Genomic DNA, 51,054 nt, shown 5'->3' with positions numbered 1-51,054 from the left:
CAATCCGGTCGAGCGGATCTGGGGCGGGCTGAAGAACTACGTGGCCAACACCGCCGTCAGCTGGCCCGCCCGGCTACGGCAGATCCACTCCTTCTTCCGCGCCCGCTCACCGGACCAGATGCTGGACACCGCCGCGCCCTGGACCAGCCCTTGGCTACCGCCGCGTTACGAGCAGAACCTCTGGAATGCCGCTTAGCGCAGGTCCGAGCTCGGCATATTCGGCGAACGTCCACACGCGGCGGAATCGAAGGCCCCGACGCATATGCGCCGGGCGACTCGCCGAGAAAACGCGCGACCTCGGCGTCGTCGCGGTCGTCAGCAAATCCCAGCTCGTTCAAGGAAGCGACCGAGCTCGGCGGCCTGCCCACCCCTGCAAGATGTCGACGACGCCAAAAGCGACCTTCGACGTGGGCGCCGCCGCCCGAACAACCTTGCAGGCTTTGAAATGTATCGGAGAAGGTCCACGACCATGCGTGGACCTTCTCCGAACTGCCCACCCTCCTCGGTACTGGATCTGAGTTTCACCTCGAACTGCCCGCGCCTAAGCCGCACTATGTCAACCACGCGTCCGATGGCCTCTCCTCGCAGGCTGGCAAGCTCCTGAACGTGTGCGCATGTATCAAAGCCGAAGTGCCGACTATGCTTACGTCATGGCGCGTCGTATACTAGCCATTGCTCGAGCGAATTCTTTATATATGTATGGACGGTCAGCCTTGATACATTTCGACAAAGCGACAATTAGCCCTACGAGAAGCAGAGAATAGCGCACTATTGCGCGAATCGCCGGCAGGATGACAACTATCAGCGGAAGCCACATTTCTAGTTGGTGACTAGAAATCATCATGATTCCTCCCGGTATCTCGCTCTCAGTCTCATCGAACCCCACAAGTCTCCCTTGCTCCAAGAACTCCGTCCCATCTAACACTGTTGGGCCATAGTTCGGAATGATCCAGACGATCTCGGCGTCATATGGGAGAATAACCTCGGACGAGTCCGGACGAGACCGGACGCACACGGGAGGGAACGCCATCGAACTCGAAGGGTCTCACACGCAGGCTGCCGAAAGCCTGGTCTCCGAGCTCAACTCACTTCGCCGAGCTGCGGGCAATCCTTCTCTCGGACAGTTGGTCCGACTGAGCCACGACAAGCTAGCCCGGGCGACGCTTGATGACCACCTTTCAGGTCGCCGAAAGCGGTTGCCACCTTGGCATCTCGTGTCGGCGTACGTGCGTGCTTGTCACGAGGCGGCAACTGCAACCGGGCTCGATGTCCGGCCGTTGGGAACAATCGATGAGTGGAAGACCAGGTGGACCGCTGCCCTCGAAGGCAATGTCCAGGCAGCCAGCCCACTGAAGGAATTCATCAACACGACTGGTCTCACTACTCGCATTGATGAACCGACAGTGGCCGTCGAGCGATTTGTTTCTCTCAACGAAAATTCTCGCAGGTTTGACGCTGAGCGCCCGACGATGATCGCAGATCCTAATAGCGCCACAGCCTCAATTGCTCCCGTTCTCCAACGGCTTGAAGACAAGGTTTCGAAGCGAGCGCAATCGCTACCCTCGCAAACAGGGTTGCTCGTAGTAACCAACGGCGCAACCATTGGAACGAGCTTTCAAATTGAACATAACCTTACAACCATTGGCCGTAATCCAGCAAATGACATCTGGCTCAATGATCCCACTGTTTCTCGCAGCCATGCCCTTATTTACCGATATGGCAATAAATTTTTTGTGGAAGATCTCGATAGCAGCAATGGTACGTTTCTTCATCAGACTCGCATCATTGAGAAATCTGCACTTTCGCCTTATGATGAACTATGTATCGGCGTCTTTATTTTTTTGTTTATGCAGGGTCGCGCTACGCAAGACGAGACCACTTCACGTGTACCAGTTCGGAGAGGTCCCCTCTTGCCCCATTCAAGACTCGAGGAAGATATAGAGGCAGATACGGAGAGATTCAGGGCTTTCGCGGCCCGTCAAGACGAAGACTGGTCTTCCGGATATAGCGACGACTATGGTTGGCGCAGCCGAATCAGATGGCCACGGCGTCGCCATAGTGATTAGGACGCTTTCAAGGTCAGGCAGGATACGGAGTTCACTTGTAGCGCAAGCATGTCGGAGTGTGCGATCCCGGTAGATGCCTGACACCTTGGTTCTGGTTCCCGGGCGACAGTTTGCGGACGCGGTTCCGGTAGCTGGCTGACAGTAGTTCCGGTAGGTGGGCGACACTCCGAAGAGGTTTCCGTGTTTTCCGCATGCCTGGCGCTTGGCTGCGATCAACAGGCCCACGAGGTCGGCTATCTGCTCGATCGTGACTCCGTTGTCACTCATGATCGACACGAACGAGTGCCGAAGCTCTCGCGGTGTCCAGTTCTCCTCCAGGCCTGCGGCCTTGGTGATGCGGCGGAACGAGCGGCGCACGTTGGCCGCGTCGAGCGGCGTACCGACGCTGGTCGCGAAGACAAGGTCGTTGTCTTGCCACGCCTTGCCGACTTGGAGTCGTTGCCTGGCCTGCGCGCGCGGCATGATGGTCGCGTAGCGCCTTGGCGACGTCGTCGGGGATTTCCAGTGTGCGGCGGGACTTCTCGGTCTTGGTGTCGCCGTCTTCGCGCACCGAGCGCCACACGTAGACAGCCTACTTCTTGTGCCGAAAGCCGGTCTCGCTGACCGGTCGCCACTCCTTGGCTTCCGGTACCCACGCCGCGACGTGGGACCAACGAAGTGCGCGGGCTTCCTCGGTGCGGACACCGGTCATGAGACTGAGCACGACGTAGGCGTAAAGCGGACGTTGTCGGCGGTCAGCTCCTTGAGCTTGTACGCGCCGATGAACGGGATGAGGTTGGAGCCGGCGAGACTCTTGCAGTCGTTGATCGTCTTGGCGGACAGACCCTTGGTACCTCTGGCGGCTTCGACGGTGCCCTGGAATGGACCGACATAAGCGCGATCCTGCGGGCCGTCCTACCGCGACTGGCGGCCGTTCGGCCAGATCGCGGGCGTGCACACGGTCACATCGGGCGGCCACTACTTCGTCAGGGACCGCGCTGCCCAGGTCGCGGCTCCGCTCGAGCGGCACGCCCGTCAGTGACCGGCCCGCCCCCGCCGGAGCCGGGCTGGCGGGCCGCGGGAACCACTGTCCGTTCGGGATGATGTCTTTGATCTTCCGAACGGTCCCGGGTGACTGCCGCCCGCCCGAGCGGGCGCCGGAGAGCGATGGCGAACGGGTAAGCCGCTGAGCGAGCAATAGGCTTTTGCGGGAAAGCAACGGCAGATATACTCAATTCATATGCCTTCCGGTCGCATGCCGGCGCCCAGGCTGCTGGCTTTCAGTGATCTGCATGTAGGTTTTCCCGAGAATCGGAAGATTGTAGAGCAGCTCCGCCCGGAATCGGCAGCGGACTGGCTGCTTGTGGCCGGCGACGTCGCGGAGCGTTTCGCGGACATCGAATGGGCGCTGCGGGTTCTGAGCGAGCGGTTCGCGACCGTCGTGTGGGCACCGGGCAATCACGAACTGTGGACGCATCCGCGCGATAAGGTCCAGCTTCGCGGCGGGGAACGGTACGCGGGACTTGTGCGGCTGTGCCGGAGCCTGGGCGTGCTGACACCGGAGGATCCGTACCCGGTGTGGGACGGCGCCGGCGGCCCGGCGACGGTCGCGCCGCTGTTCGTCTTGTACGACTACACGTTCCGCCCGCCGGGGACGTCGGACAAGGCGCAGGGGCTTGCCGCGGCCTACGCCGCCGGCGTGGTCTGCTCCGACGAGCTGCTGCTGCACCCGGACCCGTATCCGAGCCGGGAGGACTGGTGCCGGGCCAGGGTCGAACTGACCAGGCGGCGGCTTGAGGCCCGCGAACCGGCGCTGCCGGTCGTCCTCGTGAACCATTTCCCGCTGGTTCGCGAGCCGACCCGGGTGCTGCGCTACCCGGAGTTCGCGCAGTGGTGCGGTACCGAGCGCACCGCCGACTGGCATGTCAGGTTCAACGCGGTCGCCGTGGTCTACGGTCATCTGCACATTCCGCGGACGACGTGGCATGACGGCGTGCGATTCGAGGAGGTCTCGCTCGGCTACCCGCGGGAATGGCAGGCCAGGCGGCGCGGCCCGCTCGGCCCGCGGCAGATCCTGCCGGCTCCAGTGACTCAAGTGACACGGGGATGACCGGGCAAGCAGGCCCGGAGCGGCCCGGCACCGGCCACTCAATTCTTCCGGGAAAGGCTGCTCCCTGATATTCTAGTTGCCGATCCTTCTAAAGGAGGATGCGTGACCGACCTGACGGTTCGCGCGCGCGGACTGCGCAAGCGATACGACGATGTCGTGGCCATCAACGGGCTGGATTTGGACATTGTACAGGGCGAGGTTTTCGCGCTTCTCGGGCCGAACGGCGCCGGTAAAAGCACCACCGTGGAAATCTTCGAGGGATATCGGAAGCGGGACGCCGGCGAGGTGCGCGTCCTGGGCACCGATCCGGCGGTGGCCGACCGCGCGTGGCGGGCCAGAATAGGAATCGTCCCGCAGTCTAGCCGGGACTCGGCCGAGTCGACCGTGCGCGAGATCGTCCGGCATTTCGCGGGATTCTATCCGAATCCACATGACCCCGAGGAGGTGATCGAGCAGACCGGATTGCTGGAGAAGGCCGATACCCGGCTGCACGCCCTTTCCGGCGGGCAGCGCCGCCGGGTGGACGTGGCGCTCGGCATCGTCGGCCGCCCCGACCTCGTCTTCCTCGACGAGCCGACGACGGGGTTCGACCCCGAGGCGCGGCGGCAGTTCTGGACGCTGGTGCGCGGGCTGTCCCGCGACGGCACGACGATCATGCTGACCACGCATTACCTGGAGGAGGCCGAGGCGCTGGCGGACCGCGTCGGCGTGATCGCCCGCGGCCAACTGCGCGCCGTGGCACCGCCCGCCTCGCTCGGCGGGCGGGATCGGGCGACCGCGCGAGTGACCTGGACCGGGCCCGACGGCCCGCGCAGCGTCGAGACCCGCACGCCGACCCAGACCGTGGCCGAGATCTCCGCCCTGTTCGGCGGGGAGATCCCCGGACTGACCGTCAGCCGGCCGACGCTGGAGGACATCTACCTGACGATGATCAGGGACGCGCAATGAGGACGACGGCCGGCAGCGGTGAGCGCGTGACGGCCGTCTCGCCGGCGCGACTGCCCGGCACCACCAGGACGGGCCTGTCCCGGGCGCGCCTTGAGCTGCGGGTCTTCTTCCGCGAGATGGACGCGGTGATCTTCACGTTCGCGATGCCGGTCATGCTGCTTGTCATTTTCGGCGCGATCTTCAACGGCAGCGTCGCGAACACGGGAGTGAGCTACCGGCAGTACTTCATCGCCGGCATCATCGCCAGCGGCGTCATGTCGACGACCTTCAACACGCTGGGAGCCACCGTAGCGATCGAGCGTGACGACGGCACCCTCAAGCGGCTGGCGGGCACGCCGATGCCGCCGGCCGCCTACTTCGTCGGCAAGATCTTGTTCGCGCTCGTGCTGTCCGTACTCGAGACGGTGATCATGCTGGCCATCGGGGTGGGCCTGTACGGGCTCCGGTTGCCCGCGGACCCTGGCCGGTGGGTGACGCTGGCCTGGGTCTTCCTGCTGTCGGCCGGCACCTGCACGCTGCTCGGGATCGCGGTGAGCAGCATTCCGCGCTCGGCGCGAAGCGCGGCGGGCGTGGTCAGCCTGCCGTACCTCGCGCTGCAGTTCATCTCGGGCGTCTACTTCCCGTTCACCAGCCTGCCCCGCGTCATCCAGCAGATCGCCGCGCTGTTCCCGCTGAAGTGGATGTGCCAGGGGCTGCGCTCGGTCTTCCTGCCTGACGCGCTGCTCCCCGCGGAGCCGGCGCACTCCTGGGAACATCCCATGACCGCCCTGATCCTGGCCGCGTGGGGGGTGGCCGGCCTGCTGCTGTGCCTGAAGACGTTCCGCTGGACCAGCCGGCTCGGCGGGTGACCCGCAGCTGACCCACGCCCTGGAGAACCCGTGCTTGAGGAACTGGTCCCGCCGCAGGTGGCCGTCGCCGAACGGTTCGACGACGCGCCCGCCGATGTCATGTTCCCGGAAGAGGCGGCCGTGATCGGCAACGCCGTGGACAAGCGGCGGCGGGAATTCCGGACCGTCCGCGCCTGCGCCAGGGACGCACTCGGGCAGCTCGGATGGCCGCCGGCGCCGATCCTGCCCGGCGAGCAGGGTGCGCCGCGATGGCCGGCCGGCCTGGTGGGCAGCATGACGCACTGCGACGGATACCGCGCGTCGGCTGTCGCCCGCGCGGCGGACATGGCCTCGCTCGGGATCGACGCCGAGCCCAACGCGGCGCTGCCCGACGGTGTGCTCGGCCTGATCAGCCTGCCAGCAGAGCGCGTGATGCTCGCGACGCTCGCGGCCGCCACGGCCGGGGCCTGTGCCGCTCGCGCGGGCGGCGTGCGGGGAGCGGCGGGTCCATGCTGGGACCGGATACTGTTCAGCGCCAAGGAGTCCGTCTACAAGGCATGGTTCCCGCTGACTCGCCGCTGGCTCTCCTTCGAGGAGGCGGCCGTCACGATCAGCCCGGCGGACGGCGCGTTCACGGCCCGCCTGCTCGTGCCCGGTCCTGTCGTGGGCTCCAGGCCGCTGCGTGCCTTCGAGGGGCGCTGGCTGGTCAGGCAGGGCCTGATCCTGACCGTGATCACGGTGCCCGCCGGATCTCGGCCCGGAGCAGCTCAGCGCACGCCATCCGGTCGACCTTGCCGCGGTCGTTGAGCGGCAGCCGCTCGATCCGGACCAGGTACCCGGGGATCATGTGCAGCGGCAGATGCGCGCGCAGCCGTGCCCGGAACTCGGCGAGCGGCGGCACCTGTCCGGCGCACACCGCGGCAAGCGCGATCCCGCCGTCCGGCGTGCTTACCAGGTCAACCACGACATCGCCGGCGTCAGCCCAGGTCCGGATCGCTCCCTCCACCTCATGGAGCTCAACGCGATTGCCCCGGATCTTGATCTGCTGGTCCAGGCGGCCCAGATGGACCAGGCCCTCGTCCTGGACCGCGACCCGGTCCCCGGTGCGGTACCACGCCTCCGCCGGCACCGGGCCGTCCGTGGCGGGCGGGGTGAACCGCCCCTCGTTGTCCGCCGGATCGTGATAGCCGAAGAACCGCTGTGAGCCCCGGATGAGCAGTTCCCCGTCGGATTCGATCCGGTATTCCAGGTGCGGGTAGACGTGCCCGATGGGAATCGTGCCGTTGGCGGTGATCGGCCACGCCGCCGGGTCACGCGGCAGTTGGTAGGTCGTCACCGCGACCGTGCACTCGGTAGGCCCGTACAGGTTCTCCATCGTGCCGTTCGGTGCCGCCTCCGCCCACGCCCGGGCCTGCGCCGCGGTGAGCTGCTCCCCGCCGAACAGGCTCCAGCGCAGCGACGGCATGCTGCCCGGCGGCAGCAGGCCTGCCTCGTGGGCGATGGTGATCAGCGACGGGACCGAGAACATGTGCGTGACCTGGTGCTGATTGATGAACCGCACCGGGTCGTACAAGTCGTCCGCCGACGGCACGACAAGGGCCGAGCCGGCGCCCCAGGCCGTGAACATTTCCAGGACCGACGGGTCGAACGCCAGGCTCGTCATCTGCGCCATGCGGCTGCCCGGCCCGAGATCGTACCTGTCGATGTTGAAGCGCAGGAACTCGTCCAGGTTGCCGTGCCGGATCGGCACTCCCTTCGGGCGTCCCGTCGACCCGGACGTGTAGAGCAGGTAGGCGACCTGGGCAGGGCCACCGGTCCAGTCGGGCGGGTCATCGGCCCGGGCCGGGGCGCGGAGCAGGTCCGACAGCGTCTCCGGGCCGATCCGCAGTACGCAGACCCGGCTCCCGTCAAGGAACGCGGTGTCCTGCTTCCGGTCGGCGATCACGAAGCTCAGCCCGGCCGACGCGGCGATCCGCGACAACCGCTCCGCGGGGTGTCCCGGGTCGAGCGGGACCGCGACGCCGCCGACGCGGAGCGCGGCCAGGTACCCCGCGTACGCCGCCACGGTCCTCGTGGCGAGCAGCCCGACCGCCGGGCGGACCGCCCCCGCTGCCCGCAGGCGGCCGGCGATCCCGCGGGAGACCGCGTCGAGCTGGGCGTACGTGAGCCGCGTGCCGGCCACGACCAGCGCCGTCCCGGACCGGTGGCTGCGCGCGCTGCGCGTGAACCAGTCGTGTAGCATCGCGTCGCCCTTTCTTCACTGCTCGAAGGCCGCGGTGACCGTCTCGGCGAACTCGTCGGGCGTCTCGGCGAAGGGCGCGATGACTGGCGTGGTCCCGGCTCCCCTGTACACCTCCATCTGGGCCCTGATCTGGTCCTTGGTGCCGAACAGGGTCAGCTCCCTCGGGTCGAGTTCGCCGTTCGCCTCGAGCACGTAGCGGTAGTAGGGCAGCAGCCGGTAGGCCTGTATCTGCCGGGTGGCTGTCTCGTAGGCATCGCCGGGGTCGTCTGTGACGTGCGTGGGAACCAGGGTGAGGACCTGGAACTGCTCGGGGTCCTTCCCGAACTTGGCGCACGCCTCGCGGACCACGGGGGTGACATGCTCCCTGATGTACCGCGGGGTGCACAGCCATAGCAGGATGCCGTCGCAGCGCTGCACGGCCAGCCTGATCATCTGCGGGCGCAGTGCCGCGAGGAAGAGCGGCACCGGCCCCCGGGGCGATCCGTACTGGGCGCGGCCGGTGAAGTGCCTGCCCTCCAGGGTGGACGCGCCCTGCTCGATCAGATCCGTGACGATCCGCAGGTAATCGCGCATCGCTCCGATCGGCGGCCCCGGCCGGCAGCCGAGCACATATTCGTTGACGAACTGATGGCTGTAGCCCACTCCGAGCGCGAACCGCCCGCCGGAGAACTCCGACAGCGTCAGCGCGGCCTGCGCCGTCGATACCGGATGCCGGGCATAGGCGGGCAGCACCGCGGTGCCGACCAGCGCGGCCGGGGCGGCCTGCAGGAACATGCTGGACAGGATCGTCGCGTCCCGGTGGTCCGGTAGCTGCGCCACCCATATCTGGTCCGCGCCGAGCTCCCCGGCGATTCCGGCCAGCTCGGTCATGCGGACCGCGCTGCCGAATCGCGTCGAGATCGAAACCGGCCGCAGCGGTGGTTTCAATGTCATGTCGGTCCTTTCAGCTCAGAATTGGGCGAGGGTGCCGGCCGCGCGCAGGCGACGTTCGGTGCTGAGGAAGGCCCAGACGCCGATCGCCAGCCACGCGGCGGCGGTCGCGACCGCCGCCGCCACCTCCGCTGCCACGGGGGCGAGCGGCCGGGTAGCCAGGGTGAGATGCCTGATCAGGTCAAGTTCCCAGGTGTCAGGCAGGATGTAGGTGGGCAGCCGTGCGGCCGCGGGCAACAGTGTCAGCGGGAAGAACACGCCGGAGAACAGCATGACGAGCAGGGTGGGCAGCTCGACGATCACGTCGGCTTCGCGCAGCACGAGCACCGCGGCTCCCACCAGGTAGCTGTAGCCGCAGTTTCCGGCCAGCATGAGCAGCAGGACGGGAAGGCTCAGCAGCACGCCGGGCAGCGCGAACGAGCCGTGCAGCAGCGTGACGGCGATCGTGAGCAGGACGATGCTGGACACGGTGCCGAACAGGCTCCCGGTCAGCACGCCGCCGAGGACGAACGCCTGCCGCGGCGCGGGGCTGGCCCACGAGTGCTCGATCACACCGGTCTGCCTGTCGGCCTCGAGTGTCTCGTACACGCTGGTCACGGCCCCGACAAGCAGCGTCGCGGTGAGCACTCCCGCCCCGATCCAGCCGGCGAGGTCGCTGGTGCCAGTCTGCCTGGACAGCCCGACCGCTGAGCCGCCCACGACGAACGCGCTGCCGAGCAGCAGCGTGGGCAGGGCCAGCTGGTACAGCGGCGTCAGGAAGGCGAGGTTGACCATGCTGACCGGGTAGCGGCGCTGCACCCGCCATTCCCGCAGCACGACCGCGGCGGTCGCCCGGATCAAAACTGCCCCAGCCGGCCCGTGCGGCTGATGCTGCGCATCGTCAGTCCGAGCAGCACCACCGCCAGTGCGCCGATGGCGGCGCCGAGGGCGAGCAGCAGCAGGCACCTGCTCCATAGGCCAGGGATCGCCGGGCTGTCGAGCACGGTCCCGCGCAGCGCGTTCAGCACCTGCGTGACCGGCAGCGCGTAGCTGATCGGGTGGACCCAGCCGGGCAGGATCGCGATCGGATAGGTGACACCGCAGAGGATGGCGACCAGCCCGCGGATCGCCGCGCCCACGCCGGCGGAGTCGCGCACCCGCATCACCAGCACCCCGACCAGCCCGCCCAGCGCGAACAGCACCGGGACGGAGGCGAGCATGACGATCACCCCGCCGGCTATCTGCCCGGCCCCGAGCGGGACTCCGAAGGCGAACCGCATCATCAGCCCGGCCAGGGTGAACTCAAGCGCGGTCGGGAAGAGCTGTGCCACCGATGGCGCGAACAGCAACGTAAAGCGGGAGACCGGGGTCAGGAACAGGCTCTCAAGCGATCCCTGCATGCGCTCCCTGCGCAGCCACATGCCCGGACCCCAGATCATCGTGCTGATCCACATGTAAACGGCCCAGCCGAGGTAGATGAAGCCGGCCACGCTCTGCGTGCCTGAGCGCTGGGTGAACGCGTGCGAGGCGCTCGCGGAGCCGCCCTCGAACCCCATCGCCTGCGCCCAGTAAGCCAGCGGCATCAGCACGGTCTCGAGCAGCAGCATCGTGGTGTTCGGCCAGTAGCGCATCATCACCTGCCACTCCTTGCGGACGGTGGCGGCGAACGCGGCGGCCTCATGCGGAAGGCGGTTCACTGGACAGCCCCCTCCCGGTCAGCGTGATGAAGACGTCCCGCAGGCTGACCGGGTCGTTCTCCACGCGCAGCACCGAACCGCCTCGCTTGGCGACGGTGGCGATCACCGCCGACACCAGGTCGGTGCCGTTCGTGGCCAGCAGGGTCAGCTCGACAGCGCGGCCGGCCGTGACGGCGCCGTCGTCCGGCCCCGCGCCGTCCGCGGCGCAGGGACCGTGACCGGTTTCGACCGTGATCCTGGCGATAGGGGCCAGATCGCCGACGATCAGATCCAGGCCCGCTTGCGACGCGACCGCGATCCGCGCGCGGACGACCTGGGTCGCACCGACCGACCGCTTCAGCTCGGCGGAGGTGCCCTCGCCCACCAGCTTCCCGCCGTCGATGATGCCGAGCCGGTCCGACAGCGCGTCCGCCTCGGCCATGTCGTGGGTCGTGAGCAGGATCGTGTGCCCGGCGTCCTTCAGCCGCAGGATGTGCTCGTGCATGGCCTGCGTGGCACGCGGGTCCAGGCCGCTTGACGGCTCGTCGAGCAGCAGCACACGCGGCCAGTTCAGCAGCGCGCGGGCCAGCACAAGCCGCTGCCGCATGCCGCTGGACCAGGTCTCGATATGGTCGTCGGCGTGATCGGCCAGGCCCATCTGGTCGAGAACGTCGCTGATCCGGCTCCGGGACTTGCGGCGGGAGCTGCCGTGCAGCGCCGCGAAGTATTCCAGGTTCTGCCGGGCGGTCAGCTTCCAGTAGACGCTGCGCTCGCCGCCGAGCGCGACTCCGAGCATGTTCCTGACCTCGCGCTGCCGGGTCCTGGTGTCGAGGCCGCAGACCCGCACCTGCCCGGATGTCGGCTCGAGCAAGGTGGCGATCATGCGGATCGTCGTGGACTTGCCGGCGCCGTTCGGTCCGAGCAGGCCGAAGACCTGGCCGACCGGGATCACGAGGTTGATGTGGTCCACCGACGGGGCCGCCGGGCCGCTGGCCCCGCGCCGCCGCGGGTAGACCTTGGTCAGCTCGGTCAGTTCCACCGCCGCGGCCGGATCGCGGCCGCGGGACCGCGCGGCGACCGGGGCGGGAGCGCGGGTCTCAGCCGATGCCACGACGGATGCCTTCAAGCAGTTGCCGTTCCCCGGAGGGCGGGGGGAAATGGCCGCCGGGCAGGACGACTCGCGTGAACGTCCCGCTCGTGATCTGGCCCCAGTCCGCCAGCGTCCCTACCGGGACGGCGGGGTCGGACACGCCGCCGAACGCGGTCACCGGGCAGTCCACCACCATGCCGGAATCCCAGGGATGGGTCTCGACCAGCCGCAGGTCGGCACGGGCGGTGGTGGCTATCTGCTCGACCAGGTCGGGGAAGCCGAGGATCTCCTGCGGGATTCGGCCGTATCCGGTCAGCCTCGCGAGGAAGCGATCGGGCGGGAGCCGGTGGATCGGGAAGTCCGGGTCCGGCCGGCTGGGCGGCCTGCACGCGCCGACGAACAGGTGATAGGGACCAGGCCCGCCGTCGGCCTCCATGCGGAGCGCGAGCCCGTATGCCATCATCGCGCCGGCACTGTGGCCGTAGATGGCGTACGGGCGTCCGGCGAGGTTCGTCCGCAGCGGTTCCGCGACCGCACCGGTCAGCTCCGCCAGGTCCGTGGTCAGTGGCTCGGTGAACCGGCTCTCCCGGCCGGGCAGCTGCACCGGCCAGACCTCGATGCCGTAGCCGGCGAGGACGGCGCACCAGTCCCGGTAGGCGGACGCGCTTCCCGCCGCGTGCGGGAAGCACACCAGGACCATGCCGCCGGCTGACACCGGCTGGACGTACTGTATCCAGGCCGAGAACCCGGTGCCGGGCCGGACCGGGCTCACGGCGCCGCCCCTGTCTCCTGGAGGGCTCGCGTGGCGGAGACGAATTCGGCGAGGGCGCGCACGGTCGGCAGATCGAAGAGCACGGCGATCGGCAGGTCGACCGCGAACACCTCGCGCATCCGGGCGGCAAGCTGCACCGCGACCAGCGAATTGCCGCCAAGCTCGAAGAACACGTCGTCGATCCCGACTCGCGCGATGCCAAGCGACGTTTCCCACAGCCGGGCGATGGTCCGCTCGGTGTCCGTGGCCGGCGCCGTGTACGGCGTGTCGACTAGGCGATCCTGGCCCGCGCCGGTGAAGGGCGCCGTGCCGAGGTTCTGCCGTACCACGTCGATGGTGAGCGCCTGGGTGCGGCGCAGGTTGCGATCGATGCCCTCGGGGACCACCAGGATGTGCGGCGCGGGCCGCCAGTACAGGACCCGCCGCAGGACATCGCGGCCCAGGTCCGGGGTGACGCTGACCTCGTCCAGACTGTGCACGGGCGTACTGGCCGCGTCGGCGGCGTTCCCGCCGCCGACGCGGCCGTCTACCGCGGCGCGGACGGCCGTCCGGTCCACTCGCCGCTCGGCGTACTCGTCGATGTGGGCGATCTCGGTCCCGTCACCGTGCATCAGCACCGCCGTCACCCGGTCGAACTCGGCGCCCGGCTCGCTCAGGTGCCGGATGTGCACCCAAAATCGCGGCGGCAGCGGCTCGTGAACGCGGATCCGGCCGTAGCCGAACGGGAGATAGCTTTCGCCGCGCGCGATTCGCTCCTCGTCGTACCTGGCCTCGGTGACGGCGGTGTCCAGGAGCGCCGGGTGCAGGCGGTACTGGCCGGCCTCCGGCCAGAATGCCTCAGGGAGCTCGACGAGCGACAGCTCTTCCCTGTCGCCGACCGCCATCGTCTTGACATTGCCGGCCCAGTGGGCGCCGTGGTCGATCATGCCAGCGGCGGACGGGAGCTGGCCGTCGGCGAACGCCGCCGTCGAGCATCTGGCCCTGATCTCCGCGATGTCATGCACCGGGACAGCCGCGGGCTCCCCGGGCTTGACCCGGCAGCGCAGCCGTTCCGCCCAGGTCCAGCCGCCCTGGCCGGACGCGCCGACGGTGACGGTCACCGCGTGCCCGTCGCCGTCGGGGACGAATCCGGTCCGGATCTCGGTGGGCCCGGTGATCCCGATCGGCCCGATGAAGACGACATCGCTGATCTCCGGCGTCGCCGCGAGCGCCTCCCGGTAGGCACCGTCGATCATCTCGAGCAGGGCGGTGCCGACGACGACATCCGCGCCGTCAAGCCGGTGCTCCGCGCAGATCCAGCGGGCGCCCGGCTCGAGCAGGGTGCTGAACAAGATCGTCTCGCCAGGCGCGGCGACGCGGCGGTCGAGCAGGGGATGCGCGGCGGGCTCGTAGCGCGCCCCGACCTGCAGTTCCCTGAACGCGTGCGGGGCCGCGCCCTCATGCTCCACGGCCATGCCCGAGTCGGTCCACCGCATCCAGCCGATTGAGTAGACCGGCCTGCCCTGCTGGGCCGCCCAGCGGGCGAAGGAGTCCAGGAAGTTGTTCGCCGCGCAGTAGTCGACCTGGCCGAACGCTCCGGTCGCGGCGGTCAGCGAGGAGAACAGCACGAGGAACTCCGCCTCCTCGCCCAGCAGGCGGTACAGCGCCAGCGTCCCGGCCACCTTCGCCGCGAGCACTGCGTCGGCGTCGGCGTCGGCCCGGATGGCCATCATCGCGCCGCCCGCGACTCCGGCGCAGTGATAGGCGCCGCTGATCCGGCCGTACCGCTCGCGCACCGCCGTGACGGCGGCGCGCAGCGCGGATTCGTCCGACACGTCGCAGGAGACCGTCACGACCGTCGAGCCGCGCTCCTCGATGCCCAGCAGCCGGCTGAGCCTGCCGCGGAGCTTCTCGTCGGTGTCGGCCGACGCGATCAGCGCCGGCCAGCTCGCACGCGGCGGGACCGGGGTCCGGGCGAGCAGCACGATCGTGGCGGGCGCGGTGTCTGCCAGGTCCTCGGCGACGACCAGCCCGAGCGCGCCGAGACCGCCGGTGATCAGGTACGTCGCGCCCTGCGGGCGGTCGCGGAGCGGCGTCGCCAGCGGCATGCCCTGATAATCAAGCCGCCACCGCTTGCGGCCGCGCCAGCCGACCTGAGCGTGCCGCGCGGGGGCCGTCATCTCGGCGAGAAGCTGGGCGGCCACAGCCGCCGACGGCAGCGGGCCAGGGACCGCGAGGTCGATGCTCCGGGAGGACACCCCGGGAATTTCCCGCTGCGCCAGCATCACCGGCCCGAGCCACAGGGCCTTGGCGGGTTCCAGCGGCTCGGTGCCCGAGATCTCCTGCATGTTGCTCGAGACCACGTGCACCCGGACCGGCGCCCCGCCGCTGCGAGCGGCCAGCTCCCTGCCGAGGTGGAGCAGGCTGTAGAAACCGTCCCGGCCGGCCGTGACCGCCGCCTGGCCGACGGCATCCGGGTGCGGCTCGGTCAGGCCGAAGGCGTGCACGATATGCGCGGGCAGGCCGTCCGGCAGCGCGTCGAGCAGCGCGTGCAGATCGGCGGCGTCCGCGGGGTGGACCGTGTACCGGCCGGGACCCGTGGCCGCGAACGAGGCGCCAGGGCTGACCACGGTCACGGCGGCGCCGCTGGCGGCCAGCGCGGCTGTCAGCGCGCCGATTACGGGGTGCCCGCTGTCGAAGACCAGGACGCGCGCCCCCGCGACCTGGCCCGCCGGCTCGTCGAGCGGCGCCTCCCGCCATATCGGCGTGAACGTGCAGCGCTCCGGCGGCAGCGGCAAGTCGTCTTCGTCCCCGCCATCGCGGTCCGAGGCCGGCGCCGGATCTGGCTGAGCCCAGAAGGGCTGGCGTTCGAACGGGTAGGCGGGCAGCGGGACGCGGCGGCGCTTGCCTGTCCATGCGGCCCAGGCGGCCCAGTCGACCTCGGCGCCCTGGCACCACAGTTCGCCAAGCGCCTCGGCGAGCACCCGGTCGTCCGGACCGGAGCGGAGCGGATGCCGCATGGCCGTCACCACCGGCACCGCCGCGCTGCCGGTGATCTGGCGTGCCAGCCTGGACAGCGTGTCGCCGGGGCCGACCTCCAGGAGCAGGACGTCCCGGCCGAGGGCGGAGATCCCGTCCGCGAACAGCACGGGGGAGCGCAGGTGCCGCGCCCAGTACTGCGGGTCTGTCGCGTTCTCGTCGGTGATCCAGGTCCCGGTCACGTTGGAGACGAACGGGATCGCCGGCCGGCTCATGTCATATCCGGCGACGACAGCCGCGAACTCCTCCCGGCACGGTTCGATCAGGCTGGAGTGGAACGCGTGTGAGGTGACCAGTTCGGTGCAGCCGATCTGCCTGGCTTCCAGCAACTGCCGGGCAGCCGCGACCGCCGGACCCGGTCCGGCGATGACCGTGGACCGCGGGCCGTTGACGGCCGCGATCTCCGCGTCCCGCGGGAGCATCGACTGGACGAGGAACGCCGGGCAGTCAACGGCCAGCATCGCGCCGGGCGGCATCGCCTGCATCAGGCGGCCGCGGGCCGCGATGATCGCGAGCGCGTCGGACAGCGTGAAGACGCCGGCCAGGCACGCCGCGACGTACTCGCCGACGGAATGGCCGATCATGCTGGCTGGCGTGATGCCCGCCGTGGCCAGCGTGGTGGCGAGCGCGTATTCCACGGCGAACAGGGCAGGCTGGCTGTACCGCGTTTCGCGGAGCCGCGCCTCATGCCCGGAGCCCTCGCGGGCGAAGATCAGGTCCCTGATGTCGAGGCCAACGTGCGGGGCCAGCAGCCCAGCGCACATGGCAAGCGCGTCATGATAGGCAGGCTCGGTCTGGTAGAGATCGCGCCCCATGCCGAGGTGCTGCGTGCCCTGCCCAGGGAACATCATGACCAGCGGCCGCCCGGCAGCGGCGGCCACGGCCGCGCGGCGGTCAACCGCCGCCGCGAGAGCGTCGGCGGCGGTCTCGATGGTCTCGGCGGCCACCGCACGCCGGTGGCCGAACGCGGGACGCCCTACCTGGGCGGTGAACGCGACGTCCTCGAGGGCGCAACCCTTCATGTTCGGCAGTGCCTCGCGGAGGGCACGGGCGGCGGCATCGGCGGTCGCGGCTGTCTTGGCGGACACGGGAATCGTGTGCCACCGGCGGCGCGGACCCGCCGGACAGGGGGAGCTGCGCGGGGCCGGCGCCTCCTCGACGATCACATGGACGTTCGTGCCGCCGATGCCAAACGAACTGACACCCGCCCGGCGCGGCGATTCGCTCACCGGCCACGCCCGCAACTCGGTGGTCACGAAGAACGGGCTCCCGTCCAGTGCCAGGTTGGGGTTCGGCCGCTCGTAGTTGATGCTCGGCGGCAGCTGCTCGTGCTCGAGCGCGAGGCAGACCTTGATGAGGCCGGCGACGCCGGATGCCGGGCCGAGGTGCCCGATGTTCCCTTTGACGGAGCCGATCGGGATCGACTGCCTGGCCGAGCAGCCCGCGTCCTGGTAGGCCCGCCGCAGCCCGGCGACCTCTATCGGGTCGCCGACCAGCGTCCCGGTCGCGTGCGCCTCGACATAGCCGATCGTGTCGGGGTCCACCTCGGCGACCGCGAGCGCCTCCGTGATCAGCTGCACCTGGCCCTCGACACCCGGGGCGGTGAACCCGGCCCGGGCGCCGCCGTCGTTGTTTACCGCGGAACCGCGTAGTACCCCGTAGATGTGGTCGCGGTCATCGACCGCGTCGCAGAGGCGTTTGAGCGCCACGACGCCGACGCCGCTGCCGAATATGGTGCCGGACGCCTCGGCATCGAAGGGACGGATATGGCCGGTCTTGGTGTAAATGCCGCCTTCCAGCCAGGTGTGCCCGGCACGGCCGGGCAGTTCCACCTGAGCCCCGCCCGCGAGCGCGTAGTCGCATTCGCCGCTGCGCAGCAGCTGGCTGGCGATGTGCACGGCGAGCAGCGAGGTGGAACACGCGGTCTGCACGCTGATGCTCGGCCCGCGCAAGCCCAGCCGGTAGGAGACGGTCGTGGCGAGGTAGTCCGGCGCGCTTCCCACCCCGATCGCCATCGGCCCCACGGCCGCGCTCAGCGCCGCGTTGCGCTTGACGTAGTGCTCGCCGTACAGGTTGTTGGCCATGCCGCCGACTACGGCAACGAGACCGCCGAGGCGGCCCACGTCGTAGCCGCTGTCCTGAACCGCGGCGTAGCAGGTCTCAAGGAACCAGCGCCCCTGCGGGTCGCGCACCTCACTTTCGCGCGGCGTGTAGCCGAAGAAGCGGGCGTCGAAGTATTCCATGTCCTCGATGAGGAAAGCCGCCTTGACATAGTGCGGATGCCTGAACTCGCGCGGCGGGACGCCGCTCGCGGCCAGATCCTCTTCGCTCAGCCAGGTAATTGACTCGACCCCGTCGACCAGATTCTGCCAGTATTCGCTCGTCGTGTTCGCTCCAGGAAAGCGGCAGGCCATCCCGACAACGGCAATGTGATCATCGCGAGGCGGACCGGGCACTAGGGTGCTCCCATGGATTAGCAACCCGAGAATCAGCGCGCTGCTTCATCGGGGCCGCGTGTCGGAACTACCTGTTATAAGGTTAGATGGCAGTGCAGCACGCTAGGAAAGTCATATATGCGTGGCGGCGCGCCTCGTCATGTATGTCAAGCAAAGGGACTACACAGGTACCGGGTACCGAATCCGGCGCTGTCAAGCATCGTTAAGCAGCGATAGCGTCACATGAATCCGACATACTGCCAGCCGGGAGGTTGTGCCTACGCTAAAGAGATTAGTCCGCCGCCGGCCTTTCCGCGGACAGGAACGCCGGCGGCGGGTAGCTGGCCGGCGTGCGGCTGGATACCTAAGGAGTAATACGGGTGAGTGCACTTGAGGATGCCTCCGTACCGGCCAGCCCGCGTATCGCCATCATCGGGATGGCGGGGAGGTTCCCCGGCGCAGGCGATATCGATGAGTTCTGGCAGAATCTCATAAACGGCGTGGAGTCGCTTACCAAACTGGAACCTGACCAGATGCGGGCGGCCGGGCTGTCGGAATCGCTGATAGCTAACCCCAATCACGTGCCATTCGTCCCGATGCTCGACGACATTGAGGGTTTCGACGCCCGGTACTTTGGCTATACCGCGCGCGAGGCGCAAATCGCCGACCCGCAGCAGCGGATTTTCCTCGAGGTCTGCCACGCGGCACTGCAGCACGCGGGCTACGATCCCGCCCGCTACGCGGGTCGCATCGGCGTCTACGGGGGCGGGGCGCCCAACACCTACGCCGAGGAGTACGTCCACGAGAACGACAAGGCGCGCGCCGGGGCCGGCGACCTGGCCATCGAGTTCAACAACGCCTCCGACTACATCGCGACCAGGGTAGCCTACGCCCTCGGCCTGTCCGGGCCCGCTGTGTCGATCGCGACCGCGTGCTCCACGGCGCTGGTCACGGTCCACCAGGCGTGCCGTGCGCTCGCAGCCGGCGAGTGCTCGATGGCCCTGGCCGGTGCGGTCAACGTGCGGGCCCCGTACACCAGGGGCCATGTCTGGGCGGAGAACAGCATCTACTCGCGCGACGGGCACGTGCGGCCGTTCGACGCCGATGCCACCGGCACCACCTTCGGGTACGGGGCCGGAACGGTCGTGCTCAAGCGGCTCGAAGACGCCATCGCCGATCGCGACACGATCCACGCGGTCGTGATCGGCTCCGCCGTGAACAACGACGGGGCCAAGCGCAGCAGTTTCAGCGCGCCGAGCGCCGTCGGCCAGGCGGACGTCATCCGGCAGGCGCTGCGGGCGGCGGGCGGCATCTCGCCCGACTCGATCGGCTACGTCGAAGCCCACGGCACCGGGACCACGGTGGGTGACCCGGTGGAGGTCGCCGCGCTCACGACCGCGTACCGGGAGGCGGGGGCCACCGCGAGGCGGTCGATCCCCATCGGCAGCGTGAAGTCCAACATCGGCCATCTCGGCACCGCGTCCGGCATGCCCGGCCTGATCAAGACCATACTGGCGATGCGGCACCACCGGCTGCCCGGAACGCTGCACTACGAGAAGCCGAACCCGCTCATCGATTTCTCCGACACGCCGTTCCACGTCAACAAGCAATCGCGGCACTGGCCGAAGACGGGCGGGCCGCTGCGCGCCGGAGTCAGCGCCTTCGGCATCGGCGGCACCAACGCCCACGTCATCGTCGAGGAACCGCCCGCGCCCGAGCCGACCGACGCCGGGCCCTGCTGGCAGGTTCTCCCGCTGTCGGCGAAATCCCCGGCCGCGCTCGAGGCGATGGGACCGAGGCTGTTCGAGCACCTGGAGGCCAACCCCGGCCTTGAACTCGCCGATGTCGCCTACACCCTGCAGATAGGCAGGCCGCAGCTTGCCCACCGCGCGTTCGCCGTGTGCCGGGACGACAGGACCGCGCTCCAGACACTGACGATCAGCTCGGGCTCCCAAGTCAGGCCGATGCAGCACACACCGGTCGTCTTCATGTTCCCTGGCCAGGGAACGCAGCACATGGACATGGCCGCGGAGGTCTACCAGGCCGAGGCGGTCTTCCGCGCCGCGTTCGATCAATGCGCCGAACTCGCCGCGCCGTCGCTCGGGCACGATCTGCGCGACCTCGTGTTCAGCTCGCGCTCCCCGGCGGCAGACGCCGCGGAGCTGTCGGACCGGCTGCGCCGCACCGAGTTCGCCCAGCCTGCCCTGTTCTCGGTTGAGTACGCACTCGCCCAGTTGTGGATGAGCTGGGGCGTGGAACCGATGGCAATGCTCGGCCACAGCATCGGCGAGATAGTTGCCGCCTGCCTGGCCGGGGTATTCGCCCTGCCCGCCGCGATCGAATTCGTGGTCACCAGAGGGCGGCTGACCCAGGCCATGCCCGCGGGGGCGATGCTTGCCCTGCCGCTGGCAGAGGCGGAGGTCGAGGCCGTTCTCAGCGGCGAGATCAGCCTGGCCGCGAGCAACGGGCCGCGCGCCACCGTGGTCGCCGGGCCGCACGAGGCGATAGACACGCTCACCAGGACGCTGGCAGGAGTCGGCGTCCAGGGCACGCTGCTGCACACATCGCACGCCTTCCACTCCTCGATGCTCGACCCGATCGTCGCGCCGCTGCGGCGTTCCGCCGAGCAGGCGGGGCTCAGGCCTCCCGAGCGGCGATTCCTCTCGACGGTCACCGGGGACTGGATAACCGGCGAGCAGGCGGCTGACCCGGGCTACTGGGCGGCGCAGGTACGCCGGCCCGTGCGATTCGCCGCGGCGGTGCAGGCCGCCGCCAAGACCGGGGCGGTGCTGCTGGAGACCGGCCCCCGGCGGTCGTTGACCGCGCTGGCCAGGCAGAGCCTCGGCAGGACGGCGAGCGTTGTCTCCTCGCTCGATTCTCCTCGCGGCGACGGCGCGGCGCAGGACGGGCGTTCGCTCGCCCAGGCCATCGGCGAGCTATGGGCCAGCGGCGCGGCGGTGGACTGGGGCGCGCTGAGCAGAGGCCAGCGCAGGCGGCGCGTCCCGCTGCCCGCTTACCCGTACGAGCGGACACGATACTGGGTGGATCCCGAACCCGGTGCGCGGACTGAGCCGTCACCGGGGCGGGCGGGGCGGGCGGGCCTCGCCGAGGCCGACCAGGCGGACCCGGCCGACCTCGCCTACCTGCCCGCGTGGCGCCAGCGGCGGCTCCCGGCGCCGACCGCGGGCGAGGCCGACGACGGGCCGCTGCTCGTCTTCAGTCCCGGCAGCGGGCCGGTCGCCGAAGCCGCCGCGGCATGGGCCCGGCACGGGCGGGCCGTGATCGAGGTCGCGGCCGGGGACGGGTTCGCCGGGCTCGGGGACGGCCGGTACCAGGTCGCCCCGGGCAGCCGGGACGACTACGGCAGGCTGCTCGAGGAGGTGGACGCCTCGGTCGGCCGTCCCACCGCCGTCCTGCACGGATGGACCGCCGCGTCGGCCAGCACGCCGCCAGACGCGATCAAGGCAACGCATGAGGTTCGCGAAGCCGGCTTCTTCAGCCTGCTGTTCCTGACGCAGGCCTACACGACGCGCTGGCCCGACGCCGGGCTGACACTGCGGGTCGTCACCACCTGCAGCGCCGACGTCTCCGGTACCGAGGAAGTGGAGCCGGCCAAGGCGCTGCTGCACGGCCCGTGCAAGGTCGTGCCGATAGAGGCGCGCCAGGTGGCCTGCCAGCTTATCGACGTACCGCGGGACAGCGGAGCCGACCAGTTGCTGCGTGAGATGGCCGTGCCGGTCAGCGACCAGCTCGTGGCATACCGCGGTAACCGCCGCTGGGTGGCTGACTACGAGCCCGCGGGCGAGCTGGCCGGGCCGGTGGCCATGCCGCGCGGGCTGCGCCGCCGCGGCGTCTACCTGGTGACCGGCGGTCTCAGCGGCGTGGGCCTGCAAGTCGCGCGACAGCTCGCGTCGTCCGCCGGTGCGCGGCTCGTCCTCACCGGGCGCACGCGGCTTCCCGGCCGGGCCGAGTGGGATGATTACCTGGCCACGCGCGGTCAGGACGGGATCGGCGCGCGCATCAGGGCGGTCCGCGATCTCGAAGGCCTCGGAAGCGAGGTGCTGGCGCTGTCCGCCGACGTGGCCGACGAACCGGCGATGCGTGCGGTGGTGAACGCCGCCACCGAGCGGTTCGGCAAGATCGACGGCGTGTTCCACGCGGCAGGCGTTCCTGGCGCCGGGGTGATCGCGATGAAGGGCCGGGACCGGGCCGAGTCCGTGCTGCGCCCGAAGGTGGACGGGACGATCGTGCTCGACCGGCTGCTCGGCGGCCAGATCGAGCTCTTCGTGCTGTTCTCCTCGGTTTTCGGCGTGACCGGGATGTTCGGTCAGGTTGACTACTGCGCGGCCAACGCGTTCCTTGACGCGTTCGCGCAGGCGCGGTCCGGTGGCCGGACGCGGGTCCTGTCGGTGAGCTGGTGCGGGTGGCTGGGCGTCGGCATGCTCGGCAGTGACCCGGACGCTCAGCCGGCCGCCGCCTTGCCGCCGTCGGCGGAGCCGGCGGACGTCGCCAGCCCAGAATCGGTCATCGCACCGGAACCCGCCGTCGCGGAGGCCGGCCTAGGCGGCAACGGGCCGGGACTGCTCGGCCGCCGCGTCCTTGACGGCGGCGAGATCGTCTTCTCCCGCGTCGTCGGCCCCGGCGTGCACTGGGTCCTCGCCGAGCACCTGGTAGCCGGCCGCCAGGTCTTCCCGGGCACCTCCTACGCGGAGATGATCGCGGCGGCCGCCCGGGAGACGTTCGGCGGCGGCGGGATCGAACTGCGCGACCTCATCTTCGGCCGCCTGTTGACCATCGACGGCCCGCGCGAGATGCGGGTCACCGGGACGCGGCGCGGGCCGGACAGCTACGAATTCACCGTGACCAGCCGGCCGGCCGGGGCAGCGGACGCGCTGTGGGAGCGGCACGCGAGCGCTACCGCCGCCCCGTACCACGGTGCCGAGCCACCCTGGCAGGACATCGAGGCGATCGCGAAGCGCTGCGACCTGCTGAGCTGGAAGCCGGACCCGGGCAGGGCCGGCGGGATGGTGGTGTGCGGGCCGCACTGGCAGGTGGTCGAGTCGGTCGGGCTCGGGCAGGGCGAGCAGTTCGCCAGCCTGGGGCTGCCCGCCGGCCTCGATGCCGACCTGGCGGAATACGTCCTGCACCCGTCACTGCTCGACTGCGCGACGGCGATGAGCCTGTACCTTCCCGAAGGGTCGGGCGCGGGCCGCAGCTACCTGCCGATCGCCTATGACCGGATCGTGGTGCGGGACTCGCTACCGGGCCGGTTCTACAGCCACATCCGCAACCACGACGACGTCAACGCCACGATCAAGTCCTACGACATCTCGCTTCTGGACGAGGACGGCAGGGAAGCCGTCTTGATCGAGGGCTTTTCCGTGCGCATCGTGGACGTCAACGCGGTCCAGGAGGGTATCGAGTCCAGCGGGACGCAGGAGCGCCGCGCGCTGCTGCAGGCCGGCCTGGGCGCCGACGAGGTGCCGATAACCCCTGCGCTCGCCCTGGACCTGCTGTGGCGCATGATCGGCGCGGCGCAGGAGCCGCACTATATCGTGACGATCGAACCGCTCGGCGACCGGATCAAGCGGGTCGCCGGGGTAGCCGACCGGGTCGCCGAGATGATCGAGTCGGCGCGCGGCGGCATGCTGGCCAATACCGCCGCCACCTTGTCCGCGGGCCTGCCCCGGTCGGCGTCCGAACCGGTGAGTTCCACCGAGGGGATACTGCTCTCGCTCTGGGAGGACGCCTTCGGGGTCTCTCAGCTCGGGCTTGACGTGGATTTCCTCGACCTTGGCGGTAACTCGCTTGTCGCGGTACAGCTGGCGGTCCGGATCAGGGAACGGTTCGGGGTGAACGTCCCTGGCGTCGCGATGCTGGAGTACTCGACCGTGCGGATGCTCGGGGAGTACGTCGACGTCCTGGTGGCAGAGGGGGCCAGAAGCTGACGCGATGACAGGGATCCCGGAACTTTCCGCGAGCGCCTCCGACGACGACTCCATGGCGGTCTACGCCTGCGCCGTGCGGCGTGGCGGCGTGACAGACAGCGATCCGGGGCTGCGCGAAGAACTCGGACTCGCGCCTGAGGCCGTCGACGCCGCGCTGGCCCGGCTTGTGGACCTGCACCTGCTGCGGGCCGGACCAGGAGACGGCGGGCGCCCCCTCGTCCCGGTCAGCCCGGATGTCGCCGCGGCGTCTCTCATCTCGCCGATCGGCGAGGAGATGCACCGTCAGCGCACGGTAATGCGCCAGATCCAGGCACGGCTGAGCCTCTTCCAGCCGCATTACGAGGCCAACAGGGACTCCTCGCCCGGCCAGGGAAGGATCGAATCGCTGAGCGGAGACGTCGAGCTGTCCGGGCGCCTGCACCTGGCGGTCGAGCAGTGCGCCAGGGAGTTTCTTGCCTTCCGGCCGGGCGGCCCGCTGCCCCTGGGCCGGATAGCGGCGATGGCGTGCCGTGGGGTGGCTATCCGGCTGCTCGTCCAGCATTCGCTCCGGGCCGATCTGCGTGCCCGGACGGCGATGAGGGAGATCATCGCTCTCGGCGGGGACATCAGGACCGTGGGACAGCTGCCGCGGCAAGTGATCATCTTCGATGACGAGGCGGCCTTCCTGCTCGACGACAAGCAGCCAGGGCCGTGCGGCGTGGTCATCGGTCACCGGCAGACGGTGGCTCTGCTGCGCGAGGTCGCCGAAATGGTATGGACGTTCGCGGAGCCGTACTCCACCGGGGATATCGGGTACCAGGGGGTCACCGGCGACCTGCAGCGGACGATCGTCGAGCTGCTGGCGTCCGGGCTGACCGACGAGGCGATCGCCAGGCGTCTGGGGGTCTCGGTGCGGACCTGCCGGCGCCACATCGCGGCGGTGCTGAGCAGTCTGGACGCGGTGAGCCGCTTTCAGGCGGGAGCGCTGGCCGTCTCGGCCAACCTCCTGGACACCGGGCGGCTGCGGAACGCCGCGCCGGGCAGGGCCTCAGCCGGTTAGCACCCGGACGTAGGCGGCCGGAACCTGGATGGCGGACAGGTCGGATTCCAGGATGACGTTCGAGCCGTCCCTGGCTACCTCGGTGAATCCGGCGAACGCATAGGTGACCCGCATCAGCCGGTTCCTGCCCGTCTCCACGAAGTGGGCGCGCAGCCGCGCCCCGGCGTCCCTGGCCATCGCCATGATGTGGTTGAGCAGGATCGTCCCGACGCCGCGGGACATCGTCCTGCAGGACATGAGAAGCAGGAGCAGTTGCCAGCACTGCGGGTCGCGCGCCACCAGCGCGAGGCCGATCGTGCCGTACGCGCCGAACCGGTCGTCGAGCTCGGCGACAAGGACCACATGGTCCGGACTGGCGCACAGGGCCGCGAGCTCGTCGTAGGAATACGTGTGCCCGGTCGAGTTGAGCTGGTTGGTCCGGATCGTCAGCTCCTCCGCGCGGCGCAGGTCGGCCTGGGTAGCGCGGCGGATTCGGAAGACCATCCGCAGCGACGCGAGGAATTCCTCGCTGGTGCCCTGGAAGCCGCGTTCGCCCTCCTCGCGCTCGATCTGACTGCGGTACATCTCCCGGCGCCGCTTCGACTCCTCGGTAATGAACCGCGGACTGAACTCCGCGGTGTCGAGCGCCGCGATCACGTCCGCTGGGTCGACACACAGCACGCCGGGGTGGGCGTGGGCGACCTCGGCACGCTCGAATTCCTGGTCGTCGATGAACGCCACCGCGTCCAGGCCGAAGTTCAGGGATCTGGCGACCCGCTCGACCCCGCCGGACTTCGGGCCCCAGCCGATCTGCGGATAGACGAACATCTCATCGATCCCGAGGGCGCGCATCCGCGCGCGAGCGGCATCGGAGTCGTTCTTGCTGGCCACTGACTGCAGGATGCCGCGCTGGTCGAGAACGTCAAGCGCCCTGGCGGCGTCCGCCCTCAGCGCACAGCTATCGCCCTCGAGCAGCACGCCGTCCCACACGGTGTTGTCGAGGTCCCAGATCACGCACTTGATCCTGCCGCGCTGGCCGTTCCCGCCGGTGCTCATACGACTGAGGTGCTTCCAGGGGAAGGGTGCCAATAAGCGGTGTTGGCGATGGTGAGCTGCTGTATCTCCGTGCTCCCCTCGATGATTTCCATGACCTTGGCATCGCGGTAATAGCGGGCAACAGGGTAACCGGGGCCGCATCCGTTGGCGCCGTGGATCTGCACCGCCGCCGAGGCGTGCCTGGCGGCCGCGGTGGAGGTGAAGTACTTGGCGATCCAGGTGGCCATGACGGTCCGGGGATCGCCGTCGTCCTTGAGCCGGCCGGCCTGCTCGACCAGCAGCCGCCCCGCGGCGGCGTCCGTGACCATGTCGGAGATCTTGGCCCGGATAAGCTGCAGGTCGCGCAGCATGCTCCCGCCGACACTGCGAGCCGATGTATAGGCCGCGGAAGCGTCGAGGCAGGCCTCGATGATGCCGAGCGACCCGGCGGCGACACTGTACCGTCCGATGTCGAGCATGCTCGACAAGACCAGCCCGGAAACGAACGAGGCGGGCCCGAGTAGCGCCTCGGATGCTACTTCGACGTCGCGGAAGCGGACCGTGGCGAGCATGCTCGCACGGGTGCCGAGGATATCGGCGAGCGGCTCGACCTCCACGCCAGGAGTGCCCCGCGGCACGAGGAAGGCCGCCAGGCCGCTGCCCGCCCGGGCGTATGCGAGAAACACGTCGGCCCGCTGACCGCCCGTGATCCACTTCTTGGTCCCGGTGAGCCGCCAGCCTCCAGCCGCGCGGGTCGCCGTGGCCGCCAGGCCGGCGGTATCGCTGCCCGCCTCGGGCTCGGTGATGCAGACCGCCCCGAGCAGGTCCCCGCGAGCCAACGGCGCGAGCCATCGGGCCCGCTGGTCCTCGGTGCCCCAGCGGTTGACCGCCCAGGCGAGCATCGTGTGCACGGTGAGCAGGCTGCGGACCGACGAGCAGCCGCGCCCGATTTCCGCGTGCACCCGTCCGAGCTCGGTGAAGCTCAGGCCCGCGCCGCCGAACTCCGGCGGCAGAAAGGGCGCCCACAGTCCCGCCCGTGACATCTGCCGGAGGAACTCGTCGGGCACCCGGCCTTCGCGGTCGAAACGCTCGGCCCGCGGCACGATATGGTCGTCGGCGAAGCGGCGGGCCGCCGCGGCGTCGAGCGCGATCCCGGCCGCCGTGTCCGTCACGACCATGCCGCCGTCACCGCGGGCCGGGCTCGACGGCGAGCCCGGCGTGCTCGGCTACCAGGGCCGCCATCGCGTTCAGGCTCCGGAACGAGTCAAGCCGCAGCGCCTCGTTCGGGACGGTGAAGGCGAATGTGGTCTCAAGGAACATCACGAGTTCCATGGCGAACAGCGAGTTGACGAAGCCCAGGGCGAAGATATCGTCGTCCGGCCCCAGCCCGACGTCGGGGAACCGGACCGCGATGAACTCGGCGATGGGCTTGATGACGGAGTCGCCAGCCAAGGTCCGTCCTCACTTTCCCGGCGAGACGTAGGTGTAGAACCCCCGGCCGGTCTTGCGGCCGTGCAGGCCTGCCTGCGCCATCTGCTTCAGCAGCGGGCAGGGCCGGTACTTGCTGTCACCGAAGTGCTCGTACATCACCTCGATGCTGCGCAGGACGGTGTCGATGCCGATGAGGTCGGCCGTCTGCAGCGGGCCGATCGGATGCCCGAAGCAGCCACGGAAGATCTCGTCGACGGCAGCCGCGTCGGCGACGCCCTCGTGCACGAGAAACGCCGCCTCGTTGATCGTGGGCATCAGGACCCGGTTGGCGACGAATCCGCACGCGTCACCGACCTGGACCGGCTTCTTGCCCATGCCGACCAGCAGGGCGCGGGTGCGCTCAAGCGTCTCCTCGCTCGTGTGCACGCCGGGGATCAGCTCGACCACGTGCCGGTGCGGCACCGGGTTCATGAAATGGACTCCGACCACCCGGTCCGGACGCCGGGTCGCGGCCGCCAAGCGGGTGATCGGGATGCATGAAGTGTTCGCGATGAACACCGTCCCGGGCCCGCACACCTCGTCGATCTCAGCGTAGAGGCTGGCTTTGGCCGCCCAGTCCTCGGTGATGTTCTCGATCACGATATCGGCCTTGGCCAGCGTGTCTGACCCGATGGCGAACGTGATCCTCGACAATACGTCCGCCGGGTCGACCGGCGGCCCGCCAAACAGCCTGCTCGCCCGGCAGTTGCGCTCGATCTCGGCCCGCGCGCGGTCCAGTGCTCCGCTGCTCACGTCCGCCAAGATGACGTCGTGCCCCACCTGGGCGAGGTTCTGGGCGACGCCAACCCCGATGACCCCGGCGCCAACGACGCTCGTCACGGCCATGCCAGCTCCTTCCGCACGCCCGGGCCGCAGGCAGCCGGTCCTGCGCTGGCCGCACCCGCGCCGAGACCCATGATCCTGGGTCCTGAGGCCGCGTCGTAGCCCTCGCGGCTGGCAGCTAGCGGACGGCATGTTCCTGCCAGCGGGGGTGGCTGGACGCCAGCGCTCCGGCTGACTTGCAATGAAGTGACCACTCCCACAGGCGGTGCCCGGCCGCGCCCCGCGGCGGCATCGCCGATTCCCCGCTGCCGTGGTCTGTGAGGAAGAGAGGATGGCCGGACAGCCGATGCGGGACCATGACATAGCCGTCATTTCGATGACCGGGCGCTTCCCCGGGGCCGCGGACGTGGCAGGCTTCTGGGAGAACCTCGAAAACGGCGTGGAGTCGATCGCGCAGATCACCCCTGAGGACATCAAGCGGGCCGGCCGCTATAGCATACTGTCCCTGCATCCGGACTACGTCTGGCGACGCCCGGTGCTTGACGACATCAGGGGCTTCGACGCCGCGCTGTTCGGTTTCAGCCCGCGCGAGGCTATGATCGCCGACCCGCAGCTGCGCATCTTCCTGGAGTGCGCGTATGAGGTCCTCGACATCGCCGGGTACGGCAGGGCCGACGGCCGCGGCCGAGTCGGCATCTTCGCAGGCAACAACATCAGCATGTACCTGCAGGAACAGATGAACTCCCCGGAGATCCTACTCAAGGTCGACCAGCACGAGACCGTCGTGGGCAATGACAAGGACGCGCTGACCACGGTAGTGGCCTACCGGCTGAACCTGACCGGCCCGGCCGTGTCCGTGCAGACGTTCTGCTCCACGTCCGCGGTGGCCATCCACCTGGCCTGCCAGAGCCTGCGGCACGGCGAGTGCGAGATGGCGCTGGCCGGCGGCGTGTGCGTCCGGGTACCGGACCGGGTCGGGTACATCTACACCGAAGGGGGCATGACGTCGCCTGACGGGAGCGTCCGGACCTTCGACGAGAAGGGCCGGGGCGGCGTCTTCGGCGACGGGTCCGCGATCGTCCTGCTCAAGCCGCTGCGCCGCGCGATCGCTGACCGGGACACGATCCTGGGGGTGATCCGGGGCTCGGCGATAAACAACGACGGCGCCTCGAAGTTCAGCTACACCGCGCCGAGCGTGGTCGGCCAGGCCACGGCCGTGGCGGCCGCCCTGGCTGACGCCGGGGTCGCACCGCGGGAGATCTCCTACGTGGAGGCGCACGGGACCGCCACCGAACTGGGCGACCCGATCGAGGTGGCGGCGCTGACCCGGGCGTTCCGCGAGGCGGAGCTGGCCCGCAGCGGCGCCGAGCTGCGCGACCGCCAGTACTGCGCGATCGGGTCGGTCAAGACAAACGTCGGCCACCTCGACCGGGCCGCGACCGTCGCCGGGTTCATCAAGGTCATCGAGGCGATGCGACATGAGCTGATCCCGCGGTCACTGAACTTCGAGACACCCAATCCCGAGATCGACTTCGCCCATAGTCCGTTCTTCGTCGCGGGCCGAGCGGTGCCCTGGCCGCGCCAGGCAGGCCAGCCAAGGCTGGCCGGGGTCAACGGCCTCGGCATGGGCGGCACGAACGTGCACATCGTGGTGCAGGAAGCACCGGACCCGCAGCCCCGCCCCGCCGCCGCGCGTTCCTGGCACGTCTTGCCGGTCTCGGGACAAACGGAACAGGCCGCCGTCGACTACTGCGAGCGGATGGCGGAGCATCTGGCCAGCGACACGGGGCGGCGGCAGGACCTAGCGGATATCGCGTTCACGCTGCAAGTCGGGCGCGGCCTCTACCCGCACCGCAGGGCCGTAGTCGCCAGCTGCACCGGGGACGCCGCGGCCGCGTTCGCCGCGACCGGCGATGGCACCGCGAACCTGCTCGCCCGCCGTGACCCGATGAAGGGACGCCGCAGCGCCTTCCTGTTCGCAGGCGTCGGTGAGCACTACGCCGGGATGGCCGGCGATCTCTACCGGACCGAGCCGTCATTCCGTCGTTACCTGGACGCGGGCCAGGCGCTGCTGTCCGAGTTTTCCGGCATCGACGTCGTCGCGCCGCTGACCTCCGCCCGCGCTGCCGCGGCCGGCGGGCTGGCCGCGCTGATGGGACGTGCCTGCGACTGCGCCCCGGGCCCGCTCAGCAGCACGGCGGTCGCCCAGCCGGCCGTCTTCCTCGCCGAGTACGCCCTGGCCCAGACCCTCATCGACTGGGGGATCAAGCCCGCCCTCGTGCTCGGCTACAGCGTCGGGGAGTATGTCGCCGCATGCCTGGCGGGCGTGCTGTCTGCGTCCGACGCGATCCGGCTCGTCGCGTACCGCGCGCGGCTCATCGAGGGCCTGCCCGGCGGGTCGATGCTCGCCGTCGCGCGTACCAGGGAGGAGCTGTCGGCGCTCGTCCCCGACCTCGCTGCCCGCGGCATCGACCTGTCCGCGGTTGTCTCCGGTCACACGGTCGTCGGCGGCCCGGAGGCGGCGATCACCGAGCTTGCTGGGATGCTCCGCGAGAGCCACAGGATCGCCTGCCGCGAGATCGACACCACGCACGCCTTCCACACCCGCATGCTCGAGCCGGCGGCCGCCGAGCTGACCCGGTGGATCTCGGCCAACATCACGCTGCATCCGCCTTCGCTGCCTTACGTGTCCAACGTCACCGGGGAGCTGGCCACCGGCGAGCTCGTCACCGATCCCGGCTACTGGGCGGCGCACATGTGCCGGCCGGTGCAGTTCGCCGACGCGCTGGCGACCGCGCTCGGCCGGGCCGATCACGTGCTCGTCGAGGTGGGACCGGGTAAGTCGCTGGGCGCGATGGCCCGTTCCCACCCGGCCTGCGACCGTTCCCGGTGGCCGCTCGTCCTCGCCACGATGCCCGGCGCGGCGGACGAGGCGACGGGTGACAGAACCCTCGCCGGGTTCTTGGCAGAAGCATGGCTGACCGGAGTCAGCATCGACTGGAACGCCTACCACCGGGGAGGCGGCGACTGGACGCCGGGCCGGGTGCCGCTGCCCGGCTACCCATTCCAGCATCAGCCGTACTGGCTGACCAAGGACGCGCTGCCCGACGTGCCGCTGCCGGATTACTACATGAACGACGAGGTCCTTGCCGGGATCGATTTCTACGGCGGGGTCGATCCCAGCAGGGGGGGCGACGGCCCGGTCTCCGTCCCGGCAGCCAGCACCGGCGCGGACGGCGGCTCAGGCGAGTCCGACCTTGAGGCGCTGTACAACGAGTACGAGACCAAGCCGCTGCTGCCTGAGCATCAGTGGCTGAACATGTGCGTGTGGCGCGAGCGGGCGCCGCGCCCCCCGATGGCCGATCCTGGCCGGCACTGGGTGGTGTTCACCGAGACGGGGACGGCCGACCAGATCGCCGGGCCGCTGGCGGCCGAACTCGCCGCCGCCGGCCGCGACGTCGTCCTGGTGCGGCCAGGCAACGGGTTCTCGGCCGAAGACGGGTGCTACCGGATCCGCCCCGGCAACATCGAGGACACCGCGGAGCTGTTCAGCGCGCTCAAGCGCGACGGCCGTGTCCCGGACCGGGTGGTGCACCTGTGGACGCTGGCGCAGGCGACCGCCGAGGACACCGTCCGGCTGGGCCTGCACACCCTGGTCGCGGTCGCCCGCGCCGCGCACGAGATCGGCTTCGGCGAGTGGAAGCTCGACGTCGTGACGGCCGGCACGTTCCAGGTGACCGGCGAGGAGACGATTGTCCCGGCCAGATCCACGGTGTTCGGCCCCTGCACGATCCTGCCCGTCGAGTACCCGGGCGCGGCGATCCGCGTCGTGGACCTGGTCCACGACGCGGCGCCGTCGGTCGGCGACGTGCTGGCGGAACTGCGCGGCGATCCGGCGAACCAGTTCGTGGCGCTGCGCGGCGGGCGGCGCTGGTCGCCGGAGTTCGACGTCCTTGAGCTGCCACAGGACGAGGAGCCGCCCGCCGGGCCGGACGCCGCGAGGTTCCGCGACGGCGGCGTGTACCTCATCACCGGCGGCCTCGGCGGGGTCGGCCTCGGGCTCGCCGAGCGGATCGCCGCCGCGCACAGCGGCGTGCGCCTGGTGCTGTTCGGCCGGACGTCCGTGCCGCCGCGGGCGCAGTGGGATGCGATCCTCACCGACCCCGCCGCCACGGCCGAGGTGCGGCGCCGCATCGAGGGCCTGCTTGCGCTGGAAGCGAAGGGTGCCCACGTCGACGTCGTGGCCGGGGACGTCGCCCTTGTGGCGGACGTGCGCCGCGCGGTGCGCCGCGCGCACGAACGCTTCGGCGGTCTGCACGGCGTGCTGCACGCCGCCGGGGTGCCGGCCATGGGCATGATGCAGTTCAAGACCATCGCCGACGTCGACCGGGTGCTCGCGCCCAAGGTCGCCGGGACACTCGCGATCGCGGAGGCGATCGGCGACGCGCCGCTGGACTTCCTTGTGCTGTTCTCCTCGGTTGCCTCCTGGACCGGTGCCCTGGGCCAGGCCGACTACTCGGCGGCCAACTCGTTCCTCGACACGTTCGCCCGCAGCGGCGCGCTTCCCCAGGCGAGGGTGGTGTCCATCGGATGGGGTGAATGGACGTGGAACGGCTGGACCGAGGGGCTGGACGGCTACGAGCCGGTGCTGCGCCAGTTCTACACGCACCACCGCGAGGTCTTCGGCATCTCCTTCGACGCCGGCTGGCGCTGCCTGACCCGGATTCTCGCCCGCCAGGAACCCTACCTCGTGGTGAACACGCAGGACTTCTCCGACGCCGTCGCGGGCAGCCGCAGCTACACCCTGCACGACATCCAGGAGGGCGCGCGCCGTGGCCGCGGCGACTCGCGGCATCCGCGTCCGGAGCTGTCGACGCCGTACGTCGCGCCGTCGACCGAAGCGGAGACGCGGGTCGCCGAGATCTGGGGTGACTGGCTGGGTGTGGATCAGGTTGGCGTCCTCGACAACTTCTTCGAGCTCGGCGGCAACTCCCTGATCGGCGTCAGCATCATCCACGCTGTCCGGCAGGCACTCGACATCGACCATATCCCGGCGCACGTGCTGTACCAGGCGCCGACGGTGTCCGCGCTCGCCGCGGCGGTGACCGGCGGCGCGCCCGCGGAGCGCGCTGTTCCAGGGGAAGAGGAAGAGGACGACCGGGCCGGCCTGCGCCAGCAACGGCTGGCACGCCGCCGCGCGAGCATGCGGGGAGGAGACAGCGATGCCTGAGGTGGACTACGACTCGGCGATCGCCGTGGTCGGCATGGCCGGCCGGTTCCCTGGCGCGGACAGCGTGGAAGAGCTGTGGGACAACCTGCTCGCGGGCCGGCTCGGCCTGCGGCAGCTCAGCGAGGACGAGCTGATCGCGGCGGGGGTCAGGCCGGCCCAGCTGGCCGACCCTGACTACGTGCGCACGTCCGGACCTGTCAACGGCTACGACATGTTCGACGCGGGCATGTTCGGCCTTACCCGCCGCGAGGCCGAGGTGATGGATCCCCAGCACCGGTTGTTTCTTGAGACCTGCTTTCACGCGCTGGAGAACGCCGGGTACCCGGCGATGGAGATGACGCAGAAGGTTGGCGTCTTCGCCGGCTGCGGGTTCCCCGACTACATGTGGAACGTCGCCGTCGACACGATGGCGGAGGCCGGCGGCGCGCTGATGATGGCGATCGGAAACGAGCGCGACTCGCTGGCGTCCCTGGTTTCCTACAAGCTGAACCTGCGCGGCCCGAGCATCACCGTGCAGACGTTCTGCTCGACCGCCCTCACCGCCGTGCACCTGGCCGCGCAGGCGCTGCTGAACTTCGAGTGCGAGGTCGCTCTCGCGGGCGGGGTCTTCGTGCCGCTACCGCAAGGCGTCGGCTACGCCTTCGAGGAGGGCAGCATCCTGTCGCCCGATGGCCGGGTCCGGGCCTTCGACGCCGCCGCGCGGGGCAGCGTCATGGGAAGCGGCGTCTCGGTGGTGACGCTCAAGCGCCTTGGCGACGCTCTCGCCGACGGCGACTGCGTCAACGCCGTCATCCTGGGGTCGGCGGCCAACAACGACGGCAGCGCGTGCGCCGGCTACACCGCGCCAGGCGTTACCGGCCAGGCCGCGGTGATCGCCGACGCGCTCACGTTCGCCGGGGTCAAGCCGGAGACGATCGACTACGTCGAATGCCACGGTACGGGGACCATGCTCGGCGACTCGATCGAGATAGCGGCCATGTCACGGGTGTTCCCCGACCGGCCGGGCAATCCCGTGGTGCTCGGCTCGCTCAAGTCGAGCATCGGGCACCTGGACCGGGCAGCCGGCACCTGCAGCATGATCCGGGCGATCCTGGCCCTCCGGCATCGGGTGCTGCCGGCCACGCCCAACTACGAGACCCCGAACGAGGCCCTCGCGGCGGCGCGGGACAAGTTCACCGTCCTGAGCGAGCACCGGCCGTGGACCGCCGGGCCGGGACCGCGCCGGGCCGGCGTGAGCGCGTTCGGCCTCGGCGGCTCCAATGTTCATGTCGTGCTCGAAGAACCGCCTGCCGCGGCAGAGCCGGCCGGCCGGCCGGGACCGCACCTGCTGGTGATCTCTGGCCGGGACCAGACCGCGCTCGGCGAGGCGACAGAGAACCTGCTGCGGCACCTCGACCGGCATCCGGAGCTGAGCATCGCCGACGTCGCCTACACGCTCCAGCAGTCGCGCTCGTACTTCCCTGTCCGGCGGGCCGTCGTCTGCGACGATGCCGATGACGCGCGCCGCGCGCTCGGCGAGCCGCGCCGCTGGCTGACCGCGCGGACGCAACTGCGGGATCCGCTCGTGGAACTGGTGCTGGCAGACCCTCCCGCGGACCCGGCATGGGCCGCGCTGGTCGCGGACGCGGCGGCCCGTGTCGCGGGCACCGGCCCGGCGGAAGACGGCCCGGCCGGGCTTGCCCTCGCGGTCGCGGTCGCGTTGCGCACACTCGGCGTGCGGGTCGGCACGGTGACAGGATCGGGCCCGATGGCGGACGCGGCCGCCCGGGTGGCCGCCGAACTCGGGACGGTCGGCGAGCCCTGCAAGGCGCGGCTTGAGATCGGCCAGGACGCGGACGGGCCGGCGGAGCACTGGCTGGCCCGGGCGGTCGCTCGGCTGTGGCTGGCCGGGGCGCAGATTCGCTGGGAAGAACTGCACCAGGGCAGCCCGTGCCGGCTTCCGCTGCCCCCTTACCCCTTCCAGCGACGCCGGTACTGGGTCGACGGCACGGCACGCACGGCCGGCCCGCCCGCCGCGGTCGCCGACGGCCGGGCCGGCGACCTGGACCGCTGGACCTATCTGCCAGCCTGGACCTCGCTCCCGGTACCGATCTACGACCGGGCGGAGGAGATCCGCGCCGCCAGCCCCTGGCTCGTGCTGGCGGCCGAGGCACGCGCGGAGGCGACGGCGGCCCGCCTCCGCCAGGCCGGCGCGGAGGTGATCCTGGCCCGCCCGGGGACGGCCTTCGCGGCCGTCGGCGGCGGCGACTTCCTGGTCCGGCCGGGTTCCGCCGAGGACATGCTGGACCTGCTGTCCGAGGCCGCAGTGACACCGCGCACGGTGATCCACGCGTTCTCCCTCGGCGCCGGGGACAGCCACACGCTCGGCTACGACTGCGCGCTAGCGGTCATCGGCGCGTACGCCGCCGCGGCCCCCGATCTCAGCCTCAGCCTGGTGGCGGTCACCGAGGGTGCCGTGGGCGTCGCGGGCGCGGCGCCGGCCCGTCCCGAGCAGGCCGCGCTCGCCGGGCTGCTGCCGGTGCTGGCGCAGGAGAACCCCGGCTGGATCTGCCGGCATGTCGATGTCGGGGCGGACGCCACCGCACGGGCCGACGCGGCGGCGGCGGAGGCGATCATCGCGGAAGCGCTCACCGTCTTCACCGGCCCGGTCGCTCTGCGCGGGGCAGTCCGCTGGTCCCGGGCCTTCTGGCATCTGCCGCTGCCCACGGCAGACGGCGCACTGCGACCCGGCTCGCCGGTCCTCATCACCGGCGGTCTCGGCTATGTGGGCCTGCTCCTGGCCAGGCACCTGGCGGTCACCAGGAAGTGCCGGGTGCTGCTGACATCCCGTACCCCGCTTCCGCCGCGGCCGGAGTGGGAGGCGCACGCCGCAGGATCGTCGCGGACGGCGAGCATGACGGCCGCGCTGCTCGACCTGGAGCGGCTCGGCGCCGAGGTCGTCCCCGTCACCGCCGACGTATGTGACCTGGCGCAGATGCGTGCCACCGTGGCCATGGCCGACGAGCGGTTCGGCGGGCTCGACCTCGTCGTGCACGCGGCCGGCATCTCCGATCCCAGCGGGTTCGGCCCAGCGCACATGATCAGCGCGGAGGGATGCAGGCAGCACTTCGAGGCGAAGGTCAAAGGCTTCGACACGCTCCGGCAGGCGCTCGCCGGGCGCGACGTGCCCGGGATCACGCTGTCGTCGCTGTCGGCGGTTCTCGGCGGCATCTCGCTCGGCGCCTACGCCGCGGCGAACGCGGCACTGGACGCGCGGGTGACCGCCGCCCGCGCGGCCGACGGGCTGCGCTGGATCACCGTGGACTGGGACACCTGGGGTAGGGAGGCGGGTCCTGACGCGCCCCCGCCCGGCGCGTTCGACATGGCCCCGGCAGAGGCGGTCGAGATATTCGAGCGCGCGGTGGGCGTCATCGACCGGGTCGGTCACCTGGTGATCTCGACCGGCTCCCTGGAGGGCCGGTTCCGGCAATGGGTGGTCGACCGCGGCGGCGGCACGGATCTCGCCGACGACGAGGATGTCGAGCGTGACCCGCGGCCGGACATCGCGACGCCCTATGTCCAGCCGGCCGAGGGAACCGAGCAGGCGCTCGCCGAGATCTGGGCCCGGGTGCTGCGGCTGGAGATGGTCGGGGCCGAGGACGACTTCTTCGGGCTCGGCGGTAACTCGGTCCTGGCCATCGAGGTGGTCGCGCGAATCCGCAAGGAGCTCAAGATCCCCGTGCCGACATCGGCCGTCCTTGGCTACCCGACCGTCCGCGGGCTTGCCGGGCAGATCGACGCGCTGGCGTAATCGGACCCCGACCCGCCGCCGTGGCCCGCGACGTTCGCGGCATCCCCGTCAGTTCCGCGCCGACCGTCACCGGCTAGCCGTGACGGTTACCCGGCCGACGCGCTAGGCCCCGCGGTCTACGATGGCGAACCGGAGCTCGCTGGTACACCGCCCGCCGCCCGGGCCGTGCGGCAGCCACAGTTCGCCGGGTCCCGGATACATCTCGCTGATCGTACACATCGCCTGGGCCTGCTCTCCCGCCGGGCAGCGCGCCACGCTGGCCAGCATGTTCACCAGCAGCGGGCTCGTCAGGTCGATGTAGAAGGGCTTCGGCTGCCAGGGGAGCCGGACGAACACGTGATCGGGCAGCCCCAGCTCGTGGGCCCACCGGCGCGCGCCGCGGAACCGGTCCGCCTCGTCCGATATGCCCGGCCAGGCAAGGTCCACGGCCGGGACCTGCCACTGTTCCCTGGCGAAGACGAAGCGATCGATGGCGACCCGCGGCTGGTGCGGTGCCGGCGCCATCGGCCGGAACTGGTTGGGCAAACCGTCGATGAGGAACTCGCCGAGCAGCGCGAGCGCGGGCCAGCGCCGGCCGGCGTCGTCCTCGTCCTCGATCCACAAGGTCCCGTCCTGGCCCCTGACGACCAGCAGGTCCGAGGCCGCTATCACCATCCCGGCCATCCCCGCCCGCGGCGGCGCCGCCGACATCTGCACGTACTCCAACCCCGGGCTGATCAGGAACGGCGGGGGGTAGTTCCGGCCTGAGACCCCGGGAAATGCCAGCGAATAGGACGGGATCAGCCACCGTCCGCGGGAAGCCTCCTGGTCAGCCATCGCCTGCATACGGTCCCGGTCAGGGTGTGAGACCACGAAGACGGGCTGGTTGAGGGTGATCGCGCCGCAGTGCATCTCGCCGAGCACCCAGGTGTAATCCCCGCGGCAGATCGACTCGACGTCGGCGGCGGCGATCAGGATGTCCGGGCAGTGGAACCGGCCAGACAGCCAGGGGGCGCTGGCGGCCGCGAACTCCTGGCGGACCGCGCCGGCGATGTCCACGGCGCGGACACGGTGCCTGGCCGCGCCGGGCGGGACACCCAGGATCGCCGCCCAGCGCCGCTGGAACTCCGCGACGAGAGGGGTGGCCTCCGCCGCGACCGCGCGGGCCGCGCACCTGGGCAGGAACTCGGCGAGCACCGCCCCCAGGCCAACGCCCCGGGTACCCGGGCGGACTAGGCCATCGAAGATCTCGCCGGCTATCTGCAGGTAGCGCGCCGCGATCTGGCCGGTCAGCCACCGGGACGAGGCGAGCAGGAGGTCGAGCGGGCCGGCCAGGTCGGCGAGCAGCGAAGGTTGCAGGGAGATCGACAGCGTGCTCCGGCAGTCCTCCAGCATCAGCCCGCGCCCTGCGCCCTCGCTGGCCTCCAGGGTCCGGTAGGCGGGCAGCCCGGTGGCGTCCGTGAACCGGCGCTCCAGATCGGCGAAGGCGGGGCCGAGCTGACCGGGACCCGCGTTGCGCACCCGGTCCGCCGCGGCCAGGATGCCGTCGAGGACGGTCAGGTGCTGATCCCGCACGCCCGCGTCGGGGAGGCACGCGAGCTGGTCGCGCAGCTGCCTGTCGGCGTCCATGTCGAGCGGCACCCCGAACCCGGCCCGGACATACCCAGCGCGCTCGAGGGCGGCCAGGTGGCGCTCGACGTCGTCGGCTGACGCGATGCCGGGCGTGCCGCCGGCGACCAGCCGTCCGGCGATCTCGCTGACCGTGCTGTGCCCGTCGCAGGCGGCCAGCACGTCGGACCGGGGCCGCGGCATCGTGAACCAGCCGCGCAGCGGAGTGCGCACCCGCCCGTCCCGGACCCTGAGAGTCGGGCTGACGACCGGCCTGAGCCACGGACGTGTCAGCGGGTCCGCGGCGAACCGCTCGGCGAGCGCCTGCACGGCCCAGGTCTCGACGTGCGCCCGGCGGGCGGCTATCTCGCCGTGGAAGCCCGTCGCTGACGCGGCAGGCGCCGCCGCGCCGTGTCCCGGGCCCGGGCCAGGGGCCGATCCGCCGGCCGCCCAGCGCGCCCAGCCGACCGGGCCGAAGAAGCCGACCGACTCGTTCCTGGCGTGGTAGCGCTGGACGTACTTGGTCAGGACCGTCTCGCGATGGCGCTGCTTCGCGTTGCGGGCGCCCCCGGCCCGCCGCACTGCCAGGAAACGATCGAGGACTTCGACGTTCAGCTCCCGGTTCTGCCAGACCATCGCCGCCCGGAAGGAGTCGCCCTGGACGATGTCCGCGAGCGCCGCGTTCGAGTCCTCGATGGCGGCCTGGTAGGCCGCGCGGAACGCGGGATCGCCGGCGCCGGCGCCGGCGTCGGCACTGGCCGCCAGCGCGGGCCTGCCGAGGCCGAGCAGGTCGCCGGCCGGGAACCCGGCTGCCCGCACCGCCATGTCGCGCCATACCCACCAGGGACCGGCCAGGTGCACGGTCAGCGGGTCGGTTCCGTTCTCGGTCATGGGGCCTCTGGCGGGGTCGTGTCGGCGACCGTCAGCCGCAGCTCACTGGTGTAGCGCCTGCCCTCGGCGTCAGGAAGCCAGAGCTCACCGGGGCCGGGGTACATCTCGGTGAAGACGATCGTGGCGCAGGCGGCGCGGCGCAGTTCGCGTACGAAGACGGCGGCGAGCGGCGGGCTGTGCAGGTCGAGGTAGACCGGCTTGACCCCGGGCGCGTGCCGCCAGAATGTGTGCCGCGGCAGCCCGCGGGCGACCGCGAGCTGCCGCAGGCCGGCAAAGGCGGCCGCCTCCGGCAGCGCCGCCAGCGGCGTGAACTCCGCCACCGGGATCCGCCAGGTCTCCCGGGCGATCACCAGCCGGTCGACGGTTACCCGCGGCGTGTGCGGGCAGGCGGGCATCGGCCGGAACCGGCTGGCGACCGCATAGCTCACGTACTCGCCGAGGGCGTGCAGCAGCCGGTGGCGGCTGCCGTCGGGCAGCAGGACCTGGAGCCGGCCGCCTTGCGGCGTGACCATGGCCGATCCGGTGGGCACCCGCGTACCGGGCACTGCCCGCTCGCCGATCCGTTCGCCGAAGGACAGGTAGGTGTAGGCGGCGGAGAACCCGTCCGGCGGCGGATAGTTCCAGCCGCTGATCAGATCGGGCGTGCCCCGCACGTGCAGCGGCACGAAACGCGGCTGTCCGTCGACCAGCGCCAGTTCGGCGCACCGGCGGGCGAGGTCCTGGTCCGGGGCGAAATCGAGGAACGTCCGGCTGTCGATGGTGACCATCCCGATGTGCAGCTCGCCGAGGACGAACTCGAAGTCGCCGGCCTCGATCGCGACCGGGCCCGCGGCCGCGATCATGATGTCCGGACTGTGATGACGACCGGCCGCGTACCCGGGGGCAGGGCCGTCGAACTCGCGGCGGACCGCCGCGGCCAGCGAGGCGGCGCTCCGCGCGACCCGGGCCGCGGCCAGGTCGGGGCCGAGCACGCGAAGCCATCGCCTGGACAGCTCATCGACGAGCTCGTCCAGCCATGTCCCTGGCCGGGTGAGCGCGGCCAGGCGGCTGATCAAAGCGTTGAGCGGCACCGCGTCGTCCGCGTAAAGCGGCGCCAGTTCCCGGTGAACCTTCGCCGCGACGTTCTCGAATTCCTGCCCGGCCTGCCGGGCGAGCCATCGCGCGCTCGACAGAACCAGGGCAAGCGGCGTGGTCAGCTCGTCGGCTAGCGCCGGACCCAGCGTGATCTGGATGTCCCGGCCGCCCTGCATCGCCAGCGGGCGCCTGCCGGACGCGAATTCGTCCCTGCGTCGTGTCGCGGCCTTTCCCGAGAGCCGGGAGAACAGCTCGTCGACGTCTGCGAGGGCGGCTTCCAGCGCCGGCGCCGTGCGGGCCGCCCGCACTGCGGCGCGGGCGGCCTCCAGTGCCGCGAGCGCCGCGAGTGACCGCGCGACCGCGGGCCCGGGCGCCAGCGCCCCGAGCGCGTGCGCCAGCGCCTGCTCTGGCTCCATCTCCGGCGGTATGTCAAAGGCGCGGGTAACCAGGCCGTCCGCGATCAGCGGGGCCAGGCTGTCCGCCACGTGCCGCGCGGGCCAGCCGAGCTCGGCCGCGATGTCCTGCGCTGTCCGCCGCCCGTCGATCAGGGCGACGACGCCGGCTTCCGCGGCCCGCAGCCGCCGCATGCCGCCGTCGGGCAGCATGAGCACCCGGCCCAGCCGGGTGACGCCGAACGCGAGTGCGGGCGGAAGCTGCCCGGCGATCTCGGCCTCCGTGGCGAATGCGCGGCCCAGCTCGTCGATCGCCCAGTCTTCGAAGTACACCAGCTCACGGCCCCGCACCGCGGGTCCCGGCCGGGCATCGATCCGGGAGCCGGCCGCGCGGAACGTGCCCCAGGCCACCGGGCCGAAGAACCCCACGGACTCGTTCTTCGCGTGATAGCGCTGCAGGTACTTGACGACGGTGTGCTCGCTGGCGCGGCGGCGGGCATTGCGCCGGCCGGCGCTGGCCGGGCCGGCCCGCAGCCAGTCCACCGACAGTTCCAGAACCCGCGGGTTCTGCCACAGCAGCGCCTGCCGTACCCCGTCCGATCCGGCCAGCCGGAGGGCTCTGTCCAGGCCGGCGGCCATCGACCGTTCCCAGTCGAACCCCGGCAGGTCAGCGAGGCTGGCGGCGGGATCGCTCAGCGCCTCGGTCAGCGCGGCGAACGGGAAGCCGGCGCTGCGCAGCACAAAATGCCGCCACAGTACCCAGCCGCCGAACGGCAGCCGTTCGCGACCCGTGCCCTTCTGGCCGGTCATCGGGGCTCCCGTCGGCTACTCATCCGGCCGCGCCTGCGCCGCCCGCCTGCCGCGCGCCGCCAGCCGGCGGGACCGCTCGCCAACCCGGGACATGCGGGATGTGTCAGCCTGGACGGGCGCCACGGCCAGCCGGGACAGGCTCCGCGCCATCGCACGCACGCTTGGGTTCTCATAAAGCGCCAGCAGCGGGACCTGATCGCCGAGCTCGCGCCTGATCGCCGAGTGCAGCCGCAGCATGCTCAGCGAGGTGCCGCCCAGGTCGAAGAAGCTCGCGGTCACGTCAACCCGCTCGATGCCGAGCACCACCGACCAGAGCCGCGCGAGCCGGCCTTCCAGCGAGCCGGCCGCCCCGGCGGCATCGGCCCGTGCCGCCCGCGCCGCGGTCGCGGCCGGGAGTGCGGCGCGGTCGATCTTCCCGTTGGGGGTCAGCGGGAGTCGGTCCACGCGGATGATGCGCTCAGGGACCAGCGGGGCCGGCAGGAGTGCCGCCAGCCGCGCGCGTATCGTCGCGGGCACCGGGTCGGGACCCACCACGTAGCTGGCCAGCGCCGGGCCGTCGGGGCCGGTCCAGGGCACGGTCACCGAGGCGCTCACGCCAGGAACGGAGGCGAGGGCACGGTCGGTCTCGGCCGGGTGAACGCGGAAGCCCCTGACGCTGACTACGCCGTCCGCACGGCCCAGGAAAGCGACGCTGCCGTCGGTCTGATAGCGCCCCAGGTCCCCGGTGACGAAGCGCCTGATGCCGGGCAGCCGATCACAGCTCAAGAGCTGGCCGTTCTGGGCCGGCTGGCCCGCCGCCGGCGCGGGTGTGGCCCCCCCGCCGGGCCTGATTTCGTCCGCCAGGTGCCTGCTGCGGACCACGATGCTGCCTGCCTCGCCTATTCCGCATAGCTCGCCCGCCGCGTCGAGGACGAGCAGCTGGCTTCCCGGCGCGCCGGCGCCCAGCGCCGGCGGCCGGCCGACCAGCAGCCGGCGCCGCGAGACGAGCTGGGGCGTCTCGGTGGTCCCGTACCCGTTGAGCAGCACCGCGCCCGGTGCGACCGCGGTCATCCGCTCGACGTCGGCGGTGCTGACCGCGTCGCCGGCCAGGCAGGCCAGGCGAAGGCCGGGTAGCGGCACGCCCTGGGCCGCGAGCAGCCGGGCGAGCGGCGGGGTCAGGTTCACGACGCTGATCCGCTCACCCCGCAGCCAGCGGGCGAGCTCGTCCGGCGCGCGGAAGACTTCCGGCGCCGGGATGCAGAGCGTTCCGCCGTTCCACAGCGGCAGCAGCACGTCGCGGAAGACCGGGTCGTGGGCGAGCCCGGCGAGCAGCGCGAACCGGTCGCGCGGGCCGAGCCGGTATTCCGCGCTGTACCAGTGCAGGAAGTGCTCTACGGCGCGAAGGCCGCCGCGGACGACCGTCGGCTCTCCGCCGGATCCCGAGGTGAAGGCCAGGTAACCGGGTCCCTCATCCGCCGTCGCGGTAAGGCCTCCCGACGTCCGCGCCAGCAGCGCGGTCCCGTGATCGAACCGGATCAGCGTCCGCGCCGGCAGACCCGGGTCCTGCGCCCCGCAGCTTACCAGGCACTGCGCCTGCCCCGCGTCCATGTACCGGACCAGCCGCGCGGCGGGATACGCGGGATCGAGCATCAGCAGCCTGGCCCCGGACGCCAGGACCCCGAGCATGGCCGTCACGGTGGCCGCGTCGCGCGCCCCGTGCACCGCGACCGTGTGCCCGGGCCCGGCGCCGGCCGTGCGCAGCACGCCCGCGAGCGCGCGGACGGCCACCCGGAGCTGGGTGAAGCTGGTCTGGCCGTCCGCGTCGCGCAGCGCGGCGGATCCCCCGCGCGAGCGCGCCACGGAAAGGAGCCTTCTCGCCAGCGCCGCAGGCGGCGGAGTGTCGAGAGGATCGCCGGGGTCGGGCAGCAGCGCCGCCCGCCGCGTAGCGCGGCCGTGCCGGCGAAGCGGGGTGGCCGGGGCGGCGACCACCGCGGCGAGCAGCGTCAGGTACTGCTCGAGCACTTCGGCCGCGGCGTCGTCCGAGCAGGCCGCCACATCGTAGACAAGCTCGACGCGAATGTCCGCGTCGTGTTCCGTGACGTAGACGTTCAGGTCGAACAGGGCAGGCGGTGCCGGGACGTCCGGCAGGGTCGCCGTGAGCCCGGTCATCTCCGGCGGCCTGATCGCATCGCCGAGATAGTTGAACCAGGCACGGAAGACAGGCGTGCCGCGCCCCTGCCCGGCCGCGGCCCCGTCGGCGAGCGCGTCGAACGGCCCCGCGTCCAGGACCGCGTCCACGACGTCCGAGCGGACCCGGTCGACCAGCGCGGCGAACGAGGGACGGCCGGACAGGTCCGCCCGGATCAGGCAGGTGTCGACGAAGAACCCGGCGATGCCGCCGGCCTGCCACTGCTCGCGCCTGCTCACCGGGAAGCCGACGCAGACGTCGTCCGAGCCGGACCAGCGGGCCGCGACGTCGGCGAAGCCGGCCAGCATGACGACGAACGCGGTCGTCCGGTGCCGGCTCGCGCAGGCCCGCACGGACTCGGTGAGCCGACCGCCCAGCCAGCCACAGCAGCGGGCTCCGGACCCGGTGCAGGCGCCCGGATCCGGGCCCTCGAGGGCGAGCGGCCGGTCCTGGTAGCCGTCCAGCTTCCTGATCTGGCGGTCTCGCCGCCGCGCTGGCAGGTCCGCGGCGCGGGCCGCGTGCCACGCGGCGAGATCCCCGTAAGCCGCGGTCAGCGGCGTGAGCGCCGCGGGAACCCCGGCCAGCGCCGCGTTGTAGAGCTGGCCGAGCTCGGCCAGCAGGATCCGCTGCGAATCCCCGTCCGTGGCGATGTGGTGGACGGCGAGCACGAGCCAGTGCCGGGCGGTTCCCAGGCACAGCAGCAGGACCCGGACCGGGATCTGCGTGCTGAGCGCGAACGGGCGGCGAAGGAATTCCGCCGCCCGTTCCCGGGCATGCTGCTCGTCCGCCACGGACTCGGCGTCGATCCGGACGGGGCCGGGATCGAGTACCCGGCAGACGGCCCTGGCGCCGGAGTCGTCCACGACGGTCCGCAGCGGCTCATGCCGGGCCACCAGGCCGGACAAGGCGGCGGACAGCGCGTCCACGTCGAGTTTCCCCGCCAGGTTCACGATCGTGGCGACCGTATACCGCGGCTGATCCGGGTAGAGCTGGCTGATCAGCCACAGCCGCTCCTGGCCGGGAGTCAGCGGGTGCGTCGCCGGGTCGGCGCGGGGCCCGGCAGCCGGCGCCGGCTGCCGCTGTGCCTGCACGAAGTCGGCGAACGCCGCGAAGGCCGGGTACTCGAACAGCGCGCGGGGCGGGACGGCGATGCCGGCTCGCCTGGCGACCCGGAGCGCGACGAGCGCGGCCGCGACCGAATCTCCCCCGAGGGCGAAGAAATCGTCTTCCGGGCCGAAGTGGCTGAGCCTGAGGGCGGCGGCCCAGGCACCGCGAACGATGTCGGCGGTGTGCGCCGGATCGAGCGCGGCCTCTCCTCGCGCTGGCATCGTCACGTCAGCCGCCTGACCTGGCGGGCGCCAGGCCGCCAGGGCGAGAGCCCCCCGCCCTCGGTGACCGGTGTGCTTGACCACGGCAGGCCGGAAAGGACGGTCAGCGTCGCGGCCCACCGCCGGAGCAGGCTGCTGACCGTCCGCGCGTCCGCGACGCCGCCGTCGGCCAGCGCGCCCACGGTCAGCGCGGCGGGCGGGGCCGATGTCATCGGCGGTGGGTCCTCAAGCAGGTAGAAGTCGATGTCCGCGCCGGTAGGACAGACGGAGACCGCGGCCCGGCTGACCACAGCGGTGCCGAGCCGGTACTGCCCGCCCGGCGGGCCGCCGCTCAGTTCCCTGGGCAGGTAGACAAGCGCGCAGGTCGGCCCCGCCTGGTGCGCGTCCGCCGCGGTGGCGGCGAGCAGTTCGCCCGGCACACGCTGCGCGGCGAGCGCGGCGAATATCTCGCCGCGCAGCGCGGTCAGGTATTCGTGAACGGTTCCCCGGCGTGCCGGAAGCCGGATGGCGGCGTCGGTGGCAAACCAGCCGACGGCCTCCTGCTCGGCTACGGTCTCCCGGCCAGCCAGCGTCGTGAGCAGCGCGAACGGCTGATCTCGGGTATCGGCGACGTCGTCGGCGACACCGAGCACCAAGGCCATCGCGGCGACCGCGAGGACCGATCCGCGTGACTGGCGCACTCGTGCCCGCAGTGCCGCGGCGACTGGGTCCTCCAGCGCCAGGAACTGCTCGTGCACATCACCGGGGCGATCCTCGTCTGGGTCCGGGTGAATCGGCCACCGCCACCGCGCGTCAGCGAGGTGGCGCCGCCGCTCGGTCACGACCGTAGTGCCTTCGGAACCGGCGAGCCAGTCCTGCCGCTCGCGCCAGACCGCGGCGTAGCCGTCGGGTTCGCGGGAATCCCGCGCGCTCCCGGCTCCGAACAGGTCGCCGATGATCAGGTTCGCCGACCAGCTGTCGCCCACCAACTGATCGACGGTCAGGACGAGCAGGTGGTGGTCGTCCTCGGGGGACAAGAGCATGCCGCGGACCAGGGGATGCTCGCCACGGAAGAACGGGCGCCGCCCCTCGAAGTCAGCGATCTGGATGGCGGCCCGCCAGCGGGACGCGGCGTCGGGGCCAGTGACGGCCTGCCTGCGCAGTTCCGTCGACCCGCCGGCCAGGCGGTGCGTCCCGTGGCCGGTGAACATGCTGCCCAGCGCGGGCCGCCGGGCGATGAGACCGTCCAGTCGGGCGCGCAGTTCCGCCTCGTCCACGGGCCCGCGGATCTCGGCTGCGACGCTCAGGCAGTGACGCAGCCGCCCGGCCGGGCCGCGGTTGGCGATCCTGCGAATCCGTTCGCACTGCGCGACACTATTGGGCAGCTCTGGACTTGCTTCCAGCCGCGCCGCATTGTCCATCCTCGCCTTCCGGAAACGTGCAAGGAAACCTTTGCTTATCATCTCCGTTCCCGCGGCCAGTGCCCACGTCTCAATTGAGTAACTCAGGGACAGCGGGGAGCGCTTCATTTGTCTGTAATGCGAAAAGGTCTATCGACTTGCTGGCGCTATGGCCGCCAACGGGACCGCCGGCAGGGTAGCGTTCTCGTATACCAGGCCGAGTTCGATCGCGAGCCTGGTCAGGTCCGCTTTATTGCCCGACCCCACTTTCTGGCGGACCCGCTGGACATAGGTGTCAACGGTTGCCTTCGTGAGCCTCAGCTTGGCGCCGATCTGCTTGTGGGTCAGGCCCTGCGCCACCATGATCAGCACGTCGCGCTCGCGCGGGGTCAGGCCCTCCACCTGGGCGGGGGCGAGCCGGGCGGCCTCCTGTCCGACACGGTCGAACAGCAGCCCTTCGAATGGGCTGCCGAGGTAGATCCCGCCGAATCCCACCGCACTGACCGCGTCAGCCAGGATCGCGGCACGGGCGTTCTTGCTGATGAACCCGCGCACGCCTTGCCGCAGCGCGCAGCGCACCGAGTCGACGTGGGTGCACGCCGAGATGATCATCACCGCGTAGGGCTTGGGCGCGTGGGCCACCTGGCCGAGTCCGGCGTCCGGGTCGCAGAAGGGGTCCACGAGCAGGACGACCGGATGGGCCTGCGACGGCAACTCCGCTACCTGGTGGTAGACGCCGAGGACATCAAAAGGGTCGTTCTCGCGCAAGACCTCTATCGCCCCGCGCATGGCAAGCGAACTGTCGTCGATGATCGCGACCGCGGTCGTCATTCGCGCACCTCACAGCCTCTGTGGAGCCGGTTCGGGACTCCCGCGCCCGCCAGCGCGGGTGATGCTGGGGCCGGTCGCCAGGGGTTCGCGTTAGGTCCTTTCGCCGCTCGGACGCGTGATCGCTGGCCGTCGCCTGCCCTGCGGCTAGCCAGGCACCGATTCCGCGTCAGCGGGGCGGCCGACGGACCTGGCGGCGATCCGGTTGACGGCCGAGGTGATCGCGCGCGCCACTGCCATCGTGGCCGAGCAGTCGATGCCGGCCCCGTAGGCGCTGCCGGCCGGCAGCGTAACCCGGGCGTACGCGGCGGTACGAACCAGGTCGCCGTGCCCTTCGACAGGATGCGCGCTGACGTTGCCGATGGCCACCGGGTAGCCGGTATCGGCCAGGATCTGGGCGTACGCGGCGGCAGCGGTGCCGGCGGCGGCGGACCGCACGGCCTGCTGCCCGCTGGGGAGGCGCAGCCGGACCTCGACCTGCACCTGGCCGTCCCGCTCAAGCTCGCGCAACTCCTCAAGGACGAGCCCCCCGGCGGGGTCGATGTATTCACGCCGGAAAATCTCCCAGAGCTGCCGGGAGTTGATCTCGGCACCGGACTCGTCGGCCGTTTCCTGTACGGCCTTCGCCAGGTCGACGCGCATCGCACGGGGCAGGTTGAGGCCGCGGGAACTCAGCAGGACATGCGCGATGCCGCCCTTCCCCGACTGGCTGTTGACCCGGACCACGGTTTCGTAGTCCCGCCCCACGTCGCGGGGATCTATGGGCAGGTAGGGAACCTGCCATGGGAGGCTGCCCGGGGCTACGCCTGACGTTGACGCGCGGTCCGCCAATGCCGCAAGGCCCTTCGCGATGCCGTCTTGGTGCTGCCCGGAGAATGCCGTGTACACCAGGTCGCCGGCATAAGGGTGCCGCGCGTGCACCGGCATCTGGTTGCAGAATTCGACGGTCCGCCGGATCGCGTCGATATCCGAGAAGTCGAGCTGCGGGTCGACCCCGTGGCTGAACAGGTTCAGCGCCAGCGTAGCGAGGCAGACGTTGCCGGTCCGCTCCCCGCTGCCGAACAGGGTCCCTTCCACCCGGTCGGCGCCAGCCATGAGGGCAAGCTCGGCCGCGGCGACGGCCCCGCCCCGGTCGTTGTGCGGGTGCACCGACAAGATGACCGAGGCACGCCTGTCGAGGTGGCGGTGCATCCACTCGATCTGATCCGCGTAGACGTTCGGCGAGTGTGTCTCCACCGTCGATGGCAGGTTCACCGTCACCGGGCGCTCGGGGCATGCCTCCCAGGCGGAGGTGACCGCGTTGGTGACGTCGAGCGCGAAATCGGGCTCTGTGACGTTGAATGTCTCCGGAGAGTACTCGAACCGCAGCCGTGACCCTGGCATGGCGTCGCCGAGCCTGGCCACGCGCTCGGCCGCGTCCACAGTGAATGTGCGCAGCTCCCCGGCGGACATCCCCAGGACGACGTCACGCCACAGGCACGACGTCGCCAGGCACAGGTGGACGATCGCCCGGCTCGCGCCGCTGATGGCCTCGAACGTCCGGTCGATCAGCTCGGCCCGCGCCGGGGTGAAGACCGAGATCGTCACGTCATCGGGCACCTGGCCTTCCCGCACCAGGCCGCGTATGAACGCGAAGTCCGCCTCGCTCGCCGCCGGGTACCCGACCTCGATCTCCTTGAACCCCATCCGGACGAGCAGGTCGAACATGGCCAGCTTTCGCCGCGGGTCCATCGGGGCCGGCAGTGCCTGGTTCCCGTCACGCAGGTCAACCGAGCACCACAGCGGCGGGAAGTCCACGCTTCGATCGGGCCAGCTCCGGCTGAACGGCTCCCCCGGGACCTGCGGGACCCGCGGGTCCGTCCGCGTGTAGCGCCAGACCGGCATCGAGGATGCCCGCTGCGGATTCCAGCCGGGCTGCCCGCGCCGGCCTGGTCCGCACGGCGTCCTGAGCCGTGCCAAAGGCAATTCAGTACCAGACATATCAGCGACCTCTTCATGATGAGACTGAGCACTAATTAGGCGCAGCTTTCAGCATAAAGCTGGTATGTGTAGCAGACTCTCACGCTCGCTTAACAAGCAAGTTAGGAGCGCTTATCTCGCTAAAGGTACTTAACACTAAGATAGACGTTAGCAAGCATGTCATGATTGTGCAATGGTGATTTCGTCGGCAGCACCGTCCTAATGAGAAGCCCGCGGGCCAAGGAGGATCGCGGGCCGGTGCGCGGCGACGATACCGGACCGCTCTGGTCCCGCTTACAGTGGACGTATACGGCAGTTGTACATCGTTACCGTGGCGTCTCGTCGGCGTAGGCGTGCCATCGCTGATGGGCTTGCTGAGCGCCGTACTGGTGGCGGCGGCGCCACAGCGCCCAGGCATCGCGGTAGGGCTTATCGCGGCGGGGCTCGGGAATGACGGTCCCGCGGAGCTGCCTGAGCGGCTCAGGTACGGTGACGGGGATCAGCTTGAGCCTGGCGGTGCTGGCGTCTGCGGCTCGCTGCCAGGCGGCGGCGACGGTGAGGAAGGCGTAGGCGAGCAGGCTGATCGCTGTCCAGCGGTGCCAGGAGGTCCAGGCGGTGACCTGACCGCTGTCGAGCCGGGTGACTTGCCTGGACTGCTGGTGGTCTTCCGCGGTGGCGCCGGAGCAGCAGGACGGCGTGCCCGTCAGCCTGGCCTTCGGGGGTGTCGTCGGGGGTGACCTCGATCATGGCCCAGTGGTAGTCCTTGGCTCCCTTGGTGGCCGATCCGGTGCGCATCCGCTGCCACATGCCGGGCTTGACCAGGCTGGATGCTGCTTTCACGGTGAGGCGGCGGCCGGAGGGCAGGGTCACCGCGTGATTGGAGCGGACGGGGGGCACGTAGCCGGTGCCGCGTGTGGCTCGAGGGTCACCGGCCCGGCGGCGTGCAGGATCCGGCGGACGGCCAGGGCCGACGGGGCGTGCAGCCCGGCCTGCCCATCGTCGGCAGGCAAGACCTACACAGATGCGGGCAGCCAGCCCCACGGGTGCGTTCCCCACCCCGGAGAGAACTCCTCGCCCGCCTTCAGCGTGTAGACAGGGACCAGTCCATATCCGCCCCGGAACACCTGCCCGGTGGTGTCAGTGAACGTGAAGTCGCCCTCAGCAACGTCGATGATGCTCAGGTCGGCGTCCCGCCCGACCGCGATAGCCCCGAGTTCGTCTTGCTGGCTGAGCGCCCTGGCCGCACTAGAGGTGGTTGCCTTGACCACGTCAGCCAGCGTGTAGCCAATCGAC

General features: G+C 70.7%; 27 protein-coding genes and 2 pseudogenes. 10 read left to right on the top strand and 19 right to left on the bottom strand.

What is annotated here, in order from left to right:
* Together Q1N79_RS15055 and Q1N79_RS15050 are read left to right on the top strand one after the other, a co-directional pair.
* A pseudogene (locus Q1N79_RS15055) lies at positions 1–196 on the top strand (IS630 family transposase); the annotation flags it as partial.
* A gap of 1,018 nt (positions 197–1,214) precedes the next feature.
* Entirely contained in the window at positions 1,215–2,066 is an 852-nt protein-coding gene (locus tag Q1N79_RS15050) for an FHA domain-containing protein (RefSeq protein WP_300609549.1), read from the top strand.
* A gap of 231 nt (positions 2,067–2,297) precedes the next feature.
* On the opposite strand, the pseudogene Q1N79_RS15045 reads toward Q1N79_RS15050, so the two are convergent.
* Positions 2,298–2,528, bottom strand: a pseudogene (locus tag Q1N79_RS15045) (tyrosine-type recombinase/integrase); the annotation flags it as partial.
* Positions 2,529–3,285: 757 nt separating this feature from the next.
* On the opposite strand from Q1N79_RS15045, the gene Q1N79_RS15040 reads away from it, so the two are divergent.
* From Q1N79_RS15040 to Q1N79_RS15025, 4 genes are all read left to right on the top strand, one after another.
* Positions 3,286–4,155, top strand: coding sequence for a metallophosphoesterase (locus Q1N79_RS15040; protein ID WP_300609543.1), 870 nt, complete (start codon positions 3,286–3,288; stop codon positions 4,153–4,155).
* A 102-nt stretch (positions 4,156–4,257) separates the two neighbouring features.
* Entirely contained in the window at positions 4,258–5,103 is an 846-nt protein-coding gene (locus Q1N79_RS15035) for an ABC transporter ATP-binding protein (RefSeq protein ID WP_300609541.1), read from the top strand.
* The gene (locus Q1N79_RS15030; protein WP_300609540.1) at positions 5,100–5,951 is read left to right on the top strand and encodes an ABC transporter permease; all 852 of its coding nucleotides are present in this window, start codon (positions 5,100–5,102) and stop codon (positions 5,949–5,951) included. The genes Q1N79_RS15035 and Q1N79_RS15030 overlap by 4 nt, the downstream gene beginning before the upstream one ends.
* Positions 5,952–5,981: 30 nt before the next feature.
* Complete coding sequence (locus Q1N79_RS15025) at positions 5,982–6,737, top strand: 4'-phosphopantetheinyl transferase (protein WP_300609538.1); 756 nt, start codon at positions 5,982–5,984, stop codon at positions 6,735–6,737.
* Here the strand turns inward: Q1N79_RS15025 and Q1N79_RS15020 are convergent.
* From Q1N79_RS15020 to Q1N79_RS14990, 7 genes are read right to left on the bottom strand one after another with little or no spacing between them, the layout of a single operon-like run.
* On the bottom strand, positions 6,664–8,172 hold the full coding sequence (locus Q1N79_RS15020) for an AMP-binding protein (protein WP_300609536.1): 1,509 nt from the start codon (positions 8,170–8,172) through the stop codon (positions 6,664–6,666). The genes Q1N79_RS15025 and Q1N79_RS15020 overlap by 74 nt on opposite strands.
* 15 nt (positions 8,173–8,187) lie before the next feature.
* On the bottom strand, positions 8,188–9,105 hold the full coding sequence (locus tag Q1N79_RS15015; protein ID WP_300609534.1) for an LLM class flavin-dependent oxidoreductase: 918 nt from the start codon (positions 9,103–9,105) through the stop codon (positions 8,188–8,190).
* A gap of 15 nt (positions 9,106–9,120) precedes the next feature.
* Positions 9,121–9,942 (bottom strand): ABC transporter permease, encoded by an 822-nt coding sequence (locus tag Q1N79_RS15010; RefSeq protein WP_300609532.1) that lies wholly within the window; start codon positions 9,940–9,942, stop codon positions 9,121–9,123.
* Complete coding sequence (locus Q1N79_RS15005; RefSeq protein ID WP_300609530.1) at positions 9,939–10,778, bottom strand: ABC transporter permease; 840 nt, start codon at positions 10,776–10,778, stop codon at positions 9,939–9,941. Before Q1N79_RS15005 ends, Q1N79_RS15010 begins: the two co-directional genes overlap by 4 nt.
* Positions 10,759–11,868, bottom strand: coding sequence for an ABC transporter ATP-binding protein (locus Q1N79_RS15000; RefSeq protein WP_300609528.1), 1,110 nt, complete (start codon positions 11,866–11,868; stop codon positions 10,759–10,761). Before Q1N79_RS15000 ends, Q1N79_RS15005 begins: the two co-directional genes overlap by 20 nt.
* Positions 11,855–12,619 carry an alpha/beta fold hydrolase gene (locus Q1N79_RS14995; protein ID WP_300609526.1) on the bottom strand — a complete coding sequence of 255 codons (765 nt, stop codon included), beginning with the start codon at positions 12,617–12,619 and terminating at the stop codon, positions 11,855–11,857. The genes Q1N79_RS15000 and Q1N79_RS14995 overlap by 14 nt, the downstream gene beginning before the upstream one ends.
* Positions 12,616–18,093, bottom strand: coding sequence for a type I polyketide synthase (locus tag Q1N79_RS14990; RefSeq protein WP_300609524.1), 5,478 nt, complete (start codon positions 18,091–18,093; stop codon positions 12,616–12,618). Before Q1N79_RS14990 ends, Q1N79_RS14995 begins: the two co-directional genes overlap by 4 nt.
* A gap of 359 nt (positions 18,094–18,452) precedes the next feature.
* On the opposite strand from Q1N79_RS14990, the gene Q1N79_RS14985 reads away from it, so the two are divergent.
* Together Q1N79_RS14985 and Q1N79_RS14980 are read left to right on the top strand one after the other, a co-directional pair.
* Positions 18,453–24,020, top strand: coding sequence for a type I polyketide synthase (locus Q1N79_RS14985; RefSeq protein ID WP_300609522.1), 5,568 nt, complete (start codon positions 18,453–18,455; stop codon positions 24,018–24,020).
* A 4-nt stretch (positions 24,021–24,024) separates the two neighbouring features.
* Positions 24,025–25,059 carry a helix-turn-helix transcriptional regulator gene (locus tag Q1N79_RS14980; RefSeq protein ID WP_300609520.1) on the top strand — a complete coding sequence of 345 codons (1,035 nt, stop codon included), beginning with the start codon at positions 24,025–24,027 and terminating at the stop codon, positions 25,057–25,059.
* On the opposite strand, the gene Q1N79_RS14975 is transcribed toward Q1N79_RS14980, so the two are convergent.
* From Q1N79_RS14975 to Q1N79_RS14960, 4 genes are read right to left on the bottom strand one after another with little or no spacing between them, the layout of a single operon-like run.
* On the bottom strand, positions 25,048–26,094 hold the full coding sequence (locus Q1N79_RS14975; RefSeq protein WP_300609518.1) for an HAD family hydrolase: 1,047 nt from the start codon (positions 26,092–26,094) through the stop codon (positions 25,048–25,050). The genes Q1N79_RS14980 and Q1N79_RS14975 overlap by 12 nt on opposite strands.
* Positions 26,091–27,251, bottom strand: coding sequence for an acyl-CoA dehydrogenase family protein (locus tag Q1N79_RS14970; protein WP_300609516.1), 1,161 nt, complete (start codon positions 27,249–27,251; stop codon positions 26,091–26,093). The genes Q1N79_RS14975 and Q1N79_RS14970 overlap by 4 nt, the downstream gene beginning before the upstream one ends.
* Positions 27,252–27,258: 7 nt before the next feature.
* Positions 27,259–27,525, bottom strand: coding sequence for an acyl carrier protein (locus Q1N79_RS14965; RefSeq protein ID WP_300609514.1), 267 nt, complete (start codon positions 27,523–27,525; stop codon positions 27,259–27,261).
* 9 nt (positions 27,526–27,534) lie between these two features.
* Positions 27,535–28,389, bottom strand: coding sequence for a 3-hydroxyacyl-CoA dehydrogenase NAD-binding domain-containing protein (locus Q1N79_RS14960; protein ID WP_300609512.1), 855 nt, complete (start codon positions 28,387–28,389; stop codon positions 27,535–27,537).
* A gap of 268 nt (positions 28,390–28,657) precedes the next feature.
* Here Q1N79_RS14960 and Q1N79_RS14955 point away from each other — a divergent pair, with 268 nt between their 5' ends.
* Positions 28,658–33,556: a type I polyketide synthase gene (locus Q1N79_RS14955; protein ID WP_300609510.1), complete on the top strand. Its 4,899-nt coding sequence runs from the start codon at positions 28,658–28,660 to the stop codon at positions 33,554–33,556.
* Positions 33,549–37,346, top strand: coding sequence for an SDR family oxidoreductase (locus Q1N79_RS14950; RefSeq protein WP_300609508.1), 3,798 nt, complete (start codon positions 33,549–33,551; stop codon positions 37,344–37,346). Before Q1N79_RS14955 ends, Q1N79_RS14950 begins: the two co-directional genes overlap by 8 nt.
* 102 nt (positions 37,347–37,448) lie before the next feature.
* Here the strand turns inward: Q1N79_RS14950 and Q1N79_RS14945 are convergent, their stop codons facing one another.
* From Q1N79_RS14945 to Q1N79_RS14915, 7 genes are all read right to left on the bottom strand, one after another.
* A complete protein-coding gene (locus Q1N79_RS14945; RefSeq protein ID WP_300609506.1) occupies positions 37,449–39,824 on the bottom strand; it encodes a lantibiotic dehydratase in 2,376 nt (791 codons plus the stop codon).
* On the bottom strand, positions 39,821–42,100 hold the full coding sequence (locus tag Q1N79_RS14940) for a lantibiotic dehydratase (protein ID WP_300609504.1): 2,280 nt from the start codon (positions 42,098–42,100) through the stop codon (positions 39,821–39,823). Before Q1N79_RS14940 ends, Q1N79_RS14945 begins: the two co-directional genes overlap by 4 nt.
* A 15-nt stretch (positions 42,101–42,115) precedes the next feature.
* Complete coding sequence (locus Q1N79_RS14935; RefSeq protein WP_300609547.1) at positions 42,116–45,595, bottom strand: condensation domain-containing protein; 3,480 nt, start codon at positions 45,593–45,595, stop codon at positions 42,116–42,118.
* A gap of 2 nt (positions 45,596–45,597) precedes the next feature.
* Entirely contained in the window at positions 45,598–46,995 is a 1,398-nt protein-coding gene (locus Q1N79_RS14930; protein ID WP_300609502.1) for a hypothetical protein, read from the bottom strand.
* Positions 46,996–47,124: 129 nt separating this feature from the next.
* The gene (locus tag Q1N79_RS14925; protein ID WP_300609500.1) at positions 47,125–47,805 is read right to left on the bottom strand and encodes a DNA-binding response regulator; all 681 of its coding nucleotides are present in this window, start codon (positions 47,803–47,805) and stop codon (positions 47,125–47,127) included.
* 144 nt (positions 47,806–47,949) lie between these two features.
* The gene (locus Q1N79_RS14920) at positions 47,950–49,686 is read right to left on the bottom strand and encodes a 2-isopropylmalate synthase (RefSeq protein ID WP_300609498.1); all 1,737 of its coding nucleotides are present in this window, start codon (positions 49,684–49,686) and stop codon (positions 47,950–47,952) included.
* 1,088 nt (positions 49,687–50,774) lie between these two features.
* Positions 50,775–51,054: amidohydrolase family protein (locus Q1N79_RS14915; protein WP_300609496.1), on the bottom strand; the 280-nt coding region annotated here is incomplete at its 5' end.

This window comes from Trebonia sp., from assembly GCF_030042015.1.
GTDB lineage: Bacteria > Actinomycetota > Actinomycetes > Streptosporangiales > Streptosporangiaceae > Trebonia.
This window is presented reverse-complemented; position numbering and strand designations above follow the sequence as displayed.

Excerpts from the sequence above, each read along its gene's own strand:
- Q1N79_RS15040 (WP_300609543.1), top strand. The coding sequence starts at position 3,286 with ATGCCTTCCGGTCGCATGCCGGCGCCCAGGCTGCTGGCTTTCAGTGAT.
- Q1N79_RS15030 (WP_300609540.1), top strand. The coding sequence starts at position 5,100 with ATGAGGACGACGGCCGGCAGCGGTGAGCGCGTGACGGCCGTCTCGCCG.
- Q1N79_RS15020 (WP_300609536.1), bottom strand. The coding sequence starts at position 8,172 with ATGCTACACGACTGGTTCACGCGCAGCGCGCGCAGCCACCGGTCCGGG.
- Q1N79_RS15015 (WP_300609534.1), bottom strand. The coding sequence starts at position 9,105 with ATGACATTGAAACCACCGCTGCGGCCGGTTTCGATCTCGACGCGATTC.
- Q1N79_RS14980 (WP_300609520.1), top strand. The coding sequence starts at position 24,025 with ATGACAGGGATCCCGGAACTTTCCGCGAGCGCCTCCGACGACGACTCC.
- Q1N79_RS14975 (WP_300609518.1), bottom strand. The coding sequence starts at position 26,094 with ATGAGCACCGGCGGGAACGGCCAGCGCGGCAGGATCAAGTGCGTGATC.
- Q1N79_RS14970 (WP_300609516.1), bottom strand. The coding sequence starts at position 27,251 with ATGGTCGTGACGGACACGGCGGCCGGGATCGCGCTCGACGCCGCGGCG.
- Q1N79_RS14960 (WP_300609512.1), bottom strand. The coding sequence starts at position 28,389 with ATGGCCGTGACGAGCGTCGTTGGCGCCGGGGTCATCGGGGTTGGCGTC.
- Q1N79_RS14955 (WP_300609510.1), top strand. The coding sequence starts at position 28,658 with ATGGCCGGACAGCCGATGCGGGACCATGACATAGCCGTCATTTCGATG.
- Q1N79_RS14950 (WP_300609508.1), top strand. The coding sequence starts at position 33,549 with ATGCCTGAGGTGGACTACGACTCGGCGATCGCCGTGGTCGGCATGGCC.
- Q1N79_RS14945 (WP_300609506.1), bottom strand. The coding sequence starts at position 39,824 with ATGACCGAGAACGGAACCGACCCGCTGACCGTGCACCTGGCCGGTCCC.
- Q1N79_RS14940 (WP_300609504.1), bottom strand. The coding sequence starts at position 42,100 with ATGACCGGCCAGAAGGGCACGGGTCGCGAACGGCTGCCGTTCGGCGGC.
- Q1N79_RS14935 (WP_300609547.1), bottom strand. The coding sequence starts at position 45,595 with ATGCCAGCGCGAGGAGAGGCCGCGCTCGATCCGGCGCACACCGCCGAC.
- Q1N79_RS14930 (WP_300609502.1), bottom strand. The coding sequence starts at position 46,995 with ATGGACAATGCGGCGCGGCTGGAAGCAAGTCCAGAGCTGCCCAATAGT.
- Q1N79_RS14925 (WP_300609500.1), bottom strand. The coding sequence starts at position 47,805 with ATGACGACCGCGGTCGCGATCATCGACGACAGTTCGCTTGCCATGCGC.
- Q1N79_RS14920 (WP_300609498.1), bottom strand. The coding sequence starts at position 49,686 with ATGCCGGTCTGGCGCTACACGCGGACGGACCCGCGGGTCCCGCAGGTC.